The organism is bacterium, assembly GCA_018812485.1.
GTDB lineage: Bacteria > JAHJDO01 > JAHJDO01 > JAHJDO01 > JAHJDO01 > JAHJDO01.
This window is the reverse complement of the sequence record JAHJDO010000071.1, coordinates 1-40,798: the sequence shown is the minus strand read 5'-3', so window position 1 is coordinate 40,798 and position 40,798 is coordinate 1. Positions and strand designations below refer to the sequence as shown.

Sequence of the window (40,798 nt, the reverse complement as noted above, 5' to 3'; positions counted from 1 at the left end):
GTCAACCACATCGGCGAGAAAACTTATTAGCTTAACTTAACACGTATGCCCCCAAACCCCCATTCTTGGGGGCTTTTTAGGTGTGCACTTTTAAAACTTAAATCGCTTAAAAACTGTGCACTTTTAAATTTTATCTGACAATATCTGTAGAAAAGCTTGACAAGAAAGGGCTTGATATGGTAAAAGGAAAAGCGGATGGATTTAGAGTTGATGGAGATATGGTGACTGTTACTGTTAATGACGAAAAGCAGGTTTCGGAGATTGAGGATATAATGGAGGCTAATAATGGGAAAAGAATTTCTGTAACGCCACACAAGGAATCATTAGAGGAGTATTTTTTGAAATCAATAGAAAAAAAGGGAGGGGAGAAAGCATGAACATTATCTTAACGATTGCACAAGGTGTATATCAAAGGGTGATAAAGAGTAGAATTCTCTATGTAATAGTCGTTTTTTGTTTGTTTGCTATAGCGTATTCCACATTATATAGTGCAGTCACAGCAGGTGAAGAGACAAAGCTTATGAAAGATATTGGACTGGCGGGTATTGCTGTAGCAGCAATGCTGATATCAATTATGGTAGGTTCTACAGCTATTCCAACGGAGATGGAATCAAGAACGATTCAAACATTAATATCAAAACCTGTAAGAAAACACGAATTTATCCTTGGACAATTCCTGGGAGCAGTATACGTTGCATTACTTTCAATAGCTATAATGGCTGTAGGGTTTATAACAATCCTAGCTATAAAAACTCACGCCTTAAATTTAGTTATGTTTAAGCCATTAATACTTATCTGTTTTGAAGCCATAATTCTGGTAGCAGTGTCTGTGCTTTTTTCTACTTTTTGTTCATCCATGGTAAGTTCCATATTAGCTATAGTGGTTTATATAGCTGGGCATCTGTCATATCAGATACCATTTCTAGTAGAAAAAGCGGGTAACGTAGTAACTAAATTCGCAGGCCTAGTTCTTTACTACGCATTACCGAACTTTCAGTACTTCAATGTAAAGGCTCCAGTCGCTCATGGAATTTATGTTCCATGGGGATTGATCTTTGGTGTTATTCTGTATGGAGCTGTATATACTGCGGTAATGTTGCTGGTTTCACTCGCAATATTTAAGAATAAAGATTTTGCATAAACAAAAAAATAAGGAGGAATAATTATGAAGTCTTCAAAAGTCTCAATTCAGATAATCATAGCAATTATGTTACTTGTTGGGTTAATGCCGCTGGGAAATATTCTAAATGACATAAAAGAGGATGCTGGGTTAGCGGACAGGTTTATTCAGCGACCTGCATTGGGTTTTGATAATATTGCTTCAGACGTATTATGGATTAAAACAATACAGTATATGGCGGGTGTAAAAAAAGCGGACGTTGAATCATCTGATATCATCTATCAAATGTTCGAAAGAGTAACAGATCTGGATCCTTTGTTTACTACAGCATATACATTTGGCGGATTGGCAATATCACATACGACTCCTGCAAAATCCTTAATACTATTTGATAAAGCTATTGCTCACAATCCCAATATAGGCTGGCGTATACCTATGTTCGCAGGGGTTATAAGTATGCATAATATGAAAAATTATGATAAATCCGCTAAGTACTTTGCTCTTGCCTCAGAAGTGAAAGACAGTCCAATGTTTTTAAAAAGAATGCAAGCTTTAGCAAAAGCCCGAGCAGGGGATCTAGGCACTGCTTTGATACTGTGGGAATCATTATATAACTCCTCAGATTCGGCTAGTGTGCAAATAGCGGGAAGAGAACTGGTTCGAGTTGCTGCAGAAATACTTAAGACTTCAACTGATAACAAATTAAGAAATAAAGCTGATAGAGTAATAAAAGGAATTCTGTAAAAATCAATCAGAAAAGACATCCAATAAAATCAGATACAAAGTGATTGGCAGGATGTGAAATGACTTCGGCGTATTTTCCTGTCTGTTCGATTTTGCCTTCATTCATTATGATAATCTTATCACTCAGAGCCTTGGCTTCATCCAGCATATAACTGACATACGCACTTGGAACATTCAGAGTCTTTATAATCTGTCTTAACTGCCGTTGTACTTCAAGTTTTGTCCTTGTATCAAGCGCGGCAAGAGGGTTGTCAAATAAATAGGCATGATGTTTTGTTATCAAATATCTTGAAATATCTAACTTCTGTTGCTCGCCTTTAGATAGTTTATGCGGCATTTTGTCTAATAGTTCCATTTTATTAATACACATAAGATTTGTAACAGTTTTTATCCTCTCAGGTATTGTGTTTTTTCTCCATTTCCTAATGGCTAGAAAATAAGGGAGTGAGAATTTACGTTTTCTCCACTTTTTATAGGAAAAATAATCCTCATATACTGTGCAAATAGGCCATTTATCTTTAGGAAGATGATCCACGTGAATGTTATCAATAAATATGTCTCCACTATCAAAGGGTTTTAAACCAGCGAGTACTTTTAATAGGTACGTTTTTCCTGACTCTGAAGGACCCATAATACATGCAATTTCTCCTTCATTAATTTCAAGATTAACCTTATCAAGGAGAACTTTCTCAACTCCGTTTCTCCCTTTTAATACTTTTGAGACATCCTTTAGTCTTATATTCATAATCAACCTTTTTTTGATTATAAGTCAGAAAGGGATAAATGACAAAGTAATTTTAATTGGACACTAATATCTATATGTATTATAATTCGCTAAGCATATAGTTAGCAATAAGTTTAGTTATGGTTAATAATAATAAAGAAATACAAAAAAAAATATCAGAATATTCGGATAACATTGATTATTCAAAGAACATTGTTTCAATAATTCTTGCAGCTGGTCATGGGAAAAGGCTTAAAACAGAATCGCAGAAAGTATTACATAAAGTATGGGGAATCCCTTCTATAAAAAGGATAGCAGAATCTGCTAAGCAAGGTCTTGCATGTAAAAATCAGATCATTGTTGTTGGGCATAAGGCTATTGAAGTAATTGATACAATAGGCAAGATCAAAAATACAGTTTTTGTTTATCAGAATGAACAAAAAGGAACAGGCCATGCTGTTAAAATAGCTCTTGATGCATTGAAAAATAAGTTTGAAGGCAGCGTGTTTATATTCCCCGGAGATATGTGTCTTATGGACTCGGACACAATCAGAAGATTCGCCAAATACTTTGAGTTCCTGAACTCAGATATGATGCTTGCTACTGGCATCTATACTGGACCTCCCGAGTTAAATTATTATGGCAGAATACTAAGAGTTCCTGACGATTCGCAAAATTATAGGATAATAGACCTTATCGAATACAAAGATATACTTAAACTTACAAATAGCCAGAAGCATGAGATTGAATATAAAAACAGGAAATATTCTTTTTCAAAAGAGAAACTTCTCCAGAACAGCGAATTCAACTCAGGAATGTATGCTTTCAGAATAAATGAACTCATTAAACATATTAATAAGATAGGGACAGCTAATGTAAAAAAAGAGAGATATCTCACTGATATGGTAAAAATTTATAACAGATCAGGGCTTTCCGTAGACGGTTTTAAAATAGAGAATAAAGATTTAATCATTGCTTTCAACAACAAAACTGTTCTTAAATATATGGAATCAATTCTAAGGAAAAAATATTACGAGCAATTAAAGAACCTAATAACTATTCAGGACGAAGAAAAATTTTTCATACATGAACAGGTAATAAAAGATATTATTAAACAGGATAAAAAATATGGGCCTTTGGATATTTCAATAGGAGAAGATGCTTATATTTCGAGTGGTGTTAAGTTAAACAGGGGAGTTGTTATAGGTAAGCACACTGTAATTGATGGAAATATTGTGCTTGGAGAAAACTCATGGATTGATAAAAATGTCTACATTTCAACATATTCAGATCAAACACTAAAAATTGGAGAAAACTCCCGAATCCTGCAGGGAGATATTATTAAAGGGAATACTGCTATTGGGAAAAATGTTAGGATTGAATCCAGTGTCAATATAACAGGCAGTGACGAATTTCCTACACGTATTAATGATAATTGTCTGATCAAAGGAACTAGTTATATCTTTGGGTCAATAATAGAAAAAGACAACTGGATCGAACATTCTGTTCTTATAAAGCAGCGCGTATGCAGAACAATAAGAAAAGATGGTAGCATACAAAAAGTAAAATATATTCTTCCTCTCCCTCAGGGAATTGATTCTCTCGAATCACTAGATAAGGATTAGATGCCAAGTATCAAAAATGATCAATTTTAGGGATAAAGGGAATCTGTCCATTCTTGCAACACTGCTTATATTGGTCTTCTGCCTGATTGTTATTAACAATTATTTATCAAAAAAATTTGAATTTGCGCTGCTTATAGAAACCAGCCAAAAAGGAACAGAGGGTTACTTGCAGCCATACATGTCCAAACGGGAGCAAATAAAAGAGCTGAGGAAATTCATTAAAAAGCATCCACATACTCCCGAAGTAATAAATAAATATATCGAGCTTGGTAAAATTTTCGAGCAAATAAAATCAAGACGAGAAGCATATTGGACATATAAATCTGCCATTCGAAAAGAAGGAGATAATCCTGAGATCATAAAAATCTACCTGCTTCTTGTGGATTCACTTAAAGATAAAAAATCAGCTTTGTTTAAAGTTTATCGGGATGTGAGTAAAAGATTTCCTGATGATAGGCGTATGGCAGATGTATACAAGGAATATGCTAAAATGCTGGAGGAGAGAAAACAAAAAGAAGAAGCTCTTAAATTCTATGAAATAGCTGCAAAATATGCCTCAAGGAAGGAACAACTAAACATTCTAAAAAAGTCTGCAAAAGCATATTTTACATCAGGAGATAACCAAAAAACGCTTGAAATCTATAATAAGATACTTAAGGAGTCTCATGATATAGCAACAGCAAAAGATATTGTGGAAATATCTCTATCAAAAGCTAACATTCTCTCTTCTCAGGGGAAATATTCAGAAGCAATTGATGTCTGCAATAAGATTTTATCAACATCTACACTTGAAGCAGATAAGACACAGATTTTAGAACAAATAGCCTTAATCAACGAATCTATGGGTAATTACCAGAAATCCTTAGAAATCTATAAAAACATTGTCAAAAAAGACCCAAAATATTTAGGTAGGTATTTTCATATCGCCAGGCTAGAAGAACGTTTAGGTAAATCAGGCACTGCAACAGAGATATATAACGATATCATAACTAATAATCCAGATGCAATTTGGGCAAAAAATGCAATGGGAGAGCTCTGGGTACGTGACCGCTCTCTCAAATGTCCTAAACAAGTATATATTGCAAAAAGAACTTCTTCTCCACCTAAAATAGATGGATACTTATCTGATGCATGCTGGACCAAAGCCCAGAAAGCTACTGACTATGTTGAATACACAACCGATAAACAGGCTTCTCTGCAAAGTGTAGCTATGGTTACTTATGATGATAAAAAAATATACTTTGGATTTATTTTATATGAAGAAAATCTATCAAAGCTACTCATTAAAGCCAAAACCAGAGATAGTGCGGTTTGGGGTGATGACTGCCTGGAACTTTTTCTGGATACCAAAAGAGATTATTATAGTTACTACCATTTTATCATGAATCCAAAGGGAGTTTTTTACGATGGATCCACACCTGGTGGATATGAGTCTTATTCAGCCGCTTGGAATGGAACATGGAACGGCAAAGCCAGGATTCAGAGTTCAAAAGATTATTGGACAGGTGAGGCAAGCATTGACTATTCTTCTCTTAATGTAAAATTTCCTACTTGTAGTGAAGCCTGGGGAATAAATTTTAATAGAGCTCGCAGAGCTGATAAAACCGAACTCAGCTGCTGGTCACTTACATTAAAATCCTTTCATGTACCCGAAAGGTTTGGATATTTAGTATTCGAATAGCAACATGAAATGTAAATCCATTATCTTTGCATTATCTACTCTTTTCTTTTCTGTTTTCTCTCCTTTTGCTTCACCGCTGCCTGCTTATCCTTCTAATATCCAATGGTGGAACTCTGATTTTAAATGCAGAAAGACTGTTTATCCGCTTTTATGGGAAAAGACCCAACAATCCTCCGGCACAGTATACACAATCTTTACTACTGGTGGTCTTATAAATGATAATGGTTCTGATATAAGAGTAATAGATAATTCTGGCAATATTGTGCCGCATAAATTGATACATTGTGACCCGTTTGGTAAGACAAAGATCATATTTGAGGATAAAACCAGTTTTGAAAATTACTATATTTACTTCAATAATCCAAACGCACAACCTGCGAAACATAACTGGGATCCTCTACATACAGGACTTTTATTGGAAACCAGAAAACTTGGCTCAGGATACTGCAAGAATTGGCACCAAATGAAAAGACTACTAGATAGGAATGAACAGATATATGGGAAAGGATATGTTCCTAATATTTTTCAGGGCTATAATCTATTTGGTCCATCTGAAAGATTTCTTAGTATCTACAGTGGATATATATACTGCGCCCAAACAGGTGTGTACTGGTTTGCAACTGCTTCTGATGATGCCTCTTTCTTATTCATAGATAATAGACTTGTTACACAGTGGCCTGGAGGTCATGGGGCATCAGGAGGAGTCTATGGCAAATACAGAGGGGAAATCAATCTTAAGGCGGGCATACACAAGATAGATTACTACCATACTCAATTCAGCGGTGTTACCACTGCTGTAGCAGGATGGAAGAAACCCAAAGATAAATACTTTGAACTTATACCTGCACAAGTGTTTTTATCACCCATTCATACTAAAGTAACAAATTTTGAGAAGTATGATAATTCTATAGCGGCTGACTTTACATGGGAGCAAATAAGCAATTATCAAATAGATAAAAATATTTACTCATGCTTACAATTTTATAATCTATCAGGAGATCAAAAACTTGGAGGTCTCTGCATCTGGGACTTTGGAGACGGGACAACAAGTAAAAAGACAAATCCTCTACATGTCTACCTTCAACCTGGAGAATATAAAGTTAAACTAAAAATAATGGCAGATAAAGTAATTCTTAAAGATGCTAGAGAAATCAGAGGACAAATTAAAAGCATCTCTCCTGCTCTTGAAATTGAAATCCCAAATGGAACATGTTTATTCCCAGCTAAAGAGGTTCGGTCAATAGAAAAAGACATATCAGACACTACCAGCCAAAATATAAGAACCGTGGATGTGTTTTTTAATAAGGACGAAGACTATAAAAACCGCTCTAGAAAATATACTAAGATTATCTCAGAATATTTAAATAAATGCGATTCTCCAAAAACACTCATGGCAAGCATAAACTTCTTTTTGCAAGTTGGAGAGGATTCCCTTACTGCTAAGGCATGTAACTTGTTTATAGAACAGTTTAGCAGCTTGGATCCAATTCAAATTGCCAAAGTGTATATAATCTTGGGTGACTTTTACAAAAACAAAAAAAAAATCCCAAACAAGCTTTTGAAACATATAAAAAAGTTTTACACATTTCTAATGAGAAAAATGCTGTTTTACTTGCAAAGCGGAAAATGACAGATATAGCAGCCTTTGACTTTAAAAACTATGACAATGCTATTATTGAATATAAAGATATCCTGAAAGAATATGAAAATAAAAAAAATGAGGAAACAAAGCAAATTCTCATTAATCTTGGAGATTCTTATAAAGCTCTGGGTGACAGTAATAATGCAGCTAAATACTACATTAGTGCATCCAGTAAGAAAGATATTTATATGCAAGGTTACTATATGCATACAATCTCAAACTATATAAAAAGAAAAAAGATCAATGATGCTATGGAAAAAATAAAAAAATGGGAAGATCAGTATCCTCTGAGTAAACTAGGATATAGTTCGTTATATAAAGCTGAGTGTTATTACTATACGCAATGCTATTCAGAAGCAATAAAAGAGCTAAATATGTTGATAAAAATCAATCCTGAAAGCACAATACTCCAAGAAGCCAAATTATTCCTTGCTCATTGCTACAGGGCTACAGGAAATTCCTCAGAAGCAGATAAACTTTACAGACAAATAATCACTGATTATCCAGGAACAATATTTGCAATTGAGGCGAAATCCAAAATGTAGCTTCACTGACGCCAAATTAATACTCTTGCTTTTTGCAACCCTATATATTAGTATTATTCAGCATCGTGGTGGGTGTAGCTCAGTTGGTTAGAGCGCCAGATTGTGGTTCTGGAAGTCGCGGGTTCGACTCCCGTCACTCACCCCAACCTGCGCCTGTAGCTCAGCTGGATAGAGCGGCAGACTTCGAATCTGAAGGTCGCCCGTTCGAATCGGGCCAGGCGTACTAAGGAAAAAGTGAAACCAAGTATATATAGCAAAATTACAGATGCTCTGGATTATACAGGGGAAGTCTTAATACTACTAACAAAAACTGTATATTGGTGTAAATCAGCATTTAAAAATCTAAAACCTATTGCAAAGCAAATGCTGGAAATAGGCGTTTATACACTTCCTATCACATCCTTAATGTCGATTTTCACAGGAATGGTGCTCGCACTCCAGACAGGAACTGAACTTTCAAAGTATCATATCCAGCACCTGATAGGATCAATAGTATCAGCATCTATGTGCAGGGAGATGGGCCCCGTTCTTACTGGACTCATAGTTGCAGGAAGAGTTGGCGCATCAATGACAGCAGAACTTGGAACAATGCAGGTATCTGAGGAGATAGATGCGCTTAAAACATTAGCAATAAACCCTATCAGATACCTGGTAATGCCAAGATTTCTGGCATGTATAATTATGCTTCCAATTCTGGTTGTATACTCAGATTGCGTAGGCATGGCAGGAGGATTTATTGTATCTAGATTCCAGATAGGCGTAGACACCAGTACATATTTAGACAGCATTAAAAACTTCTTAACATTAAGAGACATATATAGCGGATTAGTAAAGGCATTTGTCTTTGGCATAGTTGTTTCAATAATATCCTGTCATCAGGGATTTAGAACCAGAGGCGGAGCTGAAGGCGTTGGTAAATCAACTACTGCCTCTGTTGTTATCTCATTTCTATTGATTATAATTTCTGATTACTTCTTAACCAGAATGTTTTTTCAAAAGAGTTAATAAAATGATAGAAATAGATAAGCTGGATGAAAAAATTAGTTTTCATGAACGCAGAAGATATTCTCGTTTGCCAATTGAAGTAGATGTATTAATAGGCACTGAGCCTCCTGAACATACAGCCTTTTCACAGCAGGAAGAAAGAAAAGCCAAAGATATAAGCGGTGGAGGCATCTGTTTTAAGACTAAAAAACAGATGAAAATTAATTCTCTGATGTATTCAAGGTTCTCTCTTCCTGATAGCAGTAAAGAAGAAATATCTGCAAGTTGTGTTGTGAAATGGCAGAGAGCAATAGTGATTTCAAATGGGGAAAAATACTATGAAACAGGTCTTGAATTTACGCAAATAGAGAAAAACGCAAAGCAAAGAATTATTGAATTTGTAAAAACTAAAGAAATAATAATTAATATTACTGATTTACACAAAAGTTTTGGAGGTAAAAAAATATTAAATGGCGTTAATCTTAAAATTAGGCGCGGAGAAACAATTGTTATTATTGGATGTAGCGGATGCGGCAAGACCGTGCTTTTAAGACATATAATTGGCCTTATAAAACCCGATTCCGGTATAGTAGAGGTGGACGGGGTTGATATTGCGAAAATTTCGGATAATGAACTTGATAAGATTAGAAGAAAATTCGGTATGCTTTTTCAATCTGCTGCATTACTTGCTTCTCTTACTGTTGAAGAAAACATAAAACTGGGATTGCAAGAGCACACGAACCTGAGCGAAGAAGAGATGGATAAAATAGTCAAAAACAAGCTTGAGATAGTTGGATTGGATGGTTCTCAAAAATTAAAACCTGCTGATTTGAGTGGAGGCATGAGAAAGAGAGTTGGGCTTGCAAGGGCAATTAGTATGGATCCAGAAATTATACTCTACGATGAACCTACAACGGGACTTGATCCAGTCAGATCAGCTTCTATCAATAAACTTATTTTAGAGCTTGAGAATACACTAAATACCACATCAATAGTAATAACTCATGACATGGTTAGCACATATCAGATTGCAGATCGAATAGCAATGTTATATAATGGCATAATTATTCAGGTGGGAACTGTTCAGGAAATTAAAAATACGGACAATCTCATTGTCAAACAGTTTGTTACAGGAAGTAATGTGGGTCCCATAACTTAACTGATAAAGAAAATGACAAAGAAGATTAAATTCGAAGCACAAAACACGAAATACGAAACGATATCTGAATTACAGTAAAATATGGAGGTATGTTTTGAATATTGAAAAGAAGGTCGGTATAGCATTTTTTGTAGGCATCGTACTGCTTATGGCTCTAACCTTTTGGATAGGGAAAATCAGATTGTTTGAAAATGGATATATAATAAAAGCTAACTTTAGCCAGATAGGCGGGCTCAAAGGAGGAGATACGGTAACACTGGCTGGAATGAAGGTAGGACGTGTTGAAGGCTTTGATATAAAAGATAATAAAATACAGGTTTCTTTGTGGATAAAAAAAGAAACAATACTCAGGCAAAACTCTATATTCAGCATTAACGATGTAAGTCTCATGGGAGGCAAATATGTTGGCATTACAATGGGAACTACAGATAGCTCTGTTCTAAAGCCCGGGAGTATTGTTGATGGTAGAGATTCCTATCAACTGGATCAGCTCTTTACTAAAGCAGGGGAAATATCAGATAGTATTGGGAAACTTGTGGAGAAAATTGAAAAGGGAGAGGGAACAGCAGGAAAACTCTTAACTGACGAAGAACTTTATAAGAATACTGCTGAGTTTATGAAGTCTGCAAAAGAAACATCTGATAAAGCGCAAAAAATTATTGATGAATTTGAGGGAATTGGGACAGAAGCAAAAGAGACAGTTAAAACAATTAAGGAAATTGTAAAAAAAATTGATAAAGGAGAAGGCACTGTTGGGAAACTAATTTATGACGAGGAGTTGTATAATGACGCTAGAAAAACTATTAAATCAGCAAAAGCTGCCTCTGAAGACGCAAAAGATATACTGGGCAAAATGAGAGAAATAAAAACTTGGTTAGGAGGCGAAAGTGTATATTCTGCTAGAGAGAGAGCTTGTAGAAATAAAGGTTATATAAGAATTGAAACTGCTGATGATAAATATTATCTTGTAGGAGCAAGCAAGCTGGGCACAAGTAATTCAAAAGATGAGAGACGCGAAATTGAATATGATGTGCAGCTTGCATTAAAATTCTTTGACAATAATTTAACAGTCAGGGGTGGTCTGATAAACTCAGGCGCAGGGCTGGGAGCTGACTATATACTTCCCGATAAAAAAACCAGTATCACAATTGAAGGGCACAGTGCTGTTTACAGCTCTCCATTCTTTCTTAGAACAAGTCTGAGCTATAAAATATGGGAAGATAAAAGCTACTATATAGTTGCTGGAGCAGAAGATATTTTGGACAGACCTTCATTTATAGCAGGTATAAAAATAGAATATAATGACCAGGATCTTAAATACCTTGTTGGCTTAATGGGCGCAGCAAGATAACAGTCCTATTTTTTCCTATGCGAATATTAACCCGCTATATTCTAAGAGAATTTATAGACCCTTTCTTCTCAAGCCTGTGTGTCTTTACATTTATTCTATTTCTGGGAAACATGTTTAGACTGGCAAATATGCTGGTTAAAGAGCGAATTAGTGTGCTTAGCATATTAAAACTAGTTGTATATCTTCTCCCTTTTATCCTGACCTACACCTTACCAATGGCAATACTGGTGGCTACTCTTACCTCTATTGGCAGGCTCTCTTCTGACAATGAAATAACTGCCATGAAGGCAAATGGGATAAATCCTTACAGAATAATCATGCCTCCAATCCTTGCTGTTGGTATAATATTGTGCATAGTTTCTTTGCCGTTAAATAATACAATTGCTCCTAAGGCAAACTTCTCTTCAAAAAAATTCTTCAAAGAAATCGGCATTTTGAATCCCTCAGCTCTTCTGGAAGAAAAAAAGCCGATGAAGATATTCAAAGGATATACTTTTTATGCGGATAAAATTAGAAATAATATTCTATACAATGTTATAATTCACCAGTTAAAAGCAGACTTTTCTGTAAGAACAATAACTGCAAAACAAGGACGTTTTATATCTAATCCAAAAGACCAAAGTCTAGTACTCAAATTAGAGGATGTGTTTACTGAAGAGTTCAACCCCAAAAATCCAAACGAATATTTCAAAGGCTCTTTTAAGATTTACCCTATAGATTTTGGATCTATTGCTTATGATACGATTAAGTTAGAAAAGAGCACTATTGAAATGACTTCTAGTGATTTGAAAAACAAAATTATAAATGCAAAGGCTAATACAAATAAATTATATGTGGAATTATACAGAAAAGCTTCTCTTTCTTTTTCATTTATTCCATTTATCCTAATCGGCATTTCCTTGAGTATTAGATATCATCGCAGCAGCAAATTTGCAGCTATAGGAATAGGTATGCCTGTTATTCTTCTTCACTACTTATTAATGATATCAGGATCAATAATAGCGCAAAAAGGCTACATGCCACCTGCTGTAGCAATGTGGCTACCAAATATTATAATTGGAACAACAGGTATATACTTAATTCATAAAACACGCTATCTATGTTAGAATTTTATAAATGAAGGTTATAGATCGCTATCTTATAAAAAGTTTTTTGTGTTCATTATTCTACTGCCTAACAGCATTTATATGTCTCTATCTGATAATAGATCTGATAAGCAATACAAACGAATTTGTATCAGAAGGCGCAAAATTCACCGATATTGTAAGCTATTACAGAAACCTGTTGCCAGATATATATATAAAAATTATGCCCATCTCAACTCTTATAGGCATAATAATAACCTTAAACTATCTTAATAAATATAATGAGCTAACAGCATTGTGGGCTAGTGGAGTAAGCTCTACAAAAATTCTAATGCCATTTTTGTTGGTTTCTGCAATTATAAGTTTAGCATCTATACCTGTAAGTATGAATATCGCTCCTAAATCAATGTCAAAAGCGCGCTATATATGGAAAGTTAATATTGGCAAACAATACCAACTTAAAAAGAAAGTATGGACTGATTTCGCATTTTTAGATGTAAAAAACAGAATTGTCCACGTGGGTCTTTTTAATGCTAAAGATAAATATATGAATAATATTAAAATAACTCAGTATGATAAAAATTATAATATTAAAAATACAATCAATGCTAAAGAGACAAAATGGATAGATAAAAAATGGATACTTTTTGATGGACTAGTCCGTGTATTTGATGTGGAAGGCTCTATTATTAAAACCGAAAATTTTGAACAATTAGAATCTGACATTACAGAAACACCTCGTGATCTTTTGATTAAACAAGCTGAATTACCGCATCTAGACATAAAGCTTCTAAAACGCCGCATTAAAAGTTTAATAAAAATTAAATGCTACCCATATAGGGAATTGACAGAGCTGCATTCAAGAATATCGCTTCCATTCTCAAATCTTGTAATGATAATTATCGCTTTTTCTATAATGCTAGTTATGGGCAAAAAGGGGAAAAAGGAAAGCATTGGAATTGCTCTGAGTATTGGATTTATCTATTATGGTATAGCAATTCCTATTATATTAGCGATTGGAAGAGATGGAGCTCTTAATCCATGGCTTGCGGCCTGGCTGGCTAATATTATTTTTGCACTTCTTCACCTGGGAATACTAATTAAGGCAAGAAAATAAGTTTTAGGCAACAACAACCTGATTTTTACCGGACTCTTTGCCCATATATAGAGCATTATCTGCTTTCTTCATAACCCCTCTTGCTGAATCTGCGTCTTCAGGATAATCTGCAAGTCCAAAAGTTATTGTAACTTTACCGCCTGGCTGACTTTCTTCGTTAACAAACTTATATTCTTGAACAGATTTTCTCAACTTTTCTGCTACAATTTTAGCGCTCTTTCCTGAGGTATCCGGAAGGATTATAACAAACTCTTCCCCGCCATAACGGGCAACAATATCCCCTCTTTTAGTATTATTTTTTAATATCCTTCCAATCTGTCGCAGCACTTCATCACCGGCAGGATGACCATTAGTATCATTATAATGCTTAAAGTCATCAACATCTCCCATTATAAGTGAAAGAGGCTTCTTCTCCTCTTTTGCTCTCTTTACTTCAACCATTAGTTTCTCCTGAAAATGGCGATGATTATATAAATTAGTTAATCCATCTGTAATTGAAAGCAACTTTGTTTTTTCTAATAGCTGAGCATTTTCTGCTAATAACCCTGCCTGGCTTGCAACAGTTGTTAGAAGATCCAGCTCTTCCCCTGTAAAATCACGCGGCTTATCTGCTAATCCTCCTATTAATCCTATAACTTTTTTTCTCCTTCGCAAAGGCGCAACAATCAAAGACTTTATGCCCTGATCACTCAAAAACTTATATTTGGGAAAAGATGATAAATCATTTATCAGATGTGACTGCCCCTTATTTATTACATCTTCTTTTATCTGCTCTCCAAGAGTCAATTCTTTTCTTCCTTTTATAACCCGCATAAAGAAATCTTGTTGTTCATCACTATATAGTTGTAGAATAATTACATCTACCTGTAATATCTTAGCTACAGCATCTACTATTCTTCTTAATACTTGTTCTAAATTTTGCTCCTCTCCAAATACATCTATAGCTTGCTTTATAACATTCAAGATGTATGACTGCCTGCGGCTATCCATTAAAAGCAGCTCCAATTTTTCATGCTCGCGACGCAAGTCTGTCAGCCTCTTGTGCAAATTCGTATAGGAAACATGCCATATAAGAACAACAGTTAACAATATAATCCCGAATATCACGAAAGTATTAATTTGCTACTCTCCCTCAACAGTACCAATATTAAGATCAAGATCAGCACGCCTTTCAACTCTTTCTACTTTCCCGTCACGAATCCAGAAAACTCTATCAGAAACATCCAGCATCTTTAAATCATGGGTAGCAGAAATAATAGTAACTTCTTTCTCTTTGTTCATCTTGCGCAGAAGGTCTATGATCTCTTTCCCTGTTTTTAAATCCAAATTCCCTGTTGGTTCATCTGCTAGAACAATAGCAGGGTCATTTGCCAAGGCTCTGGCTACAGCCACTCTTTGCTGCTGTCCGCCTGATAATTCAATTGGTTTGTGCTGAATTCTATCTCCTAATCCTACCATTGTAAGAAGTCTTATTCCCTTATCTATTGACTCATCTGTTGACATTCCTGCAAAAGTCATTGGCAAAGTAACATTCTCTAAAGATGTCATAACAGGAATCAAATTAAAGGTTTGAAATATATACCCTATCTTTCGACACCTAAGCCATGCTAATTCATATGCATCTAATTGAGCAACATCCACCTCATCTATATACACCTTTCCCTCACTTGGCTTATCAAGTCCTCCTATCATATTGAATAAGGTGGACTTACCTGAGCCTGAAGGACCCATTATAGAGATGTATTCGCCTCTTTTTATCTCCAGATTAATCCCTTTTAACGCCTCTAAAGAAACATTGCCCATCATAAAAACCTTTTTCACATTCCTTGTTCTCACAACATTTGCTTCATCCATTATAATCTACCTCCTTAATTATATCTCCGAGCGCATTGCATCGGCAGGGACCATCCTAGCAGCAGTATAAGCAGGATATATAGCTCCTATAACAGCTAATACCGTGCCCAAAATTACCGCAATTACAAAATAATATAGAAAACTAACTATTGGAAACTTAGTAATAACCTCTAATCCATAATTTATACTTGATACAATAGTCATAAGCAAACCACCTAATAATGCGCCTGCAATTGAGCCAAATAATCCCATAAAACCTGACTCCAGCAGAAACAATTTAATAATAAATATATCCAGCGCTCCGAGACACTTCATTGTTCCTATTTCCTTGTATCTCTCAGTAACTGACATTAACATTGCATTTGCGATTCCAACAACACAAACCATGAGTGATAATACCACAAGCCATATTTGCTTACCCTGTTCTTCTTCGCCACCCAGGTTCTGTAATTGAACCCTGACTTCCACAGAACCTTTCTCAAGCAATGCCTTATTTATAGAACCAGACACAAAAATAGACATTAAAAACGCTATTGCCAGAACTATACCGCTTGCTGTTATCATAGAACGTCCCAGCCTTGTTTTTATACTCTTCACACTTATTTCAACCGCTTTACTTAGCGGAAGAATTACCTGCTTTCCAATCTTCTCTTTTTGGTCTGTCATTAGATTTTCTCCTATTTAGGCGCTGCGATTGCTATAAGTCCTCTACGTACTAACTGCTCTAAATATACCAAGAGTGATCTTTCTGCTTTTTCTCTGCCTAAGCTATACTTCTTACTAAATACTTTTATTATATCATTTACGGTTTTGCTTCCATCACACAATGTCCACACACAAGCGCCTATTTTATCTAAAATAATCTTTCTGGTTTCAGGCAGTTTAAACAGCTTCGATAATAAAATCACTAATTTTGTCTTCTTTCTATATATAGTAATTTCTAATTCATCATTGTCGAATTTTTTCACACTTACCGCCTCATTCCTGATTGGTCTTGACATTAAAAGTCTTCCCTTCTTCGACATTGCTCTCATTCAAAATATAATCTGTGATACTGATTTAAAAATAAGCGCAATGGCTATTGATATCATAGCTATTAATCCAACTCCGCAAGCATAACCTGCATATAATAATGGCCCAAATGACCTCCATCTTTTCTTGCCAAATTTCTTAGCAAAATAGAACCTGCCTAAAAGTGCGCCAATAAACATGGGAATTATATGATGCGGCCACCAGCCAGTTACTCCTGCAATCATTCCATAAAAAATTGCAACAGGTAATTTTAAAATACTTATTAAACCGAATATTCCCAACCCAGCTACTGTACTCCATATAATACGGGATGATTTAATAGCTTCCAGCATCCATGGACTCCCTCCTTTAATTGTTGTAGAAACCCATAATGCCTGAAACGTTGCTGTAAGAGGCCACATTTTATTTACATATGCATAAGCTGCAGCAGGAATCGGTCCCATCCGCCATATTACTTCCCAAAAAAGAAAACTGCAAAATGCCATAATAACAAAAGAGAACAGCTCAGCCTTTATCAGACTGCTCAGCTTTGTTCTTGTTAATTCAAGCTCTTTAAACTTTTGCGTATATGCACCTACATTAAAAAAGGGTATCGGCGCAAACCATATAGCCACTCCGGAAAATCCGCTTTTAATGAATATCCCCTCTCTAAGATACGGGAATGAAACACCACTCGGCATGCCTGCTATGCCGACAAGCCTTGCCGATATATATGAGAGAAGCGGTGTCATAATAAAGCCAAACAATACTAATAATAATACTGGAAAGCTAGGAACAAGTTTATGACAAAGCAAAATGTATCCCATGGTTGCAAATATCCAGACACCCAGAGCCGCCCATATAGGAATATCTCCTCTGCCCTTTGGAGGACTGTAATCATCCACTACTGCTTTATTAACTCCCCGATTTCTTTTCTTCTTTATTGAACTTATTACTAACCCACCTATACCTATAACGGCTACTACAATACCGAGCCCTATGATAACGCTTATCCAGAAATCCATTTGTGTCGCTATAACTGTTTGCCGGACATCCATACCTGATGTCCAATGTGGAATTAATCCAAATTTGTGGAGTATGGGATTTCCAACAACATTAGCTAAAATAGAGCCTACAAAACCTCCTACCATTACCCAAAATGGCAAAACAAAGCCAAGAAAGAGGAATCCCAGATCTGTCATTGATCCCAATATAGCGCCCGGAAGAATGCCGCTTATCTTCGCTGTTGCATCAACCCATGGAATAGGAATCAACATCAAAGGCTTTGCCGCAATAAGTCCCGTTAGAGTCGGGATCACAATATAAATTGCTCCATAGATTATGCCTATCATACTCGCAATAGTAAATACCTGCATGCGCCAGCTGTCTTTTTTTGCGCTCATATCCTCAAGAGCCATAACTCCTTCTGATATAACCGGAGCCATTGGAAATTTTAGTTTTTCAACATCATTAGTTACTCTGAATAAGGCGTATCCAAGACCAAACTGAGTTAACCTGAACAAGATATTGCTTCCAACAAGAACCAGTAATGGAACTATCCACACAGAGTCTAAAAATGTCCTTTTCACCAAAACTCCTGAATCAGGAGACGGGACTACCCATGAAGGAATTAATTTGTCAATTCCGAAATAGTGCGCTTGCGGAGTTCTTATAAAATACTGCTGCCATATCTTTTCACTAAATATACCGCCTTGAAGAACAAGACTGGCTGCGCCCATTGTCATGCCGGCAGCAACCAAGGTTGCTGCTACATATCCAATTATATATATTTCCTGCTTTTTTAGCTTAATAAATGACCTCTTCGCTATTTCAACAAACAAGATCATGGTCACCCACATAGTTGGGATAATACCACCTGTAATTAAGCCAAGATAAATAGATCCCGGTAACATTATAAGACCGATAAAAACACCAGCAATTACGGTTCTTACATTAAATCCGTCTAGAAATTCTTCTGATTCCTGTTTTACTTCAGGTTCAAATTCTTTATCCATACCTACCTCACTTCGTTCTAAAAATCCGAAATTCGAAACTCGAAACCGCAAGCAAATTCAAAATCTCAATTTTTAAAATTCTAAACATTGTTTTGAGCATTTGTATTTTTGTCATTTGATATTGTTTCCTATTTTGTGCTCCGTACTTCGGATTTTAGCTCCGTCTTCTCTCCTTGTTCTTTGTATTCATTCTTTATTTCTGGGCTAATGGTTCTCCACACAAGAAACTGTTTTCTTAATGTGTCCAGAAAATGCCTGTTTAATCTCTTCCACGCACGCGTTTCTCCGCTTAGTCTCACAATCAACAACTTTATATTATACACATTGTATTCTCCTGCAGGAATTGCTTTTAACTGAAAATCCTGACTTACTCCTAGATCAAATGGAGCTAACCATGTTCTTGTTTTTAATGCATATCCTGTTTCTTCTTTCTCCTTGAAAGCATACAAATTTGCTCCATTTGTATAGAAATCTCCTACAGACTCCTCTTCGTAGGATGCAAAATAATCCTTCAAAAACACATTCAACCCCAGAATTTCTGTGCCGCTTACTGTAAATGGAAAATCAAATTCCCAATTATCTCCTATTGGTTCGGGAATTTCCCATTTTCTAGTTACATCAGGGACAGCGAGCTCTGCTGCCTTTCTAGCAGGATAGACAGTAGACAAAATCACTGTTGCCATTACAATTAATGTAGAAGCTACTGCTGAGGTAGAGGAATAATTTAGAGTTAATCCCCCTAATAAGTCAAAAACAGTTAAAACCTTTGCTACTACCTGTCCAAGCAAATAACCTGCTACAGCTCCCAAGACGGCATATACACATGATTCTGCTATAAATAAGGCTGAAATATGAACAGGAGCCAGACCAACTGAGGAATAAATTCCAATCTCTTTAAATCTCTCATATACAGATCCCATCATAGTGTTAAGGACTATCAGAGAAGCAATAAGAATTGGTATAAACAAATTCCCCATACCTGACAATGAGCTAAGTCCTAATGAACTATATATTGCAACCTTTCCATCAATTCCTGCAAAAAGAGTAACCGCCAATCTGGATATAAAATTCTCTATGCTTTTTTTAACATCTACACCTTCATTAAACTTAATCGCGACTGATTGTATGGTCCCTCCCAGCTCTTGCACTAGTTTGTACGGAACCATAATAACATTTTCATATTCTAAATGATTAAATGATTCTAATGTGCCTCCTCCCCCAATACTCATCCTTTCAGCTTTTGGCTGTTTAAACTTCTTTATTGCTTCAGGATCTGTAATCATAAAATTAACAGGAGTCAACCTCTCATCGTCAAGGTCATTGAGATCAAACATATCTGACGCATTAAATATTCCCTTAACCAATAGTTTGTTTCCAAACATCTGGATATATCTTTTTCCTACATCCTCCGAAGATACTGATATTAAGTCTGCCAACTTATCCGAAATAATACATACATCCTTATCTCTATCATTAAACCACTCTCCATCCTTAAGATACTTACTAATACCTGTAATCCTTTCTTCTTGAGGAGGTAAACCAATTAATCCAAGTACATAAGCAGATTTATCCCCATTCTTCACCTTAATGTAGCTCTTACCTGTAGTAAAATCCTTATTAGGAATATACCATGCCCTTGGAGACACATCAGCTATATCCTTGAATTCAGCTTTTATATATTCAAAAGCAGTCTCTTCTATCGGATTCCAAGTCCGATCTCTTATCATGGCTCCTTCATAAAGAGGCTTATTATCCCTAGGAACTTGATTAAACTTCATAAATGACTTTACTGACGTGAATGAAAGCACTGTAAATGTGAGAAGAATAAGCGTTGTAGAGGTTAAGAAAGTTCTAATCTTACGCTTTTTCATATTAGAAATACCCAAGGAAAATGCAGCAGCTGATGCACTTGCTCTGCTAACGTCGCTTTCATAAGACCTTGTCATTTTCCGCTTTAAATTCTGCATCCGCTCTTCAAATTTAGAGCTTATTATCAATAAAACAATCACAGAAAGCATCATTATAATGAATGCAAGAAGAATTATTTCTGGGGCATTTGTCAACTTAAATGCAGGATGAACAAAACGCATAATCATATATATCGCGATAAATATGCCTGCTATTCCGCCAATTTGCTTTTTGATATCTACAAATCCAAATAGCAACCGCTCCATAAAGTAAGCAAATGGGATAAGAAGTGCAAGATAGAATATAATACCTTTTATTATATCATTTGCTGTAGCCTTTACATCTGGATATGCCCTGGATTCTATTCCAACTGCTCTTCTTGAATACTTTATAAATTCATCCCATTTTTTATTCTCTTTAGCCTTAGTAGCTTTTTGCAGAGCCTGTTCAGCTTTCTTATGTAAATCCCAAAGCCTATCATTCGATATCCCATATTTTGCTAGGTTCTCCATTCTAAACTGGTTTAAAAGCAACATATCCTTTGCTGCCTGGAATGAAGTATTTCCGATTGTTCCGTCTCTAGATATCAAAAATCCATCGCCTTCAGAATGAATTTTGCTTTTTGCGTCTTTTGAGTTTAACAACAGTAATCGCATTCCAAGAGGGCCTGCTCCAAAAGCAAGCTTTATACGTGCATTTGGAGAGGAATAAACCACCCCATATGTTTCTATAGAAGACGTCCAATCCCAAGGTTTTACTTTTATAAATGAATACCCATATGAAGAAGGAATACTGTTCCCCTCGTCAAATACATCAATATTATCAAGCTGTGCCAAATACCTTGGATCTAATAATTCATAAACACTAGTGGCTATACATGGAAACAGAACAATAGTATGTTCGATAAGTAACCAATCTATTTCAAATTCCATTGGATACATTTCATCTCCATAAACACCCATATCCGGAGCATAAACTATATCCCCGGATTCAGGCTCCAAAGAGTATGCTTCTAATCGGGAATTTGTTGTTCCTATTGGTATTATCCTAGATATTTCGAATGAACCATTCTCATCTGCAAGTTCTATCAACTCTGGTCTCACGCCTCTAAGAACTTCTGCAGGTCTATCAAGTACTTTCAAAACAGCTAATCCTCCTGAAACAGGATGATCAGGCACAAAGCTTTTTCTAGGGTCAAAAGTTACTATTCTACCTTTCAAAGTACGTAAATCATCCTTAAACTTAGCCCTAACATCAGGGAAAAATTCCTGTTTATTCAATGCCATATGGAATAGACAAGTAATATGATTAACCTGAGTAAGGAGATTTTTGAAATCAACAGTTTCCAGTCTATCCAATGGAGTATCTACCAATCTTCTGCTGTCATGTGCAGTTATAAAAGAAAGCGCAGGAATTCCACAAGCTCCTATTATGCCTGCGTCTGTACTAATCTTCCCGGCAGTTATTGAATCTATATTCAGTCCCTTTTCCGGGCTAATGCCATTGATTAGAACAGTGTCTCTGGATTTATTAAATATTCTCCCAATTTCAGACGCAAAAGACATAAATGTTTTCCCAAAACTAGCAAAATACCCAAGATTTTCCTTTGTATCATGATGATATATTACCAGCTCATTATTATGACTCGACAAATCTATACACAAGAAAAGCTTTATATCCATTGGGTCTGCAATCTTGCTTTTAAACGGCTCTTCCCATCTACAGTGGGCCTGTAAAAAGGCATCTATTCCGCGCCGCTCTAAGAAATGTCCAGATGTAGCTAAAAATAGAACTGTTCTTGAAGGAGGGTTGTTACGGAGAATCTTCGCTATTTGAATAAGAGCGGCTATACTGCACGCGCTATCCGCTCCAGGTGCTATAGAAGGTACGATAGAGATACTGTCATAATATGCCTCTATAACTATAACTTCCTTCTTGAGTTCAGAATCGCTTCCAGAAATCCATCCAAACACATTTTTAGTAATCTTTCTTTCCCAGTCCATCTTTGCCTTAAGATGAACATCTAGCTTCTCATCACTTTCTTTTATTAATTTTCTGAGATAAAGCCCATCCTGCCTGGATATCCAATATCTTGGTATATTTAATGGCAGATTAAGATACTTCTTCTCAGCTTCAACACGCGTTGTATCCCCTGGCTCTATAAAAATAAAAGCCTTGGCTCCAAGCATTGAAATATCAAGCCATCTATTTCCACAGTTAAAATCAAGCAAGACAACCTTATCCTGAATAGTCCTGCCGTTAAGATCCTCAAGACTTCCTGTTTTCCCATCAATTATTTGGCTTCTCATGCCAACTGATGGAAGAGTGGGAGTTCTGATAAGATTTGGCCATAAACAATACAGCGAAAGTTCTTTCTTGGTATTGGAAATAACTAGAGAGGCTCCTTTATCCACTGGAACCGTGACTGGGAAACTTTCCCTTTTTACATTCTCAAGGCCAATTTTTCGAAAAATATTTTCTATATATTCCGAAGCTTTCTCATTACCTTGATAACCAGAAACCCTAGATCCAAGATTAGATAAATCAGAAACTATAGTCTTTATATATTGTCCATCTACTTCTTGAGCGACTTTAGACAAGTTTATATCGCCATATATAAGAGAGAAAGATATTCCAACTAGCAAACTTGTACAACATAGAAAAAAGAATACTGACTTCAAGACTCTGAACTTATTCAATTTAATTGCTCCATAAACACAAAAAATACTAACATATATTTTAAACACTAGTCAATCGCTTTTCTCTGAATGTCTTACTTTTTTCTTTTTAAAATCCGAATAGTCCTTCATATATGTTCTAATTCTTCTTATTCTTTTAAAAAAAATAATTGCCATAATAACCAAAAACACATACATTACGACTTTAAAATAAATATTATCTATTCTAAAAATAGCCGGCCATACACTAAATATTGCTAGAAATATCAGTATTGTTTCAATATATCTGCTTGCTTTTTTATTCATATAATATTGCCTTTACAAAGTCAGCAGGCACAAAATTTTCTATATCATCTATTCCCTCTCCTATACCAACAACTTTCACAGGTATTCCTAATTCGTCCTCAATAGCAATAACTATGCCTCCTTTTGCTGTACCATCCAACTTTGTTAACATTATGCCTGTAACTCCCAGATTCTCTAAAAAAATCTTTGTCTGATACACAGCATTATGTCCTGCTGTAGAGTCTATTATTAATAACACTTCAATATTAGATGGTTGTATATTTTTGCATATTACCCTGTTCATCTTTTTCATTTCTTCCATTAGATTTATTTTTGTGTGTAATCTACCAGCTGTATCAATTAACACAATATCCTTTCTGGTTTTTTCTGCTGATATCATTCCATCATACAAAACAGAAGCAGGGTCAGCTCCATATCGAGATTTTATAAGTTCCAAATTTGCCCTGTCAGCCAATATCTCTATCTGCTCGTTTGCTGCTGCTCTAAATGTGTCTGTTGCAACAAGTAAAACCTCTTTTCCCTGCTTTTTATATCTATGTGCAATCTTTACAATACTGGTTGTTTTGCCAACCCCATTTACACCAACAGCTAATATAACTTTCAAAGGCATCTTACATCCAGTCAACTGGTGTTGTGGAAGAATTTCTCTCTGATTATTTCTTTCAAAAACCTTTAGTAATTCTCTTTCTAATGCACACAAAATAGCCTGAAAATCATTTTTATCAGTATTATGTATTGAGCTTTCTAAATTATTTATGATCTTATGGGTTGTCCTAACTCCAATATCAGCTGTTATCAAGATCTCTTCCAATTTCTCCAGAATCTCATGTTCTAGATGTGGTCCCAAAACACTCTTTATTTTCTTTAATCCTGAGAGTATACGAGATCTCGTTTTGAAAAGTGCGTTATTTAGATTATGTTTCAAGATAAAACTTGTTTTAGTTTACTAGTAAGAGCTGGAACTATATCAAACAGATCTGCGACAATTCCATAAGTTGCAACTTGGAATATGGGTGCATCTGGATCTTTGTTAATAGCTACAATTATATCAGACGAACGCATGCCAACTAAATGTTGAACTGCTCCAGATATTCCACATGCGATATACAATCTAGGTTGAACTGTCTTCCCTGTCTGGCCTACTTGATGATAAGAAGGGATCCATCCTGCATCAACTGTCGCTCTCGACGCACCCACTGCTGCGCCAATACTATTGGCAAGGTCTTTTATTAAGTTAAAATTCTCCGCTTTACCTAAGCCTCGTCCACCAGAGACAATAATTTCCGCCTCTTGTAGATCAACTACTTGCGATTCCACTACTATTGTATCTACAATCTTTGCAACTAAATCATCAATCTTTAGCTCAAACCCTATTTTTACTATCTCTCCTTTTCTATCAGGATTTCTCTCTGGCTTTTTAAAAACCTTAGGTCTAACTGTTGCCATCTGAGGACGATGCTGAGGGCATATAATTGTTGCCATAATATTACCGCCAAATGCAGGTCTGGTTTGCAATAACAGTCTCTTGTCCATGTCAATACTTAGCCCTGTACAATCCGCTGTTAGACCAGTCTGAATCCTCACAGCTACTCTTGGAGCCAAAGACCTGCCTATTGTTGTTGCGCCAATGAGAAAAATCTCCGGTTTATATTTATTAATTACATGCGCTAGAACGTCCGTATACACACTATTCTTATAAGATTCTAATTTAGGATCACTTGCCAGATATACCCTGTCTGCGCCAAAGAATAGCAGCTCCTTGGCAATTTTATCAACTTTATTCCCAAGCAAAACTACTGATAATTCTTCCTTTAATATATCCGCTAATTTCCTTGCCTCATTCAATAGTTCCAGTGTTACAGTCTGAAGTTCATCATGTCTTTGTTCTGCAAAAACCAATATACCTTTATATTCATCAGTTGATATTTTTTTCTCTTCTTTGTCCAAAACTATTGCATCAAATCTGCATGCATCCACACATGCTCCGCATAATGTGCAATTATCCAGAATTTTAGCTTTTTTCTCTACTACCTCTATAGCAGAAAATGGACAGACAGGGATGCATTTTCTGCAACCTGTGCATTTGTTAAGAATAATTTTTATTGGCATTGCTTGATTAACCTCTGAAATAATACTTAAAAAGAGTTAAAACTCTTTACTTAACAATTTCTACAATAACCTGTGGAGCAGCGTCTCCGAGCCGTGCACCTATCTTTATCAAACGTATATATCCACCTTGCCTATCCTTAAGCTCAGGAGCGATTTTATTAAATAACTTTGTTAATATTTTTTTGTTAACAATTGTAGCTGCTGCTATGCGCCTGGCGTGTAAATCCCCTCTTTTTGCTAAACTGATTAATTTATCACCTAATCTTTTAATCTCTTTACCTTTTGCCTCTGTTGTTTTAATCTTTTCATGCTCAAATAGAGCACATAATAAATTCATAAACAAAGCTTGCCTATGGCTTGAGGTCCTGCCCAGTTTTCTACCCGCTTTTCTATGCCGCATTCTTTACTTCTTCTTTTTGGTTTGCGTTTTTAATTTTTCTTCTTTTTTCTCTTCTTTCAAATCCTTTGAGGCTTCTGACTTGCCTTTAAAATCTAATCCCATTTTACTCAAAATTTCCCTTATTTCATTCAAAGATTTCTTCCCAAAATTTCTATATTTGAGCATGTTAGCTTCTGTTTTTTGTACAAGTTCTCCAATTGTTTTAATATTTGCTGCCCTCAGACAATTGGACGCTCTAACAGATAATTCTAACTCGTTTATGTTCTGCTTTAAATACCCCTCTCTTTTTTTCTCCTCTTCACTAACCTGCTCTACTTCCTCAGTTTTTATCTTTTCAGGAGCTATAAATAACATCAAATGTTCATTAATAATCTCTGCAGCAGAAACAATAGCATCATATGGAGAAACAGTTCCATCTGTCCGTACTTCCAAGATTAGTCTATCATAATTCGTCCGCTGTCCAACTCTTGCATCTTCTACAGTATAACTCACTCGTCTTACCGGGGAAAAGAATGAATCAATACTTATTAAATCAACTGGCTGCTTTTTCTCTTTATTTTCTTCTGCAGTTATGTATCCTCTTCCTTTGCCAACATGAATCTCCATATCCAACTCAGCATTTTTATTGAGTGTAGCTATGTGTAAATCCGGATTAATAATCGCTACTCCGCTGCTTACTTTAATATTAGATGCTTTTACCTCTTTAGCGCCTTTTACCTTAAGAGCCAGTACCTTGGGAGAATCCCCCGAACTCTTTACAATTAACTGTTTTAAATTCAAAATTATCTCAACAACATCCTCTTTTACATCCTTTATTGTAGAAAATTCATGAAGAACATTTTTTATTCTAACAGCTTTAACAGCCGTACCTTCTAACGAAGAAAGCATAACTCTACGAAGCGCATTACCTATGGTTGTACCAAAACCACGCTCAAAAGGCTCTATTGTAAATTTCCCAAATGTATTATTAGACACCTTATCATCACATTTCACTTTTTGGGGCATCTCGAAATTTTTTAACTTTAAAGACATATCCTTCTCCTATTTTTAAATCTTCAATCGTAATAACAGTTATTGAAACTGGAACTTATTTTGAATACAATTCAACAATCAGTTGTTCTTTTAAGGACACTCCCATTTCCTCACGAGATGGAACCCTGAGTATCTTCCCTGTGAGATCTTTCTTATCAACTTCCAGCCAAGGAGGAATCTCCTTTTCCTTTGTTATCTCAATTATATCTTTAAAAAAATCACATTCTTTATCTTTCGCTTTTATCTGTACTTTTTCATTCGGATTTACTAAATATGAGGGAATATCTACCACTCTTCCATTTACAAGAAAGTGACCATGTCTTATCAATTGCCTGGACTCTCTTCTAGTCGTTGCAAAACTACAGCGAAAAACAACATTATCTAAACGCCTCTCTAATAACTCTAACAATATATCTCCTGTTACGCCCTTGCTCTTAGCAGCTATTTTATAATATCCCTTGAATTGCTTCTCTAAAATACCGTATATTCTCTTTGCTTTTTGTTTTTCTCTTAACCTTAAGCCGAAATCTGACATCTTTCGTTTTCTCTGAACGCGCTTACCTAGAGCAGCATTTCTTTTCTCCAATGCACATTTTTCAGTATTGCAAACCCTGCCTTTCAAAAACAACTTTTCTCCATCTCTCCTACACAATCTACAAACCGGCCCAATATATCTACCCAAGTTTATAACCTCCCGCTAATTAGACTCTTCTTCTCTTAGGCGGCCTGCACCCATTATGTGGTACAGGCGTTACATCCTTTATCAAATTTATTCCTAATCCTGCTGACTGGAGAGCCCTTATTGCTGTTTCTCTACCACTTCCAGGTCCTTTTACATAAACCTCAACTTGTCTCATTCCACACGCAATAGCCTTCTGCGCAGCTGTTCCAGCAGTTACTTGCGCTGCAAACGGCGTGCTTTTTCTTGAACCTGAAAAGCCACTGTTACCAGCGCTTGCCCATGATATAACATTACCTGAAAGGTCCGTTATAGTAACTATTGTATTATTAAATGTTGCCTGGATATAAACAACACCAGAAGGAACATTTTTAGTTACTTTCCTGACCGATTTCTTAGTTTTTTTCTTCACTTTAGTCATTATTCTTTACTCTCTTTCTGCCTAGCTCTCATTACTATCTTTCTTGGCCCCTTTCTAGTTCTTGCATTGGTCCTCGTTCTTTGCCCTCTAAGCGGCAAATTTTTACGATGTCTAGTCCCTCTATACGAGCCTATATCAATCAACCTTCTAATATGAGAAACCACATTACGACGCAAGGAACCTTCTATTTCATAACCTTCCTGCATTATAGAGGCAATCTTACTTATTTCATCTTCTGTTAAATCTTTCACTCGCTTGTCTGGAGAAACATTCACAATCTTTAGAATCTTTATGGATAACGCTCTACCTATACCGTAAATATATGTTAACCCTATTACGACTCTCTTATCTTTTGGTAAATCTACACCATGAATTCTAGCCATTTTATTCCTATCTATGCTTTCTACTTCTGTCTTTGCTTATGTTTTGGATTCTTACAAATAATCCTAAGAACACGACCCCTTTTTACCACCTTACACTGATCACATATTTTCTTAACTGAAACTCTTACTTTCATAATTATTTAAACCTGTATACGATTCGCCCTCTTGTTAAATCATAAGGAGAAGGCTCAACACTTACTTCATCCCCTGAAAGAATTTTTATATATCGCATTCTCATCTTACCGCCGAGATGAGCCAGCACTTTATGCCCGTTTTCTAACTCTACTCTAAACATTGCATTGGGTAATGTATCCACTACTTTGCCCCTTACTTCTATTGCTTCTTCTTTACCCACTTTTACTCACTCTTCCTAAGCAGTTATAGACTTCCACAAACATTTCATCAGCTTTTTTATTGGCATTAATTTCACAGAACGAATCTTGCTTTTTATAATATGAGATTAATTTTTTTGTTTGTGTCTTATACACCATCAATCTCTCTTTCACAACATCTTTTTTATCATCGTCGCGCTGATACAACCTATCAGCACACTTGTCACACTTATCCTCAACCTTAGGAGGAATATTCTTAATATGATAAATTTCCCCGCAATTCTTACACGTCCTTCTCCCAGAAAGTCTTTCTATAATTATCTCCTGAGATGCTTTTAAATTAAGAATCGCGTCAACAACTATATTAAGCTCATCGAATATCAATTCCAATGCCTCGGCTTGTTTTATAGTCCTGGGGAACCCATCCAATATAAAACCAGTTTTACAATCTTCTTCGAGAACTCTTCCTTCTACCATTTGTATCATAATATCATCAGGAACCAGTTTCCCATTATCCATATACTCTCTGGCTTGATTTCCCACATAAGTTTCATTATTGACATTATCTCTAAGAATATCCCCTGTAGATAGATGAAATATACCAAATTTTCTCGCAATCATCTCAGCTAGTGTTCCCTTACCTACTCCTGGAGCCCCTAATAGAATTATATACATAATTGAGATAAAATCCTAATCTTCAAAATTCTAAACACTGTTATTCCTCGCTCAATACCGCGCTCTCAATCTTCCTTTTTTCATAAACCCTTCATAATGTCTCATTAACAGGTGTGATTCTACCTGTTTCATTGTATCCAGAGCAACTCCAACAACTATTAAAAGCGAAGTTCCTCCAAAATAAAATGGAATATTCAGCCACTTTGTCAACAAGGTTGGTAAGATTGCTATAGCTCCTAAAAATATACCTCCTGCAAAAGCAATTTTTGTCATTATCCTATCAAAATATTCAGCAGTTGGTTTGCCGGGTCTTATACCAGGAACAAATCCACCATACTTCTTCATATTATCAGCCATTTCTACAGGATTAAAAGTAATAGCTGTGTAAAAGTATGTGAATAATATAATTAAAACAACATACATTATCATACCGGGCCATTGGTTCATCGAAAAATAAGAAACAATGGTTCCAATTATTGAACTTTTACCTGGCAAAAAGGTCATTATTGTCTGTGGAAACATCATAATAGAAACTGCAAATATAATCGGGATCACTCCTGCCTGGTTTACACGTAAAGGGATATGCGTATTCTGTCCTCCGTACATTTTCCTTCCAACAATACGCTTCGCATATTGAACAGGTATCTTCCTGTACCCTTGCGTAATTAAGACCACTGCTGCAATAACTACAATCATAATTGCCACGAGAAATATTAATGTAAAGAACCTCATCTGCCCAGTATCAAGTAACCCCCAAGTCCTGCGTAGATCTCCAGGCATTCCAGCAACGATTCCTGCGAAAATTATAAGTGATATTCCATTGCCTATCCCGCGTTCAGTTATCTGTTCTCCCAGCCACATAATGAACACCGTTCCTGTGGTAAGAGTCATTACAACTATGAAGTGAAAATAGAGACCTGGATTAGGAACTATTTTTAATCCCCCAAAACTATGCGGGTTAGACAACCATAAGCTAATACCGGTGGATTGAATTATACTCACTACTATTGTTCCGTACCTGGTATACTGAGTTATCTTCTTTCGTCCAAAATCTCCTTCTTTTGACAATTTTTCTAAATAAGGGATAACCGGAGTCAATAACTGCATTATGATTGAAGCGCTGATATACGGCATTATGCCCAAGGCAAATATGGACAGTTTTCGTAACGCTCCTCCTGAAAATAGATCTGCCATTCCAAAGAGAGTGCCCTGCATTCTAGCAAAATAGTCAACTAACGCACTAGTATCTATACCTGGCGTTGGGACAAAAGCACCTATTCTAAAAACAGCTATAATAGCCAAAGTAAACAAAACCCTTTTCTTTAATTCTGGTATTCTAAATATATCTCGAAATCCTGAAAGCATTATATAACCTCTGCAGTTCCTTTAGCGTCTCTAATCTTCTTAATAGCACTCTTACTAAAGCTATGCGCTCTTATGTTTAACTTTTTCTTTAACTCTCCCATACCTAAAATTTTGACTAAAACATTCTGAGACTTTAGCAGCCCTTTCTCTATAAGATGCTCAAGATTCACAACTGAACCGTCATTAAAACAATTTAGTTTCCCTATATTTATAACTACTATTTTCTCCCTTGAGCGACTTGTAAATCCTCTTTTTGGTACTCTCCGATAGAGAGGCATTTGTCCGCCTTCAAAACCACGGCGAACTTTGCCACCAGATCTTGCTTTCTGGCCCTTATTTCCCTTACAAGCAGTTTTCCCATGGCCAGAACCATTACCACGTCCAACTACTTTCTTTCTCTTATTAGCACCCCTAGGAACTTTCAAATTGCCTAATATCATTTATCTGTGCCTTTTCTTTGATAACTCATAAATCTCTGATATATTTCTCAAGCCTTCTATTGTTGCTCTAACAACATTTATCGGGTTATTGGATCCCAAACATTTTGTCAGAGCATTTTGAATACCAACAGCTTCCAATACAGCCCTAACCGCGCTTCCTGCAATTACACCTGTTCCCTTTGAAGCAGGTTTTAACATAATTCTTGCTGCATCATAATGGCCTACTATTTCAAATGGGATTGTCGTATCTACAATTAAAACATCTATCATATTCTTCTTTGCTGATTGGACAGCCTTTTTTATTGACTCAGGCACTGCATTTGCCTTACCTATGCCATATCCTACTCTTCCATTTCCATCACCTACTACAGCCAGACTGCTAAAACCGAACTTCCTTCCACCTTTTACAACCTTACCAACCCTATTTACATGCACAATCCGCTCTATTAGCTCCTGCTCCTCTGACGCCTCTTTTATTCTATTTTCTCTCAAACTAGTATCCTCCTCACGCTAAAACTTAAGCCCAGCTTCTCTGGCCGCGTCCGCTAAAGCCTTTATGCGACCATGATATAAATATCCTCCCCTATCAAAGACAACATCTGTAATCTTATTATTTAACGCCTTCTCCCCCAGCATCTTTCCCACAGCTTTTGCTGCTAGTATGTTTCCTCCGTACTTTATTTCCCCCCTACAGTCTTTTGAACGAGTTGATACTGAAAGCATTGTCTTACTATTCCCATCATCAATCAATTGAACATATATATGCCCCAAACTTCTAAAGACACTCAACCTTGGCCTTTGAGCTGTACCAATAACTTTTTTTCTTACTCTTTTATGTCTTCTAGCTCTACCTTCTAATTTCATCAGCAGTATCCTTTATGCCTTCGCATCAGCTGTAGCTGTCTTACCAACCTTATGTCTAACGTACTCGCCTAAGTAGCGAATCCCCTTTCCTTTATATGGCTCTGGCTTTCTCATATTCCTAATTGTGACAGCTACCTCGCCTACCAACTGTTTATCAATCCCTTTCACCACAATCTGATTGTTTTTCCTTACTTCGATTTCTATATTTAACGGAACCTCATATACTATTGGATGTGAAAATCCCAATTGCAGCTGCAACTTCTGCCCCTGGACTTGAGCTCTATACCCCACCCCTTTGATTTCCAGAATTTTTTCAAACCCCGTAGTTATTCCTATCACCATATTGGAGATTAAAGCTCTGTGTAATCCATGTTTTGCCCTTGCTGATTTTCTATCTGATCCTCTCTTTACAATAATCTTGTTATCCTCTACAATTGCAGATACCTCTGCGTCTAACTTATGTTCCAGAGCGCCTTTAGGTCCGCTAATCTTAATTAGATTCCCATCTATTTGCACCTTAACACCATCCGGAATATCTATTGGCATTTTTCCTATCCTAGACACCATTTCCTCCTACCATGCATAGCAAATAACCTCGCCTCCAATTTTCTTCCTTCGACATTCTTTATCAGTCATTATTCCTTCTGAAGTAGATAAGATGGCTATTCCTGAGCCTCTCTTTACTCTGGGGATTTTAGAAGCAGGTACATATATACGTAGACCTGGTTTACTTACTCTTTCTAAACCTCTTACCATAGGTTCTTTTTTATCATAGCGCAAATCTATTTCTATGATTTTATGGCTATTATTAGCCTCAACTTTATAATCCTGAACGAACCCCTCTTTTTTTAGAATCTCTATTATATCAGCCTTCAATGTGGAGGCTGATACAGATAAATGGCTCTTATTAACCATATAAGCATTTCTAATCGACGTAAGCATATCCGATATTGGATCTGTTACAGGCATCTTTATCCTCCTAAATTACCAACTAGCTTTTATAACTCCAGGAAGTTTTCCACTCAGAGCTAATTTTCTAAAGCACATTCTACATAATCCGAATTTTCTTAGATATCCTCGCGGTCTTCCGCACAAATTACACCTATTGTACTTTCGCACTTTATATTTTGGCTCTCTTTTGGCTTTTGCTATAAGCGCTTTTTTTGCCATACCTTCCCTTCCTCAAATTCTAAATTCTAATATTGAAACTCGAAACAAACTATGTATCATCTCTAGTAAAAGGCATACCTAACAATCTTAACAACTCTCTTCCTTCGTCAGGAGTTTTTGCACTAGTGACAATTGTAACATCTAAACCATGGACTTTCTCTGTTTTATCAACATCTATCTCTGGAAATATAATTTGTTCCTTAATACCCAATGTATAGTTTCCTCTAACATCAAAAGATTTCGGAGAAACTCCTCTAAAATCCCTTATACGTGGCAGAGTTATATTTAACAAGCGATCAAGAAATTCATGCATTTTACTTCGCCGTAGGGTTACTTTAGCACCTATTGGCATTTCAGCCCTGAGCTTAAATCCTGCTATAGACTTCTTTGCTTTTGTAATAACTGGTTTTTGCCCTGTTATTGCTCCCAGTTCTAAACATGCACCATCCAAAACCTTCTTATTCTCTATAGCCTCTTTTAGACATGTGTTAAGCACAATCTTTTCCAATTTCGGGACCTGTAGTTTATTTTTATACCCAAATTTCTTCATCATTTTGGATACTACTTCTTCTTTATATTTTTTTTCTAACCGCGTCATCTTTAACTCTTGTCAATTAACTCATTGCAACGTTTGCAATATCTCACTTTGTTTTTATTTTCCAATATTTTGAATCCGATTCTCGACCCTTTTTCACATCGCACGCAATATAACAATAAATTAGACACATGCAGAGATGTCTCTTTTTCTACTATCCCCCCTTGTCGATTCTTCTGTGAAGGTTTTGTGTGTTTCTTAACAAAATTCACTCTCTCTACAATAGCTCTCTGTTTCTTCGGAAATACACGCAAAACACGCCCTGTCTTGCCCTTCTCCTTCCCTGATATAACCACAACTTGATCACCTTTTTTAATATAATTATGTTCTTTAGCCATTTAACTCTTCACTTTTTCTTTTAAATAACCTCAGGAGCTAATGAAATAATTTTAGTAAACTCCTTATCCCGCAATTCTCTGGCAACTGGTCCAAAAATCCTCGTTCCAATCGGATTCTTCTGAGCATCAATTATAACACCAGCATTTTTATCAAACTTTATATATGAACCATCTTCTCTTCTAATTTCCTTTCTTGTTCGCACAATAACAACTTTTACTACCTCCCCTTTTTTAACAGCACCCTCAGGAGTTGACTCTTTTACAGACGCTACTACAATATCGCCTATTCGGGCATATCTTCTGCGTGTGCCTCCTAATACCTTGAAGCACATCAACTTTTTTGCTCCTGAATTATCAGCCACGTTGAGAATGGTTTGCGCTTGTATCATATTTAGCTATTAGCCCTTTCTATAATCCTCGAAATATACCATCTTTTATCTTTACTTAGCGGTCTGGTTTCCTTAATTTCCACTCTATCGCCTATATGCGCAGAGTTATCTTTATCGTGCGCTTTAAACCTGCTGAATCTTCTCACTCTTTTTTTATAGACTGAATGTAAAACCAGCCTTTCTACTAAAACGACAACCGTCTTATCCATCTTATCACTAACAACAACGCCTGCTTTAGTCTTTGTTATTTGAATCCTTCTCACTTTTCTCTTCCTCTATCTGTCTCTCTCGCAAGACAGTCTTAATTCTTGCTATATCCTTTTTTAATCGTCCAGTCCTTTTTGTATCCTCCAATTGCCCCGTAGATGAACGAACATTCAAATTAAATATTTCCTGTTTTAAATTAACAAGCTCTTGATCCAATTCTATATTTGTCATATCTCTAAACTTACTAACCTTCATTATGATGTCACACCCAATTTTCCTCTGACTATGAATCGTGTCTTTATAGGCAGTTTTGTTGCTGCAAGTTTCATAGCCTCTCGTGCTAAATCTTCTGGAATACCGCCTAGCTCAAACAAGACTCTACCCGGCTTGATAACTGAAACCCAGTACTCAGGGGCTCCTTTCCCCTTTCCCATCCTAGTCTCAGCTGGCTTTTTTGTTACAGGCTTATCAGCAACTACTCTTATCCAAACCTTGCCACCTCGTTTAATATATCTTGTCATTGCAACTCTTGCAGCTTCAAGCTGACGGCTAGTTATCCACGCACATTCTAAAGCTTTCAAACCATATTCTCCAAAACTTGTATTATGCCCTCTGCTGGAGATTCCCTTCATACGTCCTCTCTGCATCTTTCTATGTTTAACGCGTTTGGGAATTAATGCCATCTTATATAATCTCCCCTTTGCACACCCACACCTTTACACCTATTATCCCGTACGTAGTATGTGCTTCCGCAAAACCGTAATCTATATCAGCCCTTAAAGTATGCAGAGGTATCTTTCCATCCTTTGCCGTTTCCCTTCGTGCTATCTCAACTCCTCCAAGACGCCCGGAACAAACTATTTTCATGCCTTGCGCTCCAGATTGCATTGCTAAGCTGACAGCTTTTTTCATTGCTCTTCTAAATGGAACTCTTTTTATCAACTGCGCTCCTATGCCCTTTGCAACCAATTGCGCATTTATAGCTGGGTTTTCAATTTCCACAATATTTATAACAATCTGCTTGTTTGTCATCTTTTCCAAGCTTTCTCTTAATCGATCAATTTCCGTACCTTTTCTACCAATAATAACTCCTGGTCTTGCAGTGTGAAGATTTATAGTTGCCTTTCCTAATGACCGGCGAATTTCTATATCAGCTACACCTGCATGTTCTAAATTCTTGTTAATATATTCACGAATATGTACATCCTCTAAAATAAGGGATGCATAATCCTTCTTCGCAATCCAACATGACTGAGAGGTTTTTATTCCCCCTAATCTAAACCCTACTGGATGAACCTTTTGTCCCATTCTGTGTCCCTTTTTCTGACTCTTCAGTTTTTAATATTTTATCAGAAGATCCCTCTTCCCTAGATTGCTTATTCTGTAATACCGATACTTTCTTTTTAATTTTATCCTGCAACACTATATTAATATGACTCGTCCTTTTTCTTATTTTAACCGCCCGTCCCTTTGCTGCAGCCCTAAATCTCTTCATAACAGGTCCTATATCAACTGTAATCTTGGAGATATATAAATCTTGCTCATTTATATTTGCTAGTTGTGCAGCATTTGCTACTGCTGAGCGCAAAACTTTTTCAACAGGAATAGATGTTCTCGAGACAAGTTTAAGAATATTGAGCGCTTTAGTTACGTCTCTGCCTCTAATAAGATTTACCACATCCCTTAACTTCCTTGGAGATGCATGGATAAATCGTGCTTTTGCTCTTGCATACATGACGTCTTTATTACTCCTTTTTCGATCCTTTTTCTTCTACTTTAGACTTCTGCCCACTATGTGCGCGAAATGTGCGTGTATGGGAAAATTCGCCCAGTTTGTGTCCAACCATATTTTCTGTTATGTACACTGGTATAAATTTCATCCCGTTATGTACACCAATGCTCTGACCAACAAAATCAGGTATAATAGTACAACTACGCGACCACGTCTGAATAATCTTTTTATTACCGGATCTTTTAGCTTCTTCCATTTTCTTTACCAGCTTTTGGTCTAAATATGGTCCTTTTTTAATTGATCTAGACATTTTTATGCTTTATTCCTATGTTTTATTATGTATTTATCCGATTCTTTACGTTTTTTCCTTGTTTTAAATCCTTTAGTAGGCTGTCCCCACGGGGAAACAGGATGTCTTCCTCCTGAACTCTTTCCCTCTCCGCCTCCAAGAGGATGGTCAACAGGATTCATAGCCACACCTCGCACCTTTGGACGTTTACCTAACCAGCGGCTTCGACCTGCTTTACCACTTGATATGCTGTTATGGTCAATATTACCAACCTGCCCAATAGTAGCCATGCAATCTAGGAAAACAGCTCTAACCTCCCCTGATGGAAGTCTTACATGCGCATAGTTCCCCTCTTTTGACATTAACTGAGCACTTGCTCCAGCGCTACGCGCTAATTGGCCACCCTTATTTTTATATAATTGCACGTTATGAATTAAAGTACCTGCAGGGATATTTCTTAAAGGCAGACTATTACCTGCTTTTATTTCTACCGTTTTCCCAGATATAATTTTGTCACCCACTCTAATTTCTGCCGGCGCGATTATATATTTCTTTTCACCGTCAAGATACTGCGTTAGAGCAATTCTGCTCGTTCTGTTTGGGTCATACTCAATTGAAACTATTTTCCCCTCTATATCTTTCTTGCTTCTCATAAAATCAATAATACGGTATTTTCGTTTATGCCCGCCGCCTCTGTGCCTTACAGTAATCTTGCCTCTAACATTACGCCCACTCTTTTTATTCAATGATACAGTGAGACTCTTTTCAGACTTGCTTTTTGTAAGCTCATCAAATGCAGGCAGCTCCGCAAATCTTCTACTTGGAGTTGTTGGTTTATGCTTTTTTATTGCCATAATTACTCGCTAAATAAATTCTATTTTATTGCCTTCCTTAAGTGTTATAACAGCCTTCTTCCAATCAGGCGTTTTTCCCTCAACTTTCCTAACCCTTTTCTTTTTACCCTGTAGTTTTATAGTATTAACTTTCTCTATCTTTACGTTAAATATCTTCTCTATTGCGTTCCTGATCTCAATTTTATTTGCATTACAACCTACTTTGAAAACATATTTGTTCTGCTTCTCGCCAATATCTGTGCTCTTTTCCGTAATCAGCGGACCTTTTATAATTTCATATATACTTTTCATTCTTTATGCATCATCCTATTTGAGAAATTAGCAAAGCTATCTCTGTCGCAAAATAAAATATCATGCGCCAAAATATCATACGTATTAACACTCGCTGAACTTATAACTCTTATATCCTGCAAATTCCTCATAGACCTGGCTGTACTCTCGTCTATTTTATCTTTTATAACCAAAACTCTTTTCCCAGGACAAAACTTAGAAAAAATGCCGGCTGCATCCTTTGTCTTTCCGCTTTTAACAACAAGGCTATCTATCAGCATTATTTGATTATCCTTATACTTAACATTCACTGCAGACTTTAGGGCCAAATCCTTTACTTTTTGCGGGATAGAGTAATGAAAGTCTCTTGGCTTCGGACCAAAAGTAACGCCGCCTTTTCTCCATAAAGGAGAGGAATTACTCCCTGCGCGTGCTCTACCTGTTCCTTTTTGTTTCCAAGGTTTCGCACCTCCTCCTCTAACTTCAGCCCTTGTCTTCGTATTAGCAGAACCCTTCCTCTTATTTGCCAGATACATTCTCACTGCTTGTTGCAAAACCGATTCATTAACCTTTTTATCAAATATTTTATTATCTAGCTTAAGCTCTTCTGATTCTTTTTTATCAATGCTATATACTTTAATAGTTGCCACAGTAATTAACCCTTCTTTTTAGCCTTTTCCACTATCACAATTCCTCTACTCGCTCCAGGGACAGCTCCCCTTATAACTAATAAATTTTTCTCCTTATCCAACCGCACAATTTCAAGACTTTGTATAGTAACTTTCTTGTTTCCCATATGCCCCGGCAACTTTTGCCCTTTAAATACACGCGAAGGAGAAGAACTAGCACCTATGGATCCAGGAGCTCTGTGAAATCTTGAGCCATGAGACGCAGGTCCTCCTTTAAATCCCCATCTCTTTATTACACCCGCAAACCCCTTCCCTTTGGAAGTTCCACATACATCAACAAAGCTTCCTTCCTCGAAAATATCAACCTTCAGTTCCTGTCCTACTTCATAATCGTTAAGATTATTCACCCTGAATTCCCTTATATATCTTTTAGGGTTTACTTTTATCTTAATAAACTTAGCCTTCAAGGATTTTGTTAATTTCTTTTCCGCTATATCCTCATATCCTAACTGAATAGCCTCATATCCTTCTTGATCTGATGCTTTTTTTTGCAAAACAACACATGGTCCAGCTTCAATCAAAGTAACAGGTATAACTTCTCCCTTCTCCCCAAAAATCTGTGTCATGCCTACTTTTCTACCTATTAGACCAGAGAACATTATAATTCCATTTCCTACAATTTAACCTCAACATCAACCCCAGACGGTAAGTCAAGCTTCATCAATGCATCCACAGTCTTAGGAGTTGGCTCTATAATATCTATCAGTCTTTTATGTGTTCTTATTTCAAACTGTTCACGTGATTTTTTATCAACATGAGGGGATCTTAATACTGTAAATCTTTCCTTTCTTGTTGGTAATGGAATAGGTCCTATAACAACAGCACCTGTTTTCTCAACTGTTTTAACTATCTCCTTAACAGATTGGTCAAGCAATCTGTGGTCATTAGCCTTCAAACTTACCCTTATCTTTTCCTTTGGCATTTTGTTATCCTATAAGTACTGCCTATCTACTTAGTTCACTTAATAATTTTAGATACAACACCAGCACCTACCGTCTTACCTCCCTCTCTTATCGCAAATCTTAAACCATCTTCCATTGCTATCGGCGCTATTAACTCTATCTCTAAATCTACATTGTCTCCTGGCATTACCATCTCTACCCCTTGAGCTAACTTTGCAGTTCCTGTTACATCTGTTGTCCGAAAATAAAACTGCGGCCTGTATCCCTTGAAAAATGGCGTATGCCTTCCTCCTTCTTCTTTCTTCAATATATACACCTTTGCTTTAAACTGTGTATGCGGTGTTATTGTCCCAGGAGCCGCCAATACTTGTCCTCTCTCTATATCTGCTCTCTCTATTCCTCTCAACAATACTCCTACATTATCTCCTGCCTGTCCCTGATCCAACAGCTTCCTAAACATCTCTACTCCTGTTACCACAGTCTTCTTCGTCTCTCGTAACCCTACTATCTCTACGCTCTCTCCTACCTTTACTACTCCTCTCTCTACTCTTCCTGTCCCTACTGTCCCTCTTCCTGTTATCGTGAATACATCCTCTATTGCCATTAGAAATGGCTTTTCTATCTCTCTCTTTGGTAACGGTATATATTCGTCCATCTGCTTTAATAACTCTAGCACTGGTTTGCATTTCTCGCACTCTTCTTTCCCGCATCCACAATCCATTGCCGCTAATGCCGAACCCATTACCACTGGTATATCATCCCCAGGAAATTCATACTTCGTCAATAACTCCCTTACCTCTAGCTCTACTAATTCCAACAGTTCCTTATCATCTACCTGATCCACCTTATTTAAAAATACCACCAGTGACGGCACTCCTACCTGCCTTGCTAATAATATGTGCTCTCTTGTCTGCGGCATTGGTCCATCTGCTGCGCTTACTACTAACACTGCTCCGTCCATCTGTGCTGCACCTGTTATCATATTCTTTATATAATCTGCATGCCCTGGACAATCTACATGCGCATAGTGCCTATTCTCTGTCTCATATTCTGCATGATGTACATTTATCGTTACTCCTCTCTCTTGCTCCTCAGGCGCATTATCTATCTCATC

52 protein-coding genes and 2 tRNA genes are annotated in these 40,798 nt (G+C 36.5%); 14 read left to right on the top strand and 40 right to left on the bottom strand.

Annotation, left to right across the window (positions count from 1 at the left end; translation table 11 throughout):
• Positions 1–176 precede the first annotated feature (176 nt).
• From KKC91_05605 to KKC91_05595, 3 genes are read left to right on the top strand one after another with little or no spacing between them, the layout of a single operon-like run.
• Entirely contained in the window at positions 177–377 is a 201-nt protein-coding gene (locus KKC91_05605) for a hypothetical protein (protein ID MBU0478023.1), read from the top strand.
• The gene (locus KKC91_05600; protein ID MBU0478022.1) at positions 374–1,141 is read left to right on the top strand and encodes an ABC transporter permease; all 768 of its coding nucleotides are present in this window, start codon (positions 374–376) and stop codon (positions 1,139–1,141) included. Before KKC91_05605 ends, KKC91_05600 begins: the two co-directional genes overlap by 4 nt.
• 24 nt (positions 1,142–1,165) lie before the next feature.
• Entirely contained in the window at positions 1,166–1,864 is a 699-nt protein-coding gene (locus tag KKC91_05595; GenBank protein MBU0478021.1) for a hypothetical protein, read from the top strand.
• Between the two features lie 7 nt (positions 1,865–1,871).
• Here KKC91_05595 and KKC91_05590 read toward each other — a convergent pair whose 3' ends face one another.
• Entirely contained in the window at positions 1,872–2,609 is a 738-nt protein-coding gene (locus KKC91_05590; GenBank protein ID MBU0478020.1) for an ABC transporter ATP-binding protein, read from the bottom strand.
• 119 nt (positions 2,610–2,728) lie between these two features.
• On the opposite strand from KKC91_05590, the gene KKC91_05585 reads away from it, so the two are divergent.
• The 11 genes from KKC91_05585 to KKC91_05535 all read left to right on the top strand — a co-directional run bounded on the left by KKC91_05585 (position 2,729) and on the right by KKC91_05535 (position 13,777).
• Complete coding sequence (locus KKC91_05585; protein MBU0478019.1) at positions 2,729–4,213, top strand: NTP transferase domain-containing protein; 1,485 nt, start codon at positions 2,729–2,731, stop codon at positions 4,211–4,213.
• Between the two features lie 16 nt (positions 4,214–4,229).
• Positions 4,230–5,894, top strand: a complete 1,665-nt coding sequence (locus tag KKC91_05580) for a hypothetical protein (GenBank protein MBU0478018.1) — start codon at positions 4,230–4,232, stop codon at positions 5,892–5,894.
• Positions 5,895–6,621: 727 nt separating this feature from the next.
• Positions 6,622–7,524 carry a PKD domain-containing protein gene (locus KKC91_05575; GenBank protein ID MBU0478017.1) on the top strand — a complete coding sequence of 301 codons (903 nt, stop codon included), beginning with the start codon at positions 6,622–6,624 and terminating at the stop codon, positions 7,522–7,524.
• Entirely contained in the window at positions 7,521–8,081 is a 561-nt protein-coding gene (locus KKC91_05570) for a tetratricopeptide repeat protein (GenBank protein MBU0478016.1), read from the top strand. Before KKC91_05575 ends, KKC91_05570 begins: the two co-directional genes overlap by 4 nt.
• Before the next feature lie 68 nt (positions 8,082–8,149).
• Positions 8,150–8,226, top strand: a tRNA-His gene (locus KKC91_05565).
• A 4-nt stretch (positions 8,227–8,230) separates the two neighbouring features.
• A tRNA-Arg gene (locus KKC91_05560) sits at positions 8,231–8,304 on the top strand.
• Positions 8,305–8,315: 11 nt separating this feature from the next.
• Positions 8,316–9,086 (top strand): ABC transporter permease, encoded by a 771-nt coding sequence (locus tag KKC91_05555; GenBank protein ID MBU0478015.1) that lies wholly within the window; start codon positions 8,316–8,318, stop codon positions 9,084–9,086.
• Between the two features lie 4 nt (positions 9,087–9,090).
• The gene (locus tag KKC91_05550; protein ID MBU0478014.1) at positions 9,091–10,224 is read left to right on the top strand and encodes an ATP-binding cassette domain-containing protein; all 1,134 of its coding nucleotides are present in this window, start codon (positions 9,091–9,093) and stop codon (positions 10,222–10,224) included.
• 94 nt (positions 10,225–10,318) lie between these two features.
• On the top strand, positions 10,319–11,575 hold the full coding sequence (locus KKC91_05545; protein ID MBU0478013.1) for an MCE family protein: 1,257 nt from the start codon (positions 10,319–10,321) through the stop codon (positions 11,573–11,575).
• Positions 11,576–11,592: 17 nt separating this feature from the next.
• Positions 11,593–12,681 carry an LptF/LptG family permease gene (locus KKC91_05540; protein MBU0478012.1) on the top strand — a complete coding sequence of 363 codons (1,089 nt, stop codon included), beginning with the start codon at positions 11,593–11,595 and terminating at the stop codon, positions 12,679–12,681.
• Between the two features lie 10 nt (positions 12,682–12,691).
• Positions 12,692–13,777 (top strand): LptF/LptG family permease, encoded by a 1,086-nt coding sequence (locus KKC91_05535; protein ID MBU0478011.1) that lies wholly within the window; start codon positions 12,692–12,694, stop codon positions 13,775–13,777.
• A gap of 3 nt (positions 13,778–13,780) precedes the next feature.
• Here KKC91_05535 and KKC91_05530 read toward each other — a convergent pair whose 3' ends face one another.
• The 39 genes from KKC91_05530 to tuf form a co-directional block, all read right to left on the bottom strand.
• Complete coding sequence (locus KKC91_05530; protein MBU0478010.1) at positions 13,781–14,767, bottom strand: sensor domain-containing diguanylate cyclase; 987 nt, start codon at positions 14,765–14,767, stop codon at positions 13,781–13,783.
• 132 nt (positions 14,768–14,899) lie between these two features.
• Positions 14,900–15,631, bottom strand: coding sequence for an ABC transporter ATP-binding protein (locus tag KKC91_05525; GenBank protein ID MBU0478009.1), 732 nt, complete (start codon positions 15,629–15,631; stop codon positions 14,900–14,902).
• Between the two features lie 18 nt (positions 15,632–15,649).
• Positions 15,650–16,297, bottom strand: a complete 648-nt coding sequence (locus KKC91_05520) for an FtsX-like permease family protein (protein ID MBU0478008.1) — start codon at positions 16,295–16,297, stop codon at positions 15,650–15,652.
• An 11-nt stretch (positions 16,298–16,308) separates the two neighbouring features.
• Positions 16,309–16,632, bottom strand: coding sequence for a PqqD family protein (locus KKC91_05515; GenBank protein MBU0478007.1), 324 nt, complete (start codon positions 16,630–16,632; stop codon positions 16,309–16,311).
• 33 nt (positions 16,633–16,665) lie between these two features.
• The gene (locus KKC91_05510; protein ID MBU0478006.1) at positions 16,666–18,657 is read right to left on the bottom strand and encodes an OPT/YSL family transporter; all 1,992 of its coding nucleotides are present in this window, start codon (positions 18,655–18,657) and stop codon (positions 16,666–16,668) included.
• A gap of 128 nt (positions 18,658–18,785) precedes the next feature.
• A complete protein-coding gene (locus KKC91_05505; GenBank protein ID MBU0478005.1) occupies positions 18,786–23,264 on the bottom strand; it encodes a M28 family peptidase in 4,479 nt (1,492 codons plus the stop codon).
• A 51-nt stretch (positions 23,265–23,315) separates the two neighbouring features.
• Positions 23,316–23,549 (bottom strand): hypothetical protein, encoded by a 234-nt coding sequence (locus KKC91_05500; GenBank protein ID MBU0478004.1) that lies wholly within the window; start codon positions 23,547–23,549, stop codon positions 23,316–23,318.
• Entirely contained in the window at positions 23,542–24,474 is a 933-nt protein-coding gene (ftsY, locus tag KKC91_05495; GenBank protein MBU0478003.1) for a signal recognition particle-docking protein FtsY, read from the bottom strand. Before ftsY ends, KKC91_05500 begins: the two co-directional genes overlap by 8 nt.
• Positions 24,471–25,658: an FAD-binding protein gene (locus KKC91_05490; GenBank protein MBU0478002.1), complete on the bottom strand. Its 1,188-nt coding sequence runs from the start codon at positions 25,656–25,658 to the stop codon at positions 24,471–24,473. The genes ftsY and KKC91_05490 overlap by 4 nt, the downstream gene beginning before the upstream one ends.
• 46 nt (positions 25,659–25,704) lie before the next feature.
• Positions 25,705–26,058: a 50S ribosomal protein L17 gene (gene rplQ, locus KKC91_05485; protein ID MBU0478001.1), complete on the bottom strand. Its 354-nt coding sequence runs from the start codon at positions 26,056–26,058 to the stop codon at positions 25,705–25,707.
• A 3-nt stretch (positions 26,059–26,061) separates the two neighbouring features.
• The gene (locus tag KKC91_05480; protein MBU0478000.1) at positions 26,062–27,090 is read right to left on the bottom strand and encodes a DNA-directed RNA polymerase subunit alpha; all 1,029 of its coding nucleotides are present in this window, start codon (positions 27,088–27,090) and stop codon (positions 26,062–26,064) included.
• 55 nt (positions 27,091–27,145) lie between these two features.
• Complete coding sequence (gene rpsD / locus KKC91_05475; protein MBU0477999.1) at positions 27,146–27,772, bottom strand: 30S ribosomal protein S4; 627 nt, start codon at positions 27,770–27,772, stop codon at positions 27,146–27,148.
• 19 nt (positions 27,773–27,791) lie between these two features.
• The gene (gene rpsK / locus KKC91_05470) at positions 27,792–28,190 is read right to left on the bottom strand and encodes a 30S ribosomal protein S11 (GenBank protein MBU0477998.1); all 399 of its coding nucleotides are present in this window, start codon (positions 28,188–28,190) and stop codon (positions 27,792–27,794) included.
• Positions 28,190–28,573: a 30S ribosomal protein S13 gene (gene rpsM / locus KKC91_05465; GenBank protein ID MBU0477997.1), complete on the bottom strand. Its 384-nt coding sequence runs from the start codon at positions 28,571–28,573 to the stop codon at positions 28,190–28,192. The genes rpsK and rpsM overlap by 1 nt, the downstream gene beginning before the upstream one ends.
• A 20-nt stretch (positions 28,574–28,593) precedes the next feature.
• Positions 28,594–28,707: a 50S ribosomal protein L36 gene (gene rpmJ / locus KKC91_05460; GenBank protein MBU0477996.1), complete on the bottom strand. Its 114-nt coding sequence runs from the start codon at positions 28,705–28,707 to the stop codon at positions 28,594–28,596.
• A 2-nt stretch (positions 28,708–28,709) separates the two neighbouring features.
• Positions 28,710–28,928, bottom strand: coding sequence for a translation initiation factor IF-1 (gene infA / locus KKC91_05455; GenBank protein MBU0477995.1), 219 nt, complete (start codon positions 28,926–28,928; stop codon positions 28,710–28,712).
• Entirely contained in the window at positions 28,921–29,580 is a 660-nt protein-coding gene (locus KKC91_05450; GenBank protein MBU0477994.1) for an adenylate kinase, read from the bottom strand. Before KKC91_05450 ends, infA begins: the two co-directional genes overlap by 8 nt.
• Positions 29,581–29,631: 51 nt before the next feature.
• A complete protein-coding gene (gene secY / locus KKC91_05445) occupies positions 29,632–30,945 on the bottom strand; it encodes a preprotein translocase subunit SecY (GenBank protein ID MBU0477993.1) in 1,314 nt (437 codons plus the stop codon).
• Positions 30,945–31,385, bottom strand: coding sequence for a 50S ribosomal protein L15 (gene rplO, locus KKC91_05440; protein MBU0477992.1), 441 nt, complete (start codon positions 31,383–31,385; stop codon positions 30,945–30,947). The genes secY and rplO overlap by 1 nt, the downstream gene beginning before the upstream one ends.
• Positions 31,386–31,862, bottom strand: a complete 477-nt coding sequence (gene rpsE / locus KKC91_05435; GenBank protein ID MBU0477991.1) for a 30S ribosomal protein S5 — start codon at positions 31,860–31,862, stop codon at positions 31,386–31,388.
• A 33-nt stretch (positions 31,863–31,895) separates the two neighbouring features.
• The gene (gene rplR / locus KKC91_05430) at positions 31,896–32,249 is read right to left on the bottom strand and encodes a 50S ribosomal protein L18 (GenBank protein MBU0477990.1); all 354 of its coding nucleotides are present in this window, start codon (positions 32,247–32,249) and stop codon (positions 31,896–31,898) included.
• Between the two features lie 12 nt (positions 32,250–32,261).
• Complete coding sequence (gene rplF / locus KKC91_05425; GenBank protein MBU0477989.1) at positions 32,262–32,813, bottom strand: 50S ribosomal protein L6; 552 nt, start codon at positions 32,811–32,813, stop codon at positions 32,262–32,264.
• 9 nt (positions 32,814–32,822) lie between these two features.
• A complete protein-coding gene (gene rpsH, locus KKC91_05420; protein ID MBU0477988.1) occupies positions 32,823–33,218 on the bottom strand; it encodes a 30S ribosomal protein S8 in 396 nt (131 codons plus the stop codon).
• Positions 33,219–33,233: 15 nt separating this feature from the next.
• Positions 33,234–33,419 (bottom strand): type Z 30S ribosomal protein S14, encoded by a 186-nt coding sequence (locus tag KKC91_05415; GenBank protein ID MBU0477987.1) that lies wholly within the window; start codon positions 33,417–33,419, stop codon positions 33,234–33,236.
• Positions 33,420–33,468: 49 nt separating this feature from the next.
• Positions 33,469–34,017, bottom strand: coding sequence for a 50S ribosomal protein L5 (gene rplE / locus KKC91_05410; protein ID MBU0477986.1), 549 nt, complete (start codon positions 34,015–34,017; stop codon positions 33,469–33,471).
• A 2-nt stretch (positions 34,018–34,019) separates the two neighbouring features.
• Positions 34,020–34,352 carry a 50S ribosomal protein L24 gene (gene rplX, locus KKC91_05405; GenBank protein ID MBU0477985.1) on the bottom strand — a complete coding sequence of 111 codons (333 nt, stop codon included), beginning with the start codon at positions 34,350–34,352 and terminating at the stop codon, positions 34,020–34,022.
• Between the two features lie 20 nt (positions 34,353–34,372).
• A complete protein-coding gene (gene rplN / locus KKC91_05400; protein MBU0477984.1) occupies positions 34,373–34,741 on the bottom strand; it encodes a 50S ribosomal protein L14 in 369 nt (122 codons plus the stop codon).
• Positions 34,742–34,743: 2 nt separating this feature from the next.
• Positions 34,744–34,950: a 30S ribosomal protein S17 gene (gene rpsQ / locus KKC91_05395; GenBank protein ID MBU0477983.1), complete on the bottom strand. Its 207-nt coding sequence runs from the start codon at positions 34,948–34,950 to the stop codon at positions 34,744–34,746.
• 25 nt (positions 34,951–34,975) lie between these two features.
• Complete coding sequence (gene rpmC / locus KKC91_05390; protein MBU0477982.1) at positions 34,976–35,203, bottom strand: 50S ribosomal protein L29; 228 nt, start codon at positions 35,201–35,203, stop codon at positions 34,976–34,978.
• Entirely contained in the window at positions 35,203–35,631 is a 429-nt protein-coding gene (gene rplP / locus KKC91_05385) for a 50S ribosomal protein L16 (GenBank protein MBU0477981.1), read from the bottom strand. The genes rpmC and rplP overlap by 1 nt, the downstream gene beginning before the upstream one ends.
• A gap of 1 nt (position 35,632) precedes the next feature.
• A complete protein-coding gene (gene rpsC, locus KKC91_05380; GenBank protein ID MBU0477980.1) occupies positions 35,633–36,256 on the bottom strand; it encodes a 30S ribosomal protein S3 in 624 nt (207 codons plus the stop codon).
• Positions 36,225–36,683, bottom strand: a complete 459-nt coding sequence (gene rplV, locus KKC91_05375) for a 50S ribosomal protein L22 (protein ID MBU0477979.1) — start codon at positions 36,681–36,683, stop codon at positions 36,225–36,227. Before rplV ends, rpsC begins: the two co-directional genes overlap by 32 nt.
• Before the next feature lie 10 nt (positions 36,684–36,693).
• On the bottom strand, positions 36,694–36,990 hold the full coding sequence (gene rpsS, locus KKC91_05370; protein ID MBU0477978.1) for a 30S ribosomal protein S19: 297 nt from the start codon (positions 36,988–36,990) through the stop codon (positions 36,694–36,696).
• A 2-nt stretch (positions 36,991–36,992) separates the two neighbouring features.
• On the bottom strand, positions 36,993–37,823 hold the full coding sequence (gene rplB, locus KKC91_05365) for a 50S ribosomal protein L2 (protein ID MBU0477977.1): 831 nt from the start codon (positions 37,821–37,823) through the stop codon (positions 36,993–36,995).
• 9 nt (positions 37,824–37,832) lie between these two features.
• Positions 37,833–38,114: a 50S ribosomal protein L23 gene (gene rplW, locus KKC91_05360; GenBank protein MBU0477976.1), complete on the bottom strand. Its 282-nt coding sequence runs from the start codon at positions 38,112–38,114 to the stop codon at positions 37,833–37,835.
• Positions 38,111–38,743 carry a 50S ribosomal protein L4 gene (gene rplD, locus KKC91_05355; GenBank protein MBU0477975.1) on the bottom strand — a complete coding sequence of 211 codons (633 nt, stop codon included), beginning with the start codon at positions 38,741–38,743 and terminating at the stop codon, positions 38,111–38,113. The genes rplW and rplD overlap by 4 nt, the downstream gene beginning before the upstream one ends.
• Positions 38,744–38,748: 5 nt before the next feature.
• Positions 38,749–39,381: a 50S ribosomal protein L3 gene (rplC, locus tag KKC91_05350; protein MBU0477974.1), complete on the bottom strand. Its 633-nt coding sequence runs from the start codon at positions 39,379–39,381 to the stop codon at positions 38,749–38,751.
• Positions 39,382–39,395: 14 nt separating this feature from the next.
• The gene (rpsJ, locus tag KKC91_05345; protein MBU0477973.1) at positions 39,396–39,704 is read right to left on the bottom strand and encodes a 30S ribosomal protein S10; all 309 of its coding nucleotides are present in this window, start codon (positions 39,702–39,704) and stop codon (positions 39,396–39,398) included.
• 35 nt (positions 39,705–39,739) lie between these two features.
• A partial coding sequence (tuf, locus tag KKC91_05340) for an elongation factor Tu (protein ID MBU0477972.1) occupies positions 39,740–40,798 on the bottom strand: 1,059 nt, incomplete at its 5' end.

Bases quoted from the DNA above. Each gene is read 5' to 3' on its own strand.
- rpsM (MBU0477997.1), bottom strand. From the start codon at position 28,573: ATGGCTAGAATTCATGGTGTAGATTTACCAAAAGATAAGAGAGTCGTA.
- KKC91_05510 (MBU0478006.1), bottom strand. From the start codon at position 18,657: ATGGATAAAGAATTTGAACCTGAAGTAAAACAGGAATCAGAAGAATTT.
- KKC91_05415 (MBU0477987.1), bottom strand. From the start codon at position 33,419: ATGGCAAAAAAAGCGCTTATAGCAAAAGCCAAAAGAGAGCCAAAATAT.
- KKC91_05515 (MBU0478007.1), bottom strand. From the start codon at position 16,632: ATGTCAAGACCAATCAGGAATGAGGCGGTAAGTGTGAAAAAATTCGAC.
- rplQ (MBU0478001.1), bottom strand. From the start codon at position 26,058: ATGCGGCATAGAAAAGCGGGTAGAAAACTGGGCAGGACCTCAAGCCAT.
- KKC91_05535 (MBU0478011.1), top strand. From the start codon at position 12,692: ATGAAGGTTATAGATCGCTATCTTATAAAAAGTTTTTTGTGTTCATTA.
- rplO (MBU0477992.1), bottom strand. From the start codon at position 31,385: ATGATATTAGGCAATTTGAAAGTTCCTAGGGGTGCTAATAAGAGAAAG.
- KKC91_05490 (MBU0478002.1), bottom strand. From the start codon at position 25,658: ATGCCAATAAAAATTATTCTTAACAAATGCACAGGTTGCAGAAAATGC.
- rplX (MBU0477985.1), bottom strand. From the start codon at position 34,352: ATGGCTAAAGAACATAATTATATTAAAAAAGGTGATCAAGTTGTGGTT.
- KKC91_05580 (MBU0478018.1), top strand. From the start codon at position 4,230: ATGATCAATTTTAGGGATAAAGGGAATCTGTCCATTCTTGCAACACTG.
- KKC91_05595 (MBU0478021.1), top strand. From the start codon at position 1,166: ATGAAGTCTTCAAAAGTCTCAATTCAGATAATCATAGCAATTATGTTA.
- secY (MBU0477993.1), bottom strand. From the start codon at position 30,945: ATGCTTTCAGGATTTCGAGATATATTTAGAATACCAGAATTAAAGAAA.
- rplN (MBU0477984.1), bottom strand. From the start codon at position 34,741: ATGATACAAGCGCAAACCATTCTCAACGTGGCTGATAATTCAGGAGCA.
- KKC91_05570 (MBU0478016.1), top strand. From the start codon at position 7,521: ATGACAGATATAGCAGCCTTTGACTTTAAAAACTATGACAATGCTATT.
- KKC91_05480 (MBU0478000.1), bottom strand. From the start codon at position 27,090: ATGTCTTTAAAGTTAAAAAATTTCGAGATGCCCCAAAAAGTGAAATGT.
- rplC (MBU0477974.1), bottom strand. From the start codon at position 39,381: ATGTTCTCTGGTCTAATAGGTAGAAAAGTAGGCATGACACAGATTTTT.
- KKC91_05520 (MBU0478008.1), bottom strand. From the start codon at position 16,297: ATGACAGACCAAAAAGAGAAGATTGGAAAGCAGGTAATTCTTCCGCTA.
- rpsS (MBU0477978.1), bottom strand. From the start codon at position 36,990: ATGTCTAGATCAATTAAAAAAGGACCATATTTAGACCAAAAGCTGGTA.
- rpsH (MBU0477988.1), bottom strand. From the start codon at position 33,218: ATGCCTGTAACAGATCCAATATCGGATATGCTTACGTCGATTAGAAAT.
- KKC91_05605 (MBU0478023.1), top strand. From the start codon at position 177: ATGGTAAAAGGAAAAGCGGATGGATTTAGAGTTGATGGAGATATGGTG.
- rplR (MBU0477990.1), bottom strand. From the start codon at position 32,249: ATGAAATTAGAAGGTAGAGCTAGAAGACATAAAAGAGTAAGAAAAAAA.
- rplW (MBU0477976.1), bottom strand. From the start codon at position 38,114: ATGAAAAGTATATATGAAATTATAAAAGGTCCGCTGATTACGGAAAAG.
- rplV (MBU0477979.1), bottom strand. From the start codon at position 36,683: ATGTATGCAAGAGCAAAAGCACGATTTATCCATGCATCTCCAAGGAAG.
- KKC91_05540 (MBU0478012.1), top strand. From the start codon at position 11,593: ATGCGAATATTAACCCGCTATATTCTAAGAGAATTTATAGACCCTTTC.
- KKC91_05550 (MBU0478014.1), top strand. From the start codon at position 9,091: ATGATAGAAATAGATAAGCTGGATGAAAAAATTAGTTTTCATGAACGC.
- rplE (MBU0477986.1), bottom strand. From the start codon at position 34,017: ATGACGCGGTTAGAAAAAAAATATAAAGAAGAAGTAGTATCCAAAATG.
- KKC91_05590 (MBU0478020.1), bottom strand. From the start codon at position 2,609: ATGAATATAAGACTAAAGGATGTCTCAAAAGTATTAAAAGGGAGAAAC.
- rpsJ (MBU0477973.1), bottom strand. From the start codon at position 39,704: ATGCCAAAGGAAAAGATAAGGGTAAGTTTGAAGGCTAATGACCACAGA.
- KKC91_05525 (MBU0478009.1), bottom strand. From the start codon at position 15,631: ATGGATGAAGCAAATGTTGTGAGAACAAGGAATGTGAAAAAGGTTTTT.
- rpsC (MBU0477980.1), bottom strand. From the start codon at position 36,256: ATGGGACAAAAGGTTCATCCAGTAGGGTTTAGATTAGGGGGAATAAAA.
- rpmC (MBU0477982.1), bottom strand. From the start codon at position 35,203: ATGAAGGTTAGTAAGTTTAGAGATATGACAAATATAGAATTGGATCAA.
- rplB (MBU0477977.1), bottom strand. From the start codon at position 37,823: ATGGCAATAAAAAAGCATAAACCAACAACTCCAAGTAGAAGATTTGCG.
- rpmJ (MBU0477996.1), bottom strand. From the start codon at position 28,707: ATGAAAGTAAGAGTTTCAGTTAAGAAAATATGTGATCAGTGTAAGGTG.
- rpsQ (MBU0477983.1), bottom strand. From the start codon at position 34,950: ATGGATAAGACGGTTGTCGTTTTAGTAGAAAGGCTGGTTTTACATTCA.
- KKC91_05500 (MBU0478004.1), bottom strand. From the start codon at position 23,549: ATGAATAAAAAAGCAAGCAGATATATTGAAACAATACTGATATTTCTA.
- KKC91_05450 (MBU0477994.1), bottom strand. From the start codon at position 29,580: ATGTATATAATTCTATTAGGGGCTCCAGGAGTAGGTAAGGGAACACTA.
- rplP (MBU0477981.1), bottom strand. From the start codon at position 35,631: ATGGCATTAATTCCCAAACGCGTTAAACATAGAAAGATGCAGAGAGGA.
- KKC91_05600 (MBU0478022.1), top strand. From the start codon at position 374: ATGAACATTATCTTAACGATTGCACAAGGTGTATATCAAAGGGTGATA.
- KKC91_05585 (MBU0478019.1), top strand. From the start codon at position 2,729: ATGGTTAATAATAATAAAGAAATACAAAAAAAAATATCAGAATATTCG.
- KKC91_05530 (MBU0478010.1), bottom strand. From the start codon at position 14,767: ATGGATAGCCGCAGGCAGTCATACATCTTGAATGTTATAAAGCAAGCT.
- rpsK (MBU0477998.1), bottom strand. From the start codon at position 28,190: ATGACTAAAGTGAAGAAAAAAACTAAGAAATCGGTCAGGAAAGTAACT.